Genomic DNA, 49,301 nt, shown 5'->3' with positions numbered 1-49,301 from the left:
CAGGGTGGGCTCGATCTCGACCCCGTCGAGATCGAGCCCACCCTGCTGCCGGGGCTGCGCATCGAGGTGCGCGGCGCGGATGCCGTGATCGCGGCGCCCGTCGCCCCCATCTACGAGACCCCGGAGGGGCAGCGCACGCTCGAGCAGCGGTATGCGTCGCAGATCGGGGCGGGGGAGAACGCGGTCTTCTTCGAGAGCTTCTACGGACAGACCGCCGGGTGCAATCCGCGAGCCATCGACCGGGTGCTCGCCGAGCGCGCGCCGGCGGTGATCAGGTACTGGAGCGTCACCGACCTGTCGGTGGAGGTGCCGGAGGGCGCGATCCCCGTCGTCGAAGGCGGACCGGAGTGGTGGCGCGCCCGCGCGGAGTCCCGCATCCTCGTGGTCAACGACTGGCTGCGACGGAGATTCGTGCGCAAGCCCGGGCAGATCGTGCTGCAGACGTGGCACGGCACGCCCCTCAAGCGCCTCGCGCTGCACCGGCCCGGGTTCGACCCGCGCCGGATGGCGGCGGTCTTCAAGGAGTCCCGCCGCTGGGACGTGCTGCTGGCGCAGAACCCGTATGCCGCGCGCATCCTGAAGAAGGCGTACGCGTTCTTCGGCAAGCCGATCTGGGTCGAGGGGTACCCCCGCAACGACGTGCTCGTGAACGGAGACCCGGCGCCGGTGCGCGAGGCACTGGGCATCGGCGCCGACGAGCGGGTCATCCTGTACGCCCCCACCTGGCGCGACGACCGCTCCGAGATGGTCGACTTCGTCGACCCGCAGCTGCTGGCCGAGCAGACCGACTCGGTCGTGCTGGTGCGCGGTCACTCGCGAACCATCCGGCCGGGGCGCGACCACGCCGGCGCGAGGGTCATCGACGTCACCGGGTACCCGGAGACGGCTCGGCTGCTGCTCATCGCCGATGTGCTCGTCACCGACTACTCGTCGGTGATGTTCGATTTCAGTGTCACCGGCCGGCCGATGTTCTTCCTCGTGCCCGATCTGCAGCACTACCGCGGCGAGCTGCGCGGGTTCTACTTCGATCTCGCCGAGCGTGCCCCTGGACCGCTCGTGCACAGTCAGGACGAGCTCGTGCAGGCGCTCGACGAGCCGGAGGTGCCCGAGGCCTACCGCGAGCGCTACATCGCGTGGCGCGCGCAGTTCAACCGGCGCGATGACGGGCACGCCGCCGACCGGGTCGTCTCGCGCATCCTCGACCAGGGCTGGCTCACGGTCTAGCCGGCCGCTACGGCAGCGGGGTGTTGCGCGACCCGAGCCGCGACGCGTCGACCGTGTCGCGCGCACCGCGCAGCGCTCCGCCGATGAACCCCAGACCCCACGAGAGGTGCATGGTCGGCAGCACGGCCATCGTCCACAGCCGTCGGCGCACCCCGCCCGGGCTCATCAGACCGACGCCGATGACCAGCAGCGCGTAGGCGAGCAGCGGCAGGTAGATCATCGAGGCGATGACGGCTGCGACGCCGCGCAGCACGCCGATGAGCTGCAGGATGCCGACGAGCAGGGCCGTCGCGCTGACGAGCACCAGGACCGGAGGAGCGAAGAAGCGCAGTCCGTTGCGCCGCCCGAAGCGGCGCACCAGCTCGCCGCGCCACGCGCCCGTGGCGCGGAACTGGCGGGCCAGACGCGACCAGCTCTCCCGCGGCCAGTAGGTGACCGACAGGGCCGGATCGAACCAGACCAGGTGACCGGCCTGGCGGATGCGCAGGTTCAGCTCCCAGTCCTCACCACGGCGGATCGTCTCGTCGAACAGGCCCACCTGCTCGATCACGTCACGGCGCATCACGCCGAGGTACGCCGACTCGGCCTCGCCCTCGTGCTCGCTGCCGTGGTACGCACCGCCGCCCAGACCCACGGGGGAGTTGTACAGCCGCGCCACGGCGCTCTGGAACGGGGTGCGGCCGTCGGCGCGCATGATCCCCCCGACGTTCGCGGCTCCCGTGCGCTGCAGCGTCTCGAGCGCTCGGCGCGCGTACCCGGGGGAGAGCTCGGAATGCGCGTCGACGCGGATGATGGTGGGATGCCGACTGGCCCGGATGGCGGCGTTCAAGCCCACAGGGATGTGCGCGGCGGGGTTGTCGACCAGGATGATCCGTGGGTCGTCATCGGCGAGGCGCCTGGCCAGCTCCGTCGTGCCGTCGCTGGAGGGTCCGAGCGCCAGCACGAGCTCGGCGGGACCGTCGATGTCCTGCTCGAGAACCGAGCGCACCGCGTGCTCGAGGTAGTCGCGCTCGTTCAGAACCGGCATCACGAACGAGACGCCGGCGGAGGTGATCCTGTCGTCATCCTGCACGTGTCGATCATGTCATGCGCGTTCGTCCCGCCGGCGCGGACGATTCGCAGGTCGGCTCCCGCATCCGGAACGGGCGGCAGCCCGCATCCCTCCGCCTGAGGGCGCTCGCGACCGCCCGGTATCCTGGAGGGATGGGTGTGGTCTCAGACGGCAAGAAGGCGTATCGACTGCTGCAGAAGGCACTGACCTCGCGCTCGGCCGTGCAGCGTGTGCGACGGCGTCTCGCCGCCCAGGGCCCGCACCCGGCCGGTCGCTACCGCATCGCGGTGTACTTCGCCGACGGCGCGGTCAACATGTATCAGATGCGCCAGTGGTACCGCCCCCTCGCCGAGCTCGCGAAGCGCTGGCCCGTCGTCGTGCTCTCGCGCAGTGCCACCGGAGCCGAGCGGCTGATCGAGGAGGACGCGCTTCCGGTCGCCTTCCTGCCCACGGTGCGCGACCTCGAGCGGTTCATCGCCGAGCAGGACATCCGCATCGTGCTGTACGTGAACCAGAACACCCGCAACTTCCAGATGTTCCGCTACGGCCGACGCTGGCACGTGTTCATCAACCACGGCGAGTCCGACAAGATGTACATGACCACCAATCAGTACAAGGCGTACGACTACGCCCTGATCGCGGGTCAGGCCGCCCGCGACCGGCTCAGCCGCACCCTGTGGGACTACGACCTCGACACGCGCACGATCGAGATCGGTCGGCCGCAGGCCGACCACTACTCCGGAACTCTGCCGTACACCCCCGACGAGCGCATGGTCGTGCTGTACGCGCCGACGTGGGAGGGGGATCGTCCCTCGGCGCACTACGGCTCGATCGCGTCGCACGGCGAGACCCTGGTCGCCGGGCTGCTCGCCACGGGCCGGCATCGGGTGATCTACCGTCCGCATCCGCGCAGCGGCGTCGTGGACCACGACTACGGCGCGGCGCACCGCCGCATCCTCGCCGCGATCGACCAGGCCAACACCGCCGACCCGCGCGCCCAGCACGTGTACGACGACGGTCCCGAGCTCGGCTGGCAGCTGGCCGCGGCAGACGTCGCCGTCGTCGACATCTCCGCCATGGTCTACGACCGGCTCGCCGCGGGCAAGCCGCTGCTGATCACGCGCCCGGCCGACGAGCGTGCCTCCATCGACACCACGGGGTACTTGTCGGCGTGCGAATGGCTCACCGTCGACGGCGCCGCGCGCATCGTCGAGGAGGTCGAGCGCGTCGCCGCTGACGACGAGGCCGTCGCCCGTCTGCGCACCTGGGTGCAGCACTACTTCGGTGACACCGCGCCGGGAGCCGCGACCGCGAAGTTCCACGGCGCGATCGAGCACCTCATGCGCACGTGGGACGAGTGGCATGCCAGGGATGCCGGTGGGACGGCATCCGACGCGGACGGCGGCGACGGCGCCGACGAGGACGACGACTGATGCAGCTTCCGCGCACGCGAGCGCTCGCCGACCCGCTCATCGTGCTCGACTCGTGCGGCTCCACCAACGTCGAGATGCGCGAGCGCCTCACCCGCGAGCGACTCGGCCATCTCGCCGCCCTGGTGACCGACGCGCAGACCGCGGGTCGGGGACGTCTGGATCGCACGTGGACGACGCCGCCGGGCTCCGCGCTCGCCGTCTCGGTGCTGCTGCGCGATCTGCCCGCCGACGCCGACGCGTGGGGCTGGCTCGCGCTGGCCGCGGGCGTTGCGATGACGGATGCCGTGGCAGCCCAGCTGCCGGCACACGATGTCGGCTTCAAGTGGCCCAATGATGTCCTCGTCGACGGGCGCAAGATCTGCGGCATCCTCGCCGAGGTCACCCCGGACGGTGTGATGGTGGGCAGTGGGGTGAACACCGCGATGACGACCGCCGAGCTGCCGGTGCCGACCGCCACGTCGTTCGCGGCGCTCGGCGCGGCTGCCGACATCGACCTGCTGCTCTCCGGCTACCTGGAAGCCCTGCGCGGCCTGGTCGCCGGGCTGGCCCGCGACGGGGCACGGGCATCCGGACTCCACGACAAGGCGGAGAGGCGCTGCCTCAGCCTCGGCCGCGACGTCGAGGTGACGATGCCGCACGGCGAGACGCTGCGCGGTCGCGCCGTGCGTCTGCAGGACGACGGGTGCCTCGTGGTCGACGCCGCCGGCGTCGAGCGGGCGGTGGCGTCGGGCGATGTCGTGCACGCCCGACTCGCCTGAGCCGACGCGCCCGGCGGCCTGCCGCGTACCCGGGGCGACGCGGGCACAATGGAGGGGTGACACAGCCCGTGACCCTCGGCGGCCGGCCGAACATGCCGCCGCCGGGCGCGCCCGCCGAAGAACTGCTCGTGGCGCGTCTGCGCAGCCATGCGCGGCGGCTCTTCTGGCCTGCGGCGCTGCTCGTCGCCACCGTCGGCGTCACCGCCTACCTCTACGACAACCTGCCTGAGGGGTACGAGAACTGGATGCTGCTCGCCGGAGCCGGCATCATCGTGCTGCTGCTCGTGGTGATGCCGTTCCTGTTCTGGATCTCGCGCACGTTCACCATCACCACCCGCCGGGTCATCGTGCGCGAGGGGCTCGGCTCACGCCGTCGCCGCGAGGTGTCGCACATGCGCGGCTACTCGATCAGCATCCGCCGTGGTCCGCTGCAGCGGGTGTGGGGCGCGGGGACGATCACGCTCAGCGACGGCGCCGACGAGCCGGTGCGGCTGGTGAACGTGCCCATGGCGAGCCTCGTGCACGAGGTGCTCGCCGATCAGATCGAGGTGAACCAGATCCTCGCCCATCGTGACGCGCAGTCCGCGAGCCGGGGGTATTGAGCGCCGATCGTCTTCCGCTCGCGACGGAGTGCGCGAGAATGGAGACGACGAAAGGGGCGCTGCATGACCGTGCGCGTGGGTGTGATCGGCGGAGGACAGCTGGCTCGGATGATGATCGCTCCGGCGGTCGAGATCGGGCTCGACATCCGGGTGCTCGCCGAGGACGAGGGGATGTCGGCGCAGCTGGCGGCGACCGCCGTCGGCGACTACCGCGACCTCGAGACGGTGCGCGCCTTCGCGCGCGACGTCGACGTCATCACCTTCGATCACGAGCACGTCCCGCAGGGTGTGCTCCGCGCGCTCGTCGCGGACGGCATCCAGGTGCATCCCGGGCCTGATGCGCTGCAGTACGCGCAGGACAAGCTGGTCATGCGCGCGCGTCTCGCCGAACTCGACGTGCCCCAGCCCGAGTGGGCTCCGGTGCGCGACGCGGGCGAGCTGCAGCGGTTCATCGACGAGCACGGCGGGGGAGCGGTCGTGAAGACGCCACGCGGAGGCTACGACGGAAAGGGCGTGCGCGTCGTGCGCTCGGGGTCGGACGCCGCCGATTGGTTCGCGTCAGCCGGCGGCGAGGCCCTGCTCGCCGAGGAGCTGGTGTCGTTCCGCCGCGAGCTGGCACAGCAGATCGCTCGACGGCCCAGCGGCGAGATGGTCGCCTACCCGGTCGTCGAGACCGTGCAGCGCGACGGGGTGTGCGCCGAGGTCATCGCACCGGCGCCGGGCACCACCGCGCGTGTGGTCGAGCTCGCCGAGCAGATCGGGCGCCGTGTCGCCGAGGGCATCGGAGTGACGGGCATGCTCGCCGTCGAGCTGTTCGAGACCGACGACGACCGCATCCTCGTGAACGAACTCGCGATGCGCCCGCACAACAGCGGGCACTGGAGCCAGGACGGCGCGGTGACCGGGCAGTTCGAGCAGCACCTGCGGGCGGTCGCCGACCTGCCGCTGGGCCGCACCGATCCGCGGCAGCCGTGGACCGTGATGATCAACATCCTCGGCGGACCCGCCGAGGGTTCGCTCGCCGACCGCTTCGCGCCCGCGATGCAGGAGTATCGCGACGCGAAGATCCACACCTACGGCAAGGCCCCGCGTCCCGGCCGCAAGGTCGGTCACGTGAACGTCTCGGGCGACGACCTCGAGGACGTCGTCTACACCGCCCGTGCAGCAGCAGCCCTGTTCGTCTGAGCGCGCGCGTGCCGCTGCGACCTTCTCCCCGCACCGCCCCGTAGCCTGTCATGGTGACTGAGCCACTGCACTCCTCGAGCACGCCCCTCGTCGGCGTCGTCATGGGTTCCGACTCCGACTGGCGCGTGATGAGCGACGCCTCCCAGGCGCTCACCGACTTCGGCATCCCGCACGAGGTCGAGGTCGTCTCGGCGCACCGCACGCCCGACAAGCTGATGAGCTACGGCCGCGAGGCGCGCAGCCGCGGCATCAGGGCGATCATCGCCGGGGCAGGGGGAGCGGCGCACCTTCCCGGCATGCTCGCCTCGGTCACCGCCGTGCCGGTCATCGGCGTGCCCGTGCCGCTCGCCTACCTCGACGGCATGGACTCGCTGCTGTCGATCGTGCAGATGCCCGCCGGTATCCCCGTCGCGACCGTGTCGATCGGCGGTGCGCGCAACGCCGGCATCCTCGCGGCGCGCATCCTCGGCACGTCCGACGCCGCGCTCGCCGACCGCGTCGAGGCCTACGCGCGCGATCTCGAGCAGCAGGTCGAGCAGAAGAACCAGCGGCTGAAGGACTCGCTGTGACGCTGGCCGTCCCGCACGCCCCGGCGCGAGGCGGGCGGCCTCTCATCGAGACCAGGCCCCTGCGATACCCGGATGTGTCGGACGGGGCGGTCATGGGCCGTCGCGGGTGGTGGCTCGTGGTGCTCAACGCCCTCCTCCCCGGCTCGGCGCAGGTGCTCGCCGGCAATCGCCGTCTGGGGCGCTTCGGGCTGGGAGCCACCCTGCTGGGTTGGCTGCTGCTCATCGTCGGCGCGGGAATGGGGCTGTTCGCGCAGGACGCGCTGGTGTGGTTCGTCACCGGGCCGCTGTCGTGGTTCGTGCTGACGTTGGTGCAGGTGCTGCTGATCGGGTACGCGATCCTGTGGGTGGTGCTGACCATCGACACCCTGCGGCTGGTGCGTCTGGTGCGGGTGCCGGGCTTCTCGCGGTGGACGATGGCGGTGGCATCCGTGCTGGTGCTCGGGCTCGCCGCGTCGTCGGCGGTCTACGCCTCCACCGCCGTGGCCTCGAGCCGGGGTGCGCTGACGACGATCTTCGGCAGCAGCGGGCCGAGTCTGCCGCCGAGCGAGGGGTACTACAACATCCTGCTGCTCGGCGCCGACAGCGGCGACGGGCGCGACTCGATGCGGTTCGACAGCATCTCGGTGGTCTCGGTGAACGCCGACTCGGGAGCCGTGACGATCACCGGCATCCCCCGCGACATGAGGGAGTTCCCGTTCGCGGAGGACAGCCCGATGCGCGACCCAGAGCTGGTCGGCTACGACTACCGCAACTACTTCGAGGGCCACGACGACCTCCAGTGCGGCTGGGGTGCGGGTGTCAACCAGCTCACCAATGCGGTCGAGGAATGCCGCAAGGACGGCGGGAAGTCGATCTATCCCGACGCCGCCGCGCACGATTCGACGCCGGCGATCGAGGCGACGAAGGATGCCGCAGAGGGGATCCTCGGCATCGAGATCCCGTACTACGTCTTCGTCGACATGGATGCCTTCGCCGCGCTCATCGATGCGCTCGGCGGGGTGGACATCACGGTCGCGGAGCGTCTGCCCAAGGGTGGCGGGCCGGCGTACCCCGGCCAGCCGGCCGCGGATTGGGCGATCGGCTGGATCGAGCCGGGGCCGCAGCACATGGACGGTGACACGGCGCAGTGGTACGCCCGGTCGCGGTACACGACGAGCGATTTCGACCGGATGAAGCGGCAGCGCGAGCTGCAGGTGGCGATCCTGCAGCAGTTCACCCCGCAGACCGTCCTGACCCGTTTCAACGAGATCGCCGCGGCGGGGACAGAGCTCGTGCAGACCGATCTGCCCACGAGCAAGCTGCCCGAGTTCTTCGATCTCGTCAAGAAGGCCAAGGGACAGCCGGTCGCCCAGATCGAGCTCACGCCAGACAACGGCATCGTGGAGGCCGAGCCCGACTACGCGCTCGTCCGCCAGATGGTCGACGCCGCGCTGCACCCGCCGACGCCGACTCCGACGCCGACGGGCTGACGACGCACCGGCCGCCTCGCGGACGACGCAACGGCCTGACGACCCGTCGGCCTAGGCGCGGGCGGTCGTGTGCGCAACCCCGTCGCATCGACGAGCATCCTGCGATCCAATGAACGGGTGATCCCAGACGACATCGACCGCGTCGCCCGCGAGTCCTTCGGCATCGACCAGCTCAAGCCCGCGCAGCGGGATGCGATCGAGGCGGCCATCGACGGTCGCGACGTGCTCGGCGTGCTCGCGACCGGGTACGGCAAGTCGGTGATGTACCAGATCGCCGCGACGCTGCGCGAGGGCGTGACGGTCGTCGTGTCGCCGCTGATCGCCCTGCAGGAGGATCAGCTGGTCGGGATCGAGAACGCACCCGACGCGCCTGCGGCGGTGGCGCTGAACTCGGCCGGGGGTGTGCGCCGCACGCGCGAGGCGTGGCGGATGCTGCGCTCGGGCCAGGCCGAGTTCGTGCTGCTCGCACCCGAGCAGCTGGCGAAGGAGGAGGTGATGGCCGCCCTCGCCGACCTGGAGGTCTCGTTGCTCGTCGTCGACGAGGCGCACTGCATCGCGTCGTGGGGGCATGACTTCCGGCCGGACTATCTCATGATCGGCGCGGCGGCGGAGCGCCTGGGTCGCCCGCCGGTGATGGCGCTGACAGCGACGGCGTCCACACCCGTGCGCGCGGAGATCGTCTCGCGGCTGGGCCTGCGCGATCCGTTCGAGAGCATCGGCGAGTTGGACCGGCCCGAGATCGCGCTCGCGGTGCGACGGCACACCCACGATGGCGACAAGCGATCGGCGGTGGAGGACGAGGTGGTCGCGCTCCCCAAGCCCGGCCTGGTCTACACCGCGACACGACGCGACACCGAGCAGTACGCCGAGCGGCTGCAGGAGCGCGGGCTGCGCGCGGCCGCCTACCATGCGGGCATGTCGGGAACGGCGCGGGGCCAGGTGCACGAGGATCTGCTCGGCGACCGGCTCGACGTCGTGGTCGCGACCTCCGCCTTCGGGATGGGCATCGACAAGCCCAACGTGCGCTTCGTGGTGCACGCCGACGCCCCGGAATCGGTCGACGCGTACTACCAGGAGGTCGGACGCGCCGGACGTGACGGCGAAGCCGCTCAGGCCACCTTGCACTTCCGCCCCGAGGACCTGGCCCTGCGGAAGTACTTCGCCGGGCGCAAGCCCGCCGGCGGCGAGATCCGTCGGCTGCTGCGCGCCCTCGAGGGCGGCCCCCGCAAGCGTGCGGAACTGGCAGAGGCATCCGGTCTCTCGGCCCGGCGCGCGACCGCACTGCTCGCCCTGCTCTCCGACACCGGGCACGTGCGGATCGGCCGCACCGGCGTCACGCTGCTCGCGCGCGGCGGCATCGGAGTGGCGGTCGCCGATGCGCTCGAGCGGGTCGAGGAGCGCGAGCGCATCGATCAGTCCCGGATCGAGATGATGCGCTCGTACGCCGAGACGCGCCGCTGCCGCAGGCAGGTTCTGCTCGGGTACTTCGGCGACGAGCTGGAGGGGCCGTGCGGCAACTGCGACACCTGCGCGGCGGGGGTGGCGGACGGCGGCGGTGAGGAGACCGGCGGTCGGGCGGTTGCTGGTTTCGAGGTCGATGACATCGTTCGGCATCGGGAATGGGGCCCCGGCACCGTGATGTCGGTGGAGGATGATCGGATGACGGTGTTCTTCGACGCCGAGGGATACCGGGTGCTGTCGCTGGAGCTCATCGAGGAGCACGGTCTGCTCGAGTCGGTTCCGAGCGCGGCGGAGGGCACGGCTACGCTGAAATCATGACTGTGCAGCTGCGTGTCGTGTACGACCAGACCGGTCTCGACGCCGATCTGGCGCGCGCTGCCCGGGATCTGACCGAGGGACTGATCCGCACTGCGCCGCGCGGCTGCGCCGTATCGGCGATCGTGCCGAACGGCACGGAGGCATCGATCGCCGGCCTGCGCGAGGTGCGCACGCTGCCCCTCGCCCGGCGTGAGCTGGCGGCCGCCTGGCAGATGGGCATCCCGGCCGGAGTGGGAGGCGGGCTCATCCACTCGCCCACGCTGCTCGCGCCGCTGGTGCGTCACGATCGGCTGCACGACAACGACCAGACGACCGTGACGATCTGGGATCTGTGCGCGTGGGAGGCTCCGGAGTCTCTGTCGAAGTCGACCGTCGCCTGGCAGCGCGCGATGCTGAAACGAGCGGTCAGGCATGCGGATGCCGTGGTCGTGCCCTCGCACGCCATCGCCGCGCGGCTGACCGAGATGGCTCCGCTCGGCGATCGCATCCGCGTGATCGCGGGTGCTGCGCCGGCCGGCTTCCGCGAACTCGCCCATGCGTCGCCGTTGCGCGCGGGGCCGCCGCTGCCCGAGCGCTACGTCGTCGTCACGGGCGATGGCGAGTCGTTCGCGGACGGCTTCCGCGCGGCTGCGCGAGCGGATGTGGATGCCGTGGTCGTGGATGCCCGGGAGGATGTCGGTGCTGCCCTGATCGAACTTGCTTCATCGGCAGGTCTGCTCGAAGCTCGAACCCACGTGGTCGATGGCCTCGATGAATCGTCGCGGGCGGCAGTGATCGCGGGAGCCGGCGCGGTCGTGGCGACCTCGCAGACGTCGGCCTGGCCGTGGCGGCTGGTCGAAGCGATGGAGCTCGGCGCGCCGATCGTCGCCGTGGACTCGGGGGTGCACCGCGACGTGATCGCCGACGGGGGAGCCGTCGTGCCCGCCGGTGAGGTCGACGATGCGCTCGTCGACGCGCTCGGTTCGGGAAGCGAACGGCTTCGTGTGCTCGGTGCGGACCGGGCGCGGGCCTTCTCCTGGGCGAGTGCGGCCGAGCGGGTGTGGGCGCTGCACGCGGAACTCTGAGAGTCGGCTACGAGTCAGTGCGACACGCCGGGCGAAACGTGCCGATATTCCGCCCCGCTGGCATCATCCGGTGACTTCCGTCACACTGTTCACATGCATCTTCGTCGCGCTCATAACCGCCACGTGTCTCGAACGGTTCGATGGGCGACGACCGCGATCGCCGTTCTCGGCCTCATTCTCGGCACCGCGGTGCCGGCGACGGCCACGGGTGCGATCGCTGCGTCGGCGGTGACGGCCGTCGGCGACCCCGCCCGCACCTCGCTCGCCGGGTTCGAGCCGGGCAACATCATCAGCGACGCGGTCTTCACCGACAAGACCACGATGACCGAGGCTCAGATCCAGTCGTTCTTCAACTCCAAGGTCGCGACCTGCCGCGGGGGAACCGACAGCTACGGCCCCATCATCTGTCTGAAGGACTACAAGTCCGACTCGGTGAATCGGCCTGCCGACGTGTACTGCAAGGGCTACACGGGCGCGAAGGGGGAGTCGGCGGCGCGCATCATCTACCGGGTGGCGCAGTCGTGCGGGATCAACCCGCAGGTGCTGATCGTGATGCTGCAGAAGGAGCAGGGGCTCATCACGCACACCTGGCCGAGCAAATGGCGCTACGACGCCGCACTGGGGCAGGCGTGTCCTGACACCGCGCCGTGCGACCCGAAGTTCGTCGGGTTCTTCCACCAGATCTACGGCGCCGCCCGGCAGATGCAGATCTACATGGAGGGCCGTTACTTCCAGTGGTACAAAGCGGGCAAGACCTGGCAGATCCAGTGGCACCCCGATCGTGCGCGCTGCGGCACCGGCCCGGTCTACATCGCGAACAAGGCGACGGAGGCCCTCTACTACTACACGCCCTATCAGCCGAATGCCGCCGCGATGCGCGCGGGCTACGGCACCGGCGACTCGTGCTCCAGCTACGGCAACCGCAACTTCTACAACTACTTCACCGACTGGTTCGGCTCGACTCAGCAGCTGGCCAGGTCATTGAAGGTGACCGGGGTCACCGTGCAGGGCAAGTTCCTGGTCGGCCAGGTGCTGTCCGCCACCGCAGCGGTCGACCCCGCACCGACGACGACCACGTACCAGTGGCTGCGTAACGGCACGGCGATCTCGGGAGCCACATCCGCGCGCTACACACTCGCATCGTCCGACGCCGGTCGTTCGATATCGGTCCGTGTCGTCGCCCAGAAGAGCGGATACAGAGACGGTTCCGGGACCTCCGCTGCTTCCTCGGTCAGTGCCATCAAGGTCGACAGGCTCTACGGACCCAAGCGGGAGACCACCGCAGTCGCGGTGTCACGTGCGGCCTGGCCGACCGGCACCGGCACAGTCATGCTGGCGACCAGCCAGGATTTCCCTGATGCACTCAGCGCGGCGGCGGCCGCCGGTCGGGCATCCGCGTCCCTGCTGCTGACACCGTCGAGCGGCCTGCCCGCAGAGGTGAGCGCGGAGATCAAGCGTCTCGCCCCGACCCGGGTCATCCTGATGGGAGGCGAGGGCGTGCTCCCGCGACGGCTCGCGGATCAGGTCCGGACAGTCGCGCCCGGTGCCAAGGTGGAGCGGCTCTCGGGGATCGATCGCTACGAGACGTCCCGCGCGGCAGCCTTGAGCGGCGGGAGCAGCTCCGAGGTCCTCATCGCGACCGGCAAGGACTACCCCGACGCGATCAGCGCCGCTGCCGTCGGCAACAGCCGAGGCATCCCGGTTCTCTTGATCAACGGCACCCGTCCAAGGCTCGACGCACCCACCATCGAAGCGCTCCGCAAGCTGGGCGTGCGTACGGCGACGATCATCGGGGGCGTCGGCGTCGTTCCGGACTCGGTGCAGCGGCACCTGGGGGAGTTGGGACTCGCCACGAAACGGCTCCACGGGATCGACCGGTACGCCACCAACGAGGCGATCGTGAAGGCCCACTTCTCATCGAGCGCACTCAAGGTGCTGTTCGCCTCTGGAGAGGGGTTCCCCGACGCCTTGAGCGCTTCCGTGCTCGCGGGTCGCTGGAAGGTGCCTCTTCTTCTCACACGCCAGTCATGCGTCGTTCCCGGGGCGATCGACTTCATGCTGCGAAGCGCTACCGACACCGCAGTGCTCATCGGCGGACCGGGAGTTCTGGATGACGGGGTCGTCGCCATGCGGCGGTGCTGACGCTCCCGAGCACGCCTCCTGCGGGGAGTGCACAGGCACACTCACTAGAATGTGTGGGCGACCTCTCGGCTGGAGCCCTTTTGACTGACCACGATCATTTCGCTCTCGTGCCGCGCACTGAATTCGATGTCCCAGGCAAGAGCCACGGTCTGATCGATGTGGTGCGCTGGCGATATCTGCTGCGTCTGCTGGTGCGGACCGGAGTCACGACGCGTTATCGCAACTCCGTGCTCGGGTGGCTCTGGTCCTATGTGCGGCCGGCGGCGCAGTTCTTCGTGTTCTGGGTCGTCCTCGGGATCTTCATGGATCTCGATCGTGTCCCCAACTACGCCGTCTACCTGTTCTCCGGAATCGTCGTCATCAACCTCTTCTCGGAGGGGTTCAAGAACGCGACGACATCGATCGTGGGCAATGCACCTCTCGTGCGCAAGGTCTTCCTGCCCCGGCAGCTCTTCGCCGTGTCAGCCGTGCTGGTGTCGTTCGTCCACTTCCTGCCGCAGCTGGCGCTGCTGCTGCTGGTATGCCTCCTCATGGGCTGGGCCGGCAGCGTGACGCTGCTGGGCATCCTGGGAGCCGTTGCGGGAATGCTGATCGTGATGGTCTTCTCCCTCGGGCTCGGGCTCTTCTTCGGCGCCGTGAATGTGCGCTTCCGTGACGCGGAGAACATCGTCGAGCTGATGCTCCTGCTGGCGACCTGGGCCTCCCCGGTGCTCTACGCGTGGACCATGGTCCAAGAGGCTGTGGTCGGCAAGCTGGGCTGGCCGAGCTGGATCGTCGACCTCTATATGCTGAACCCGATCACTCAGGGAGTCGAGCTGTTCCACTACGCTTTCTGGCGGCCGGCGAGCGAGGTGGTGGTGGGCTCTGCCGGGTATGCCGGTGAGGCACTCACCCCCGTTCCGCCGATGCTTGCGGCGAACACCCTCTGGGCGGCACTCATCGCAATCGGCACGCTGCTCGTCGGGCAGCTCGTGTTCCGCCGGCTCGAAGGAAAGTTCGCCCAGGACCTATGAACCAGACTGAGAAACGGCCCAGCATCATCGTCGATGGTGTCCGCAAGACCTTCACCCTGAATCACGCCTTCTCTCTGAAGGACACCGTCGTGTCGTGGATCCGGCGTCGCAAGCTCAGTTCCACCTTCGAAGCCCTCAAGGGCATCGACCTCGTCATCAACGAGGGGGAGTCCGTGGCGATCCTCGGAATGAACGGCTCCGGGAAGTCGACGCTCCTGAAACTGGTCTCCGGAGTCATGGAACCCGACTCAGGAGAGGTTCTGACTCGCGGACGGGTCGCGGGGCTCATCGAGGTCGGAGCCGGGTTCCATCCCGAGCTCTCCGGACGCGAGAACGTCTACCTCAACGCCGCCATCCTCGGAATGAAGAAGCACGAGATCGACGCGCTCTACGACGAGATCGTCGCCTTCAGTGAGATCGAGGAGTTCATCGACCAAGAGGTCAAGCACTACTCGTCGGGAATGTTCCTGCGGTTGGCGTTCGCGGTGGCCATCCACGTGCATCTGGACGTCCTGCTGATGGATGAGATCCTCTCCGTCGGCGATGTGCCGTTCCGGGAGAAGTGCCGTCAGAAGTTCGAAGAGCTCATCGCGGCAGGCAAGACCCTCGTAGTGGTCAGCCATGACATGGAGATGGTCCGACAGCTGTGCACGCGCGGAGTGGTGATCAGCAAGGGACGTGTCATCTACGACGGTGAACTCGAAGGGGCAATCGCGCTGGTGGACGCGGCATGATCGTCGACTGGATCGGTCAGCTGCCGGTACTGGCGGTCGCGACTGCCCTGATCTTCCTGCCGGGCGGACTGGCACTTTACCTTGTCGGGATGCGCGGGATCGTTCTTGCAGCCGCGGCTCCGCTGTTCACCGTCGCGACGACTGCGGTCGCTGCTCTTGTCCTCAGCATCATCGGCGTGCCGTGGTCCGCTGGCTCCTGGTCAGCGTCGATGGTGCTCCTGATCCTCATCGCGGCACTTGGGGGCCGCTGGGCTGGCGGTCGGCTGGCACCGCGATCGCCCGCCTCTCCGCGTTGGCTGCTGCCGTCCGCTGTCGCCGTGGGGGTGATCCTGTCGGTGTGGCGGGTCGTCGCGTATGTACAGGATCCGTCCGGGATCTCGCAGACAAACGATGCCGTGTTCCACATGAACGCCGTCCGCTATGTGCTCGAGACCGCGGACGCCTCCTCGTTGCACGTCAATTCGGTCATCGGCGGACGCAGCTTCTACCCCGCAGCCTGGCATGCGCTCGTCTCCCTCATCGTGCTCACCAGCGGCGCCGAGATCTCGGTCGCCGCGAACATGCTCACCGTCGTGATAGCGGCCATGATCTGGCCCCTCGGGATCGCATGGCTCACGCGAGCGGTGACCGGCTCGTCGACGGTCGCGGCCTACGCGGCGATCCTGTCAGGGTCGCTGCAGACCTTCCCCCTGCTCATGTTCCAGTGGGGTGTGCTCTTCCCGAACGCGCTGTCGACCGCGATGATCCCGGCGGCGATCGCGCTGGTGGTGACCATCCCGCGATGGAGGGACGATACGAGTCGAGCGGGACACGTGACACGGCTCGCGCTCCTGGTCCTCGTCGCGGCGGCTGCCATCCTGCTTGCGCAGCCGGCTGGAATCCTGCCATGGATGGCCATCTGCGCCGTATGGGTGTCATGGAGGGCCCTCGCTCGTCGGGCGGCATGGGGTTCGACGCGAACCGTCGCGGCTCTCGCCGCTCTGTGGGCGCTCGTCGCCTGCATCTGGCTGTACCTCGCGCAGGGGACGTCGGGGTCGCACTGGCCGCCCTTCCGCGGGAAGCGCGAGGTCTTCCTCGATGTGCTGTTCAACGGCCAGGTGATGATCCCGTTCGCTTACGCCATCAGCCTCCTCATGCTGGTAGGTATCATCTTCGCCGCGCGATCGACAGGCCTTCGCTGGTTCGTCGTGGCTTGGGCGGGCATCTCTGGGCTGTATTTGCTCGTCGCGGCTGTGGGCAGCGATATCGTGCGGGTGGGCCTGCTGGGCGCCTGGTACGCCGATCCGTATCGCATCGCTGCTCTCGCGCCGATCGTGGTGATACCACTCGCAGCGCTCGGAGCGGACGTGCTGGTTCGGATGCTCGCCGCGAAGGCTGCGGCGAGCAGAGCGGGGGCGATCACGCTGCTGGGTCTTGCAGCCACTGCCGTGCTCGTGATCGTGATCGTGATCGTCCGACCGGTCGCGATGCCCGCTGTAACGCAGGGGACGTACGATCGCGAGTCGCGGTATCTCGCGACCGACGACGCGTATCTCAGCCCGGACGAGCGAAAGGTCCTCGAATCCCTCGACGACCTGGTCCCCGCCGGTGCGAGAGTGATCGCCAACCCTTCGACGGGGTCGGGGTTCGGTTACTTCCTCAGCGGTCGCGACGTGTACCCCCGGACCTGGGCAGCCCCGGATACCGACGCATGGCGCGCGTTGTCGGCGCATCTCCGCGACGTCTCCACCGATCCGTCGGTCTGCGAGGCGCTGGAGGTCTACGGTTCTCCGAAGTATGTCCTGGATTTCGGCGCCGGGGAACGCGCTCCTGGACGCTACCTGATGCCCGGTATGACCGATTTCACCGGTCAGCCTGGATTCGAACTCGTCGACGCTGTGGGTGACGCCTCGCTCTGGCGCATCACGGCGTGCGCTCAGTAGTCTCAAGGCTCCTCTCGCTAGGATCGTGAGGATGCGCCCGGTTGATCTGTCCGTTCTCGTCGTGATTCCGGCGTTGAACGAGGAGGACTCCGTTGCGGACGTGGTCCGCGACGTGAGCACGGCGTACCCTTCCGCGCGATGCCTGGTGATCGATGACGGCTCTGACGATGCCACTGGGCTTCGCGCTCGCAGCGCAGGCGCCGATGTTCTGCCCCTGCCGTTCAATCTGGGAGTGGGCGGGGCGATGCGGGCCGGCTTCCGGTTCGCTCGTGCGCATGGCTACGAGGTCGTGGTGCAGGTGGATGCCGATGGACAGCACGATCCTCGGATGATCGAGGAGATGATCGCGCGGCTCGATCAGGCGGATCTGGTGATCGGAGCGCGATTCGCCGGCAGAGGCGAATACGGCGTCCGAGGTCCGCGCAAGTGGGCGATGCGTCTGCTCGCCACGGTGATCAGCAGAGTGGCACGCACTCGACTCACCGACGTGACCAGCGGTTTCAAAGCAGCAGGACCGCGCGCGGTCGAGCTCTTCTCGGATGAGTTCCCGGCCGAGTATCTCGGAGACACGATCGAGGCTCTTGTGATCGCCGCTCGCGCAGGCCTGCACATCGAGCAGGTGCCGGTGGCCATGCGCGTCCGCCAGGGGGGCGAGCCGTCGCATCGACCGATCAAGGCTGCGGTGTACCTCATCCGCGCCTGCGCCGCGTTCGGACTTGCCATGATGAGGCCGCGCGCAAAGGTTCGGAGTGACGCATGGACATGAACATGAGCACGGTCACGTACATCTTCGGCATCGTGGCGGCAGTACTCGCCCTCATCGCGATCATCGAACTCATGCGACGCGGAACGTTGCGCGAACGGCACGCGGGCTGGTGGTTCGTCGGGGGAGTGATGTCCCTCGTGATCGCTGTCTTCCCGCAGACCCTGGGCTGGGCCGCGTCCGCCGTCGGCATCGTCGTGCCGGTCAACCTGGTGTTCTTCGTCGCCATCGGACTTCTATTCCTCGTCAGCCTGCAATACGGCGCCGAACTGACCAGGGTGGAGGAGAAGCTCCGCGTTCTGGCCGAGCAGTCCGCCTTCCATGAGCGGCGTATCGCACAACTTGAGAACGGGATCGCCAGGGACCCCTCGTCGTCCGCAGGGGACTGCGCGCCGAACTCCGACGGAGCGGGCTTGTGAGTTCGCAGTCACGGGTCGTCATTGCCTCTCGGCTCTTCCCGCCGGAGGTGAGTGCAGGAGCGTTCCGCCTCGGTGCGCTCGCTCGTGCGCTCGTCGGACGCGGTGAGCGCGTGACCGTCATGACCACGATCCCGCCCGCGCATGCCCCTTCGGCTCGTGACACGCGCGGCCTCGAGGTCCGACGCTGGCCAGTGCTGCGCGACGCCGGTGGCAATGTGCGCGGCTACCTGCAGTACATGAGCTTCGATGTTCCGCTGCTAATGCGAATGCTGGGAACGAAGTTCGACGTGGCCGTCGCGGAGTCGCCTCCGACGACGGGCCTTATGGTCGCGCTCGTCGCCGCGCTTCGGCGCAGACCGTTCGTCTACTACGCCGCCGATGTCTGGACCGACGGCGTGATCTCCATGGGCGCAGCTCGGCCCGTCGTCAGGATCATGCGGTGGATGGAGCGCGCGGTTCTCCGTCGCGCCCACTCCATCATCTCCGTGTCCGACGAAGTGACCGAGCGCCTCGTTCTGCTCGGAGCGGATCCGGATGACGTCACCACGGTCGGGAACGGGATAGACACGGAGATCTTCACGCCTGCGGCCGAGGCGGCAGATGACGGCTCCTACTTCGTGTACACCGGCACCATGTCGGAGTGGCAGCAGCCCGACGTCTTCATCCGAGCGTTCGCCCTGATCGCCGACGACTATCCCGACCTCCGACTGCGATTCTTCGGACAGGGCTCGGTCGAGTCTTCGCTCCGGGAGGTCGCCGAGCGTCTCCTGCCCGGTAGGGTGCTGTTCGGCGGAGTGGTCAGTCCGGCCGAGTCGACTTCCTGGATCCGCGGGGCCGCCGGCGCGTTGGTGAGTATCGTGCCCGGCATCGGGTACGACTTCGCCAAGCCGACGAAGACATATGCCGCAGCGGCCACAGGTACGCCGGTCCTCTTCGCCGGCCCTGCAGCAGGGGCGGACCTCGTCCGCTCGGCAGCCCTCGGACGCGCAGTCGAGTTCTCCCCTGAGGCAGTGGCGCAGGCCATGCGCGAGCTGCTCGCCGACTCTGCAGATGGCACGACCGCCGCGGAACGCGAGCGACGCGCAGCCTGGGCCCAGCAGAACGTCTCCCTCAGCGCCGTTGCGGAGCGCGTCGCAGATGTGGTGACCCTGGCCGCCCAGGCAACCACCCGTAGAATCGTGGACAGTGCCCGCACGACGAACAGCGGCAGTGAAAGGCGAGCCCGATGACTTCTTCCCCCCGCGTGCGTATTGTCGAGTCCGCAGACGTCTCCACAGAGGCGTCTATCGGCGACGGCTCCTCGATCTGGCACCTCGCCCAGGTTCGCGAGGGAGTGCAGATGGGTGAGAACTGCATCGTCGGCCGTGGCGCGTACATCGGCACCGGAGTGCGGATGGGCGACAACTGCAAGGTGCAGAACTACGCCCTGGTCTACGAGCCCGCGAAGCTCGCCGACGGAGTGTTCATCGGGCCGGCAGTAGTCCTGACCAACGACACGTACCCGCGGGCGATCAACTCCGACGGCACGCTGAAGAGCGCCCATGACTGGGAGCCCGTGGGCGTGACCGTCGGGAAGGGCGCGGCCATCGGCGCGCGCGCCACCTGCGTCGCGCCGGTCACGATCGGTGCCTGGGCGACGGTTGCAGCCGGCGCAGTGGTCGTCAAGGACGTTCCCGCTTACGCACTGGTGGCCGGTGTGCCCGCGCGCCGGATCGGCTGGGTGGGGGAGTCGGGCGTGCCCCTCATCGCGGGCGACGACGAAACCACCTGGGTCTGCCCGACGACGGGCGATCGTTTTGTGGAAAGCAATGGAACTCTTACCAAGGAGGCCGCGTGAGCGAGTTCATTCCCCCGGCGAAGCCGATCATCGGTGATGAGGAGCGCGAGGCTGTCGATCATGTGATGCGCAGCGGCATGGTCGCGCAGGGGCCGGAGGTCGCGGCTTTCGAGCAGGAGTTCTCGGCGCATTTCGTGCCGGGGCGTCCTTCGGTGGCGGTGAACAGTGGCACGGCCGGTCTGCATCTGGGGCTGCTGGCGGCCGGTGTGGGGCCGGGTGATGAGGTGATCGTGCCGTCGTTCACGTTCGCCGCGACCGGCAACTCGGTGGCGCTGACAGGGGGGACACCGGTGTTCGTGGACATCGAGCCAGAGACGTTCACGCTGGATCCTGAGGCGGTGGCTGCGGCGATCACGTCCAAGACGAAGGGCATCATGCCGGTGCACCTGTACGGTCACCCGGGCCGGATGCGTGAGCTGGAGAAGATCGCGGCTGACCGCGCAGTGGCGCTGTATGAGGACGCCGCTCAGGCGCACGGCGCATCGCTGGATGGTCGGCCGGTGGGCTCGTTCGGCGAGTTCGCGATGTTCAGTCTGTATCCGACGAAGAACATGACCAGCGGTGAGGGCGGCATGGTCACCGCCGCGACCGACGAGATCGCACGGCGGGTGAAGCTGCTGCGCAATCAGGGCATGGAGCGGCAGTACGAGAACGAGATCATCGGGTTCAATGCCCGGATGACCGATATCCATGCGGCGATCGGGCGGGTGCAGCTGACCAAGGTGGATGCCTGGACGAAGACACGTCAGCAGAATGCCGCGTTCCTGGACGCGAACCTGCAGGGTGTCGTGGTGCCGCCGGTCGCCGAGGGGGCGGTGCACGTGTATCACCAATACACGATCCGGGTTCCTGAGGACCGTGACGGGTTCGTCGCGGCGCTGAAGGCGGAGCACAACGTCGGCGCGGGCGTGTACTACCCGATCCCGAACCACCGCCTGCCGTCGCTCGCCCCGTACGCATCTGGGGTTGACCTGCCCGAGACCGAGCGGGCGGCGCGCGAGGTCGCCTCGCTGCCGGTGCACCCGTCGCTGTCGCAGCAGGATCTGGAGCGCATCGTGACCGCGGTGAACACGCTGGCCGGGGCGGGCGCCTGATGGTGCTGCGGGCCGGGCTGCTCGGCGTCGGCATGATGGGGCGCCACCACGCGCGGGTGCTGCGTGAGCTGGACGGGGTTGATCTCGTCGCGATCGCCGATCCGGGCGGCGACCCCCACGGTGTGGCGGGGGATCTCGAGGTGCTTCCGAACATCGATGCGCTGATCGCGGCAGGCATCGAGATCGCCGTCGTCGCCGTGCCGACTCGCTTCCACGAGGACGCGGCGCTGAAGCTGGCATCCGCCGGGGTGCACACGCTGGTGGAGAAACCGATCGCTCATTCCCTCGAGGCCGGTCAGCGCATGGTCGACGCCTTCAAGGACGCGGGTCTGGTCGGCGCGGTCGGGCACATCGAAAGGTTCAACCCCGCCCTGCAGGAGCTGCGTCGGCGGATCGAGGCGGGCGAGCTCGGAGCGGTCTACCAGGTCGTCACGCGCCGTCAAGGTCCGTTCCCCTCCCGCATCGCCGATGTCGGAGTCGCGAAAGACCTCGCATCCCACGATGTCGACCTCACGGCCTGGGTTGTGCAGTCCGACTACGAGCGGGTGTTCGCGCAGACCGCGTTCAAGTCCGGACGCGAGTTCGAGGACATGATCACCATCACCGGCCGCACCAAGTCCGGCGTGATCGTGAACAACATCGTCAACTGGCTCAGCCCGATGAAGGAGCGCGTCACCGTCGTCACGGGGGAGAAGGGCGCCTTCGTCGCCGACACCTCCACCGGCGATCTGACGTTCTACGCCAACGGCACCTTCCCGCTGGAGTGGGAGTCCGTCTCCTCATTCCGCGGCGTATCGGAGGGAGACGTCACACGCTTCGCGCTCGCCAAGCGCGAACCGTTGAAAGTGGAGCATGAAGCCTTCCGTGACGCCGTCCTCGGCCAGCAGACCGACGTCGTCACCATGGAACAGGGTCAGCGCACCCTCACGGTCGTGGAGGCGGCGCTGCGATCCGCCCGGACCGGCGAAGCGGTAGCACCGTGAACCCATGAAGCTCATCTCCACGACGCTGCGTCGCCTGCTGCCTTTCCTCCCCGCGACCGCTCGCCGCTTCCTCATCATGTTCGGAGTGGTCTCGGCGTTGCTGTCCGTGGTCGACGTCGTGGCGCTCATGGTGCTCGCGCTCGCCCTGGCAGGCATAGTAACCGGCGGGGGCGTGCAGCTTCCCGTCATCGGTGCGGTATCGCAGACGCACGTACTGACCCTGATCCTTATCCTCGCCGGGGTGGTCATCGCCAAGTCGGCGGCGAATGTCTGGCTGCAGTGGATCGCGACGCGGCGATTCGCCTCCTACGAGCTGGCCGTGGGTCAGGAGCTGTTCGGCGCGTACATCCGCTCGTCATGGACTGACCGCATCTCGCGCAACAGCGCTCAGATCGTCGCCATGTCCGACACCGGGATCGCGAACGTCATCGCAGGGTTCCTCCTCCCGGTTACCACCCTGCCGGGTCTCTTCGTGACGTCTGTCGGGGTCATCGGAGTCATCGTCGTCACACAGCCGGTCACGGCGCTGATCACCATCGTCTACCTCGGTGGCATCAGCGTTCTGCAGTACTTCGTGCTCAGCGGGAAGACCCGTCAGGCTGCCCGCGTCGCGCGGGACTCGGCTCTGAGGGTGGCTGCCCTGATCTCCGGGATGGTCGCCTCGCTGAAGGAGATTACGCTGCGCGACAAAGCCGACGAGGTAAGCGAGGTGGTCCGAGCGACACGGGTGCGCACATCGCAGGCGCGCGCGAACTCCAGCTTTCTCGCCGCGGTTCCACGGTTCATCTTCGATGCTGCCATCATCGGAGGGTTCATAGTCGTCGGTGGGGCAGCCTTCATCACGAACGACGGAGACATGGACGCCACCGTCTCGGCGGTCGCGCTCTTCGGCATCGCAGGCTTCCGCCTGGTTCCTTCGCTCACTGCTTTCCAGGCCGTGCTCACCCGGACGATGACCTCTGCGCCGTATGTCGATGCCGTGATCGAGGACATCGAGGCGTCGAAGAAGTTCCTAGCCGATCACGAGGTGCTGGGTAAGCAGCCCCTTCCTGGTCAGCCTCAGCTTCTCGAGCTCCGCGGGGTCGAGTTCACGTTCCCTAACGCGGAGCGTCCGGCCGTCTACGACATCGACCTGCGCATCCCGATGGGTGCGACGGTGGGCATCGCCGGCGCGTCAGGCGCTGGGAAGTCGACTCTCGTCGACCTTCTGCTCGGTCTGCTAACCCCCACAACGGGAGCGATCGAGATCGATGGCAGGGCGCTCGCCGACGTCATGGCGGCGTGGCGATCGCACGTCGGCTACGTGCCTCAGGAGGTGACGCTGTTCGACGGAACGATCGCGCAGAACATCGCCCTGTCATGGGGTGACGACATCGACGTCGAACGGGTGGAAGCCGCCGCCCGGCGTGCGCAGCTCTGGGACGTGATCCAGCAGCGTTCCGATGGCCTTCTCACCCGGGTTGGAGAGCGCGGACTCACTCTGTCCGGCGGACAGCGGCAGCGCCTGGGCATCGCCCGGGCACTGTACAACGAGCCGTTGGTCCTGGTGCTGGACGAAGCGACGAGCGCGTTGGACACGAAGACCGAGGCCGACGTCGCCGATGCGATCCGCGATCTGCGGGGAGACGTCACGGTGATCGCCGTCGCCCATCGCTTGAGCACCATCAAGGACTCCGATCTCGTGCTGTTCATGCATGACGGGACGGTGACGGCCAAAGGCAGCTTCGCAGAGGTCGTCGCCGACAGCCCGGAGTTCGCGGCCCAGGCTCGACTCGCGGGACTCGCATGAGCACGATGACAGCGAAGGCGCGCATCGCCTACCGCCTCGCGCTCGGTCTGCTGCCCGACTGGTTGTCCCTGCCCCTGCGTCCCCGGGGACGGCGCTTCGATCCGGCGGATGTCCCCGAGCCGATCCGGGCGCCCGATGGCGACGCGCGGCTTCTCATCGCTCCTGCCAACTTCGCGGGTCAAGGGCATCTCTGGGCGCGCGCAGCTGCGCGACTCGACGGGGTCGGAGCCATCAACATGCAGGTCGCGTCCGCTAACGGGTTCGGCTTCGCGGCCGACTATGACGTACCGCAGGCTGTCTTCGACTCGTCGGGCACCTGGGCACGTCGTCAGCGTGATGCCGTGGTGACGGGTTTCACCCACGTGCTCGTCGAGGCCGAGCGGTCCATGTTCGGGTTGGCGTTCCAGGGATTCGTCGAGCGTGAGATCCAGTGGCTGCGTGCTCGCAGCGTGGAGGTGGCTTTCGTGAGTCACGGCACCGATCTGCGGTCACCTCTGCGCCACGCTGCGATCGATCGATGGTCGCCCTTCCGTGACGCCGACCCTGAGTGGACCAGCGCGCTGGAAGCGCGCGCGGCACGCAACAGAGCCATCCTCGAGCGATCGGGGCTTCCGGTGTTCGTCGCCACTCCGGAGCTGCGTGAGGACTGGCCGACGGCGCAGTGGCTTCCGAATGTCGTCGATCCAGAACACTGGAAGAACCCGGAGCCCGCGTTCGGCACCAACCGGCCCGTCGTGCTGCATGCTCCAACCAACCCCGCTGTGAAGGGGACGGCGCTGATAGAGCCGGCCTTGAAGAGGCTGGCCTCCGAGGGCGTCATCGACTACCAGCGGGTCATCCGCATACCCCCGTCCGACATGCCAGGTCGCTTCGCGTCGGCCGACATCGTTCTCGATCAGTTCGCTCTGGGCATCTATTCGACGACGTCGATCGAGGCCATGGCGGCAGGGCGCCTTGTCTTCGCGCACCTGCACCACCAGGTGCGTGATCACATCGTCTCGGTGACAGGACTCGAGCCGCCGATAGTCGAAGCCACGCCGGACTCCCTGGAGGACCTCCTCCGCGATGTGGCGGCGCGACCTGATACATACCGCGCGATCGCGCAGCGTGGACCCGCCTATGTGCGCGCAGTGCATGACGGCGGCTTCAGCGCGCGAGTCCTTGCTCCGTTCCTCGGCAGGGGGGAGCAGGCGGAATGAGACCTCACGTACTGCTCACGGCCTGGGCGTTCGCACCTGCTCGCACCAGCGGTGTGTATCGAGCCATCGGTTTGGCCAGTGCATTCGCCGAGCACGGCTGGGACGTCACTGTTCTGACCGCGCCTCGAAGCGTCTTCGCATCCGAGGGGATGGTCGACGACAGCCTGTCGGCTCAGGTCGCCGCGTCGGTGCGCGTCGTCGAGGTGCCATTCTCATCGATGGCGTATTCGAGCGACATCACCAGCTGGGGTTGGGCCCGTGCCCGACACCCCGAGCTGTGGGGCCTCGCGCGCGCCTGCCGGTTCCCCGAGCCGGCGTTCGGGGATTGGCGTTCGGCCCTGGAACGGGCCGCCGTGCGCGTGCATCGCGAGCATCCTGTCGACCTGGCGTTCGGCACGGCCAACCCTTCCGTGGACTTCATGCCCGGCTGGGAGCTCAAGCGCCGCTTCGGCGTGCCCCACGTGATGGACTACCGCGACGCGTGGACGATTGATGTCTTCACGGGCGAGTCTCAGACTCGCGTCGGAGCGCGCGCCTCACGGTGGGAGCAGCGGCTTATCGAGGCCGCAGACCAGGTGTGGTTCGTCAACGAGCCCATCCGCGCATGGCATCGCAGCAAGTATCCAGCTGCGAGCCCGAGGATGCACGTCGTGCCCAACGGCTTCGACATCATCGACGGCGCGAGTCCTGCGGTGCCGTTCCGTGAGGTCGATGGCGACAGACCACTCACGTTCGGGTACATCGGCACGATCAACACTGGTCAGTTCCCGACCGAGGTGCTCTTCGAAGGATGGAGCCGCGCTCGGAGGATCTCTGACGAGATCGCTCGAGCGCGCATCGTGCTGCGAGGACACCTCGGTCGCACCGGAGTCGCCGATGCCGCGCTCGAGGACTACCTCCGCCGCGCCGCCGCGGAAGGCATCCACTACGAAGGACCTGTCGCGAAAGCTGACGTCGCGGCCACCTATGCGGGTTTCGACGGCCTGGTTCTCGCTCTGGCCAGCGGGCCGGGCGTCACGAGCGGCAAGGTCTTCGAGTTCGCCGGCACCGGTCTGCCCGTCATCTCCGTGCACGACCCTGACAGCGCCGCTACCAGCATCATGGAGAGCTCTCCGGTGTGGACGCCGAGCGCCTCGCTCGACTCCGATGACATCGCTCAGGCCTTCGTTGCGACGGCCGCCACGATCCGCGCTCAGACGGCACAGACACGCGCCGAAGCCGTCCGATGGGGGGAGCGATGGGAGCGCATGCAACAGCTGAGCGGCCCGGTCGCCGCTCTTTCCGAGCTCGTGAAACGGAGCCCTGCACGATGAGGATCGTCATCTTCTCGCCTAGCGGATCGTATGGTCCGGAGTCGCTGCCGACGCTGACGGACGCGGATGAGGTGATCGTGGTGTCGTGGACGGGTACGAGTGCGCTGTCCGACGAACGCATCATGGTGCCGCAGAGGACCTTCGGAGCGCGCATATCCGCCGCCACAAGGGGAAATGTGATGCTGCGCACGCTGGTGAGGGTCCTGCCCACCGACTCCGGGGCGCGATTCTGGCGCGCCACCCGCCGCGACCCCCGCGTGCGCGATGCCGTGCGCCGGGCTGATCTGATCGTCGCTCCGGAGCGCGACGGCGGGTTCGCCGCGTGGTCATGGCGTCGGGTGGCCGAGCGGCGCGGGCGCGAGATCCCGGCGGTGTCCGGCTACCCAGCCGCGCGGACGGCGATCGGCCAGCTCAGATGACGCACCGCCCGCATCTCCTCTACACAGCGTGGGGGTTCCCCCCGAGCCGCGCTGGTGGCGTGTACCGAGCGCTTGCGACCGTGAACGCCTTCGCCGAGCGCGGATGGGACGTCACGGTGCTCACGGCGCCTCGCGAGACTTTTCTCAGCTCCACAGGGGGCGACGTGATGCTCGAACGGCGGATACATCCGGCTGTTCGCGTCGAGCGGGTGCCGGTCAGCGTCCCCGCCTTCTCGTCGGACATGTCGGCGTGGTCACGCGCCCGGGCGCGGCACCCTGAGCTGTGGGCCGCCGCCGACTGGCGGCACGACCTCATCCGATTCCCGGAACGGGCCTATGGGCGCTGGAGGCCGGCCCTGGAGTCGGCCGCCTCGCGGGTGCACGCGAACCGGCCGGTGAGCCTCGCAATGGGCACGGCCAACCCGCACGTCGACTTCATCCCCGGCTGGTCATTGAGCAACGCGGCCGGCGTGCCGTATGTGATGGACTACCGCGACTCGTGGCGACTGGACGTCTTCTCAGGCCGCACGCTGCACTCCGATCGTTCGCGTGTGGGTCGATGGGAGCGGCGACTGATGTCCGGTGCTTCCGAGATCTGGTTCGTGAATGAGTCGATCGCACAGTGGCAGAGGGAGCGTTCGCCGCTCGCGGCTGATCGCATCCGCGTGGTCGCCAATGGGTTCGACGAGTACGATGCGCCGCTGAGGGTGCCGGTTCGGACAGGCCGAACGGGGCTGCGTTTCGGTTATATCGGCACCGTCTCGGACGCCGTGCCCATCGCAGAGCTGCTGGAGGGATGGCGGATCGCACGCGAGCGCTCGGGGGAACTCCGCGCCGCGGAGCTGGTGATCCACGGCTATCTGGGGCATTTCGGTGCGACCGGAGCAGCGGCTGAAGCCCTGGCGCGTGCCGAGCGTGATGGCGTGCGTTTCGTGGGTCCGGTCAGCAAGGCTGCGATCGGCGAGGTGTATGCCGGTCTGGATGCGCTCGTGCTGGCGCTGGGCACCGGCCGCTACGTGACCAGCGGGAAAGTGTACGAGTACGCCGCGACGGGGATCCCCATCGTCGCGGTGCATGAGCCGTCCAACGCGGCGACAGACGTTCTGCTGGGCTCACCTGCGTGCTGTGCGGTCCGGTCACTGGCACCAGAGGAGATCGCGGACGCGCTGGTCCGTACCGGCGACATGGCTCAGACGCAGACTGCGGCCGAGCGCACAGCTGCCCAGCACTGGGCCGCCGGATATAGTCGTTCGGCGCAGCTCGCCCCCCGGATCGATGCACTGACCGCGCTGGCCACCGGCAGGGGGACGGCGCAGTGAGAGTCGCGGTCACGAAGGGCACGCTACGCGTGCCCCCGACTTACTTCGCGATTCAGCACGCTGTCGCCATGCGCGACGCGCACCACTTCCGGTTCTTCACCGGAGCCGCGGAGATCGGCGATCCGGCCAGTCTGACCGGGCTGGAGGTGGATGACGCCAGCGCGCGGATCCCGGTGCTCGCGTCCCGCCCATATGCGACTCGCGACTGGGTGGCGCCATACCTGACCGGGGTGACGGCACGCGCCCTCATGGAGTGGCGACCTCATGTGATCCACCAGCACTTTGCGACGCTGTCGGGTGCCGCGGTTCGAGCGCACCGCGCGACCGGAGCCCCGATGATCCTCACCGTGCACGGCGCGGACGTCTACGTACCCCTGACTCCGTTGGAATCCGTCCGCGGAATCGCACGCGCTCGACTCGCCGTTCATCAGAATGGCGTCAGCCGTGCGTTCTCGTCGGCTGCGCGGGTTCTGGCTGTCTCCCACTACCTGGCCGACCGGGTGGTTGCCGCTGGCGCCGACCCGAAGAGGGTGGTCGTGCATTACCAGGGCATCGACACCGACCGATACCAGCCGCTGAGAGGCGTGCAACCGGAGCAGCCGCGCATCGTGTTCGTTGGCGCGCTGTCGGAACGCAAGGGTGTGCGCGACCTCGTGAGCCAGTCGATCAGGCTGCACCGGAGCATGCCGCACCGCTTGGCCCTCGTCGGCGATGGCCCGTTGCGCTCCGAGGTCGAGCGGGCAGCGCACGAGCATCCGCATATCGATGTGCATGGCGCACTCACTCAGGATCAGGTTCGCGAGGTGCTCGCCCGCTCGACTGCGCTCGCGCTTCCGACCAGAAGACACGGCCAATGGCGAGAGGCCGCGGGTCTGGTGACGCTTGAGGCGCAGGCGATGGGCGTTCCCGTGGTCGTGTACGACTCCGGCGGCGCCAAGGAGATGATCGACGACGGGGTCACCGGTCTCGTGGTGCGTGAGGGCGACGTCGACGCCCTCGGGGAGGCGCTGGCCTCGCTCCTCGAGCTCAGCGAGCACGAGCACGCAGCCATCGGTGCGCGTGCGCGCGACTTCGTCGTGCAGCATCGCAGCCTCGCAGGCAGTGCGCAGCAGCTGTCCGACCATTATGAGGAGATCACCCGATGACGACGCGAATACTCTGCATCTCGTTCTCCAACATACGATCCGACGCGCGCGTGCTGCGCCAGCTCGACGTGCTCCGCCGGCATGGCGAGGTGACGACCCTGTCGTACGGCACCAAGCCGGAGGCCGCCGCCGATCACCTCGAGATCGATCGGGCTCTGCCGTCGTTGCCGCAGACGGTGCCTGGTGTCGCGAAGCTGGCGCTCAGGGCGTACCGGTCGGTCGCTTTGGACGCGCCGGCCGTGCGTACCGCGCTCAGCCTCATCGACGGTATGGAGTTCGACGTCGTCGTGGCCAACGAGGCGCGTGCGCTTCCGGTCGCATTCGAGGTCGCCGGCTCACCGAAGATATGGTGCGATTTGCATGAATGGGCGCCGGCCGAACGGGTCCACGTGCTTTCGTGGCGCCTTCTCATCGCGCCTTTCATGCACTGGGTGTGCGCTCGATACCTTCCGCGGGTCGATGCCGCCACGACGATCAACGCCTCCATCGCTGAGATGTACAGGGCTCAGTTCGGTGTGTCACCCGAGATCGTGCGGAACGCCCGGCCCTTCGTTCCCGAGCTCGCCCCGAGCGAACCAGAGCCGGGGACGATACGCCTCGTGCACAGCGGGGGCGCGGTGCCCGGACGCAACATCGAGGCGATCATCGACGCAGTGGACCAGCTCGGCGACGGTTACAGCCTCGATCTCTTCCTCATCCCGTCACGGCAGGCGGACGCCTACTGGCAGAAGCTCCTCGCACGAATCGACGCGAGTCCGCGCACGACACTGCACGACGCCGTGCCGCCCGATGATCTCCCCGCCGCGCTGAATCCCTTCGATCTCGGCGTGTTCCTGCTGCCGCCGCACACACCGAATCACCGGCTGATGCTGCCGAACAAGTTCTTCGACTTCGTGCAGGCGAGACTCGGCATGGTCTACGGCACCTCACTCGAGACCGACCGGCTCATATCGTCGCATGGGCTCGGCGTAATCACGCCGGGGTACAGCGCCGCCGACCTCGTGAAAGCGCTGCGGGAGGTCACACCGGAGCAGGTGCAGGGCTTCAAGCACGCCGCGGATGAGATCGCCGGACGCATGTCGTCGGATGCGGACATCGCGGTCGAGGAGGGCATCATGCGCCGCCTGACAGCGCACTGAGGCACCTGTCGCCCTGCGTTGGTTCTGGGCACGTATCCGTAGACTTGTGCATGTGAAGATCGTCAGCGTCGTAGGTGCACGCCCACAGTTCGTCAAGCTCGCCCCGATCCATAAGGCCGCCCGCGCGGCCGGGGTCGAACATGTCATCGTGCACACCGGTCAGCACTACGACCCGATGCTCTCCGACGTCTTCTTCGAGGACCTTGGCATCGACGCGCCGGATGTGCACCTCGGCGTCGGATCCGGCTCGCACGGTGTGCAGACCGGGGCGATGCTCGCCGCGCTCGATGCAGTCCTCGACGAGCACCGACCCGATTGGGTGCTCGTCTACGGTGACACGAACTCGACCGTGGCCGCTGCGCTCAGCGCGGTCAAGATGCACATCCCGGTGGCGCACCTGGAGGCAGGGCTGCGGAGCTTCAATCGCCGCATGCCGGAGGAGCACAACCGGGTGCTGACTGACCACGCCGCGGACCTGCTTCTCGCCCCGACTCAGGTCGCGGCCGATCATCTCGCCCACGAGGGACTCGTCGAGCGCACTGAGCTCGTCGGGGATGTCATGACGGATGTGCTGTTCGAGGTGCGCGATCAGGTATCCACGCAGCCGCCTGCGCTGCTCGGGGAGCTGGGGCTCGAGGAGCGCGGCTTCTATGTCGCCACCATCCATCGCGCCGAGAACACTGACGACGGCGGTCGACTCGCGGAGGTGGTTGGCAGCCTTGCAGGACTCGACAAGCCGGTCGTGCTGCTCGCACACCCGCGGGTCGTGGCCAAGGCCGCTGCCCACGGTGTCGAGCTCACGCAGGGCTCATTGATCGCGCACTCTCCGTTGGCATACCCGGAGCTGATCGCCGCGGCCCTCTGCAGCGCGGGTGTCGTGACCGATTCCGGCGGCCTGCAGAAGGAGGCATTCCTGCTCGGCGTGCCGTGCACGACCGTGCGCACCGAGACGGAATGGGTCGAGACCGTGCAACTCGGCTGGAATGTTCTGGCCAACACCGCCGCCGAGATCGCAGCGGGCGTGACTCGGCCCCGCCCGACGCCGACGGATGCCGCACCCTACGGCGACGGGCATGCCGCCGCGCGGGTGATCGAGGTTCTCTCACGTCACGCGCGCTGAGCGCCGACAGCAGAGGAGTCGGGCCGCAGCTGCGGCCCGACTCCTCTGCTTCCCGCCGCGGTCACTCGTCGGCGGAGACTCCGGTGCCGGACATCGCCTCGGCGTCGTTGGGCAGCAGCTCCTCGCTGGGCGCGAGCGGCTCCTCCACGGGGGCCAGCAGAGCTCGCGAGCTGGTCGGAGACCAGTCCTTGCGCAGAGTCGCAGCCCAGTTCGCGAATCGCTGATCGCCCGTCAATCGTGCAAGCGTGTCCAGCTGCCAGCTGTGGATCGGGTGATAGGTCTTGTGCTGCCAGCGGGGAACGAAGCATCCGCTCTGCCAGCAGTAATACGAGACGCCGTTGGGCACGCGGATCTTCGGCATCACCTCGAGCACTGATGCCGCGGCACCGTCCAGGTAACGCAGCACCTCCGCATCCTTCGTCATCTTCCAGTAGTCGTAGACTCCGAACAGAGCGAAGATGTGCCCGTTCAGGACGCGCATTGGCTTGGCACCGTCGCGTCCGGCGTACTCCTCGATCCACAGCGTGTCGCCGACCATCAGGCGCGCCCATGGCTCCGTGCGCGATTCAGGCAGGTTGAGGCTCTGCCACGTGCGGTCGGCCGCGGTACGCCACTTCTCGTCGCCGGTCTGCTCGTACATCCGCACGAAGAGGGACAGCGCCTCGCCCTGAGCCATACCCGACCACCATGGAGCCGTATAGGAGCTGAACGTGGACGCCCAGTCGAACAGGTAGGGGTAGAACCAGGCGCCGTCTCGTTCCGTGCGGATCTGCACCAGGCGCTCGGCGTGCCGCTTCGCGCGGTCGAACCACACCCGTTCACCGGTCTTCTGATACTCCGCAAGCGCCGACATGCCGTACTGCGCGAATGCGACCGGATGATCCACGCGCGACCCGCCAGGACCCATGTTGAGCACCCGCAATCCGGTGGAGTCCAGGACGATCCCCGGGTCCTTCACGTTCACGGTCGGACGATCGGAGTACGGAGCGGGCACATCGTCTCGGAAGGTGAACCCGCCGAGTTTCCAGCTCGGCGAGACCGGTGCCGGCTCACCGCAGCTGGCGCCGTTGGCAGCCGCGTCGCTCACGACCGCGACCCCCCCGATCGCCACCCGATGGACATCGGGGAGAGCTCCGAGTGCGAGCCGGTTGGCGCGTGGCATGCACGTCGCGCGCGACAGGGTGAGGATCGCATTGCTCTGCGCCGCCATTGCGGCCGAGGTCAGAGCATCGGGGAAGTCCTCACCGGTGGCGACGAACACCGTCTGGGGCGCATCGGGCGCGAACGCGGCGTTGACCGCCGCCGCAGTGTCATAGCGAGTCGCTCCTCCGACTCGGGTGACGTCGAGCCCCGAGGTGCGTGCCGACTGCTCTATCGGGATGCTGATGGCGCCGTGGCCGCCGGCAAGCCAGAGCTTCTTCGCGCCGGCCGCGGCGATCAGGCTGCGCGTCGCGTTGTCGAGCGTGGCCTTCGCGCCGTCCACCATCAGCACGGGGATGTGCTGGTCACCGGCGGCGGCACCCGCCACCAGCGCGTCGGCATAGTGACGGCCCGTTGCGAGGACGATCTGCTCCGCGCGGGGGCTGAACTTCGCGACGAGCTTCCGCGACGTCTCGTAGCGGTTCGAGCCGAAGATCCTCTGAACGGGGGCCGCTGTCGCCAGAGTCTCCACCACCCTGCTGGAGATGACGGTCGGGCCGCCCAGCACGTATATCCGCTCGGGAGCCAGGCGCTTCACCTCGTTGAGAACTCCTGGCCACACGCTGTCGCTCTTGGTGAGCAGCACGGGCCCGCCCACGGATGCGGCAGCCGTCGTGGCGGAGAGCGCGTCGGGGAAGTTCTGACCTGTGGCGATGAAGACGGCCTTCACGCCGGGCGCGGTACGACGCGAGATCTGAAGCGCCGTGTCGTAGCGAGAGGCGCCCGCGATGCGGTCGACTGTCGAGGCGGCCGCCCGGACGACGCTTGTGACAGCAGGGCTTGCCGATGCGGCAGCCGTGGAGAGTGCTCCTCCCGCGAGCAGCAGCGCCGCGGTCGTCAGGGCCGCACCGGCGCGGCTGAGGGTATGCGATTTCATGTGATGGGTTTCCGGGTAGAGCGGACGGCGATCGTCTCTCAAGATATCCCACAGGTGACCCGCGTAGACGATCCCGAGTGGGACCGCGCAGGAAGTGAGGCGCCCCCGCCCGTAGACTGGCTCTCATGCGTATCGCCGTCGTAGCCCTGGGAAAGATCGGGCTTCCCCTAGCCGTCCAGTTCGCCTCCGCCGGTCACGACGTGATCGGCGTCGACGTCAATCAGAAGGCGGTCGATTCGATCAACGCCGCCAGGGAGCCGTTCCCGGGCGAGGCGCATCTGCAGGAGCGTCTGGAGGAGCTGATCCCGGCAGGTCGGCTGCGCGCGACCACCGACTATGCCGAGGCGATCCCCGGCGCCGATGCGGTCGTCCTGGTCGCGCCTGTCTTCGTGGACGACGAGACGTGGGAGCCGGACTTCAAGTACATGGACGCGGCGACGAAGTCGCTGGCCGAGCACCTGACCCCGGGAACGCTGGTCTCGTATGAGACGACTCTGCCCGTCGGCACGACGCGTAATCGGTGGAAGCCGATGCTGGAGGACGGATCCGGCCTCGTCGAGGGCGAAGACTTCTTCCTGGCGTACTCGCCGGAGCGTGTGCTGACCGGTCGCGTGTTCGAGGACCTGCGCAAGTACCCGAAGTTGATCGGTGCGCTGTCCGCGGAGGGCAACCGTCGGGCGCGGGAGTTCTATGAGGCGGTGCTGCAGTTCGACGAGCGGCCCGATCTCGCGCAGCCGAACGGTGTGTGGGACCTGGGTTCGACCGAGGCATCGGAGATGGCGAAGCTGGCCGAGACGACGTACCGGGACGTGAACATCGGACTGGCGAACCAGTTCGGTCTGTTCGCGGCCTCGCACGGCATCGATGTGTACAAGGTGATCGATGCGTGCAACTCCCAGCCGTACAGCCACATCCACCGTCCGGGCATCGCCGTGGGCGGGCACTGCATCCCGGTGTACCCGCGCCTGTACCTGTCGACCGACCCGGATGCCGACATCGTGCGCGTCGCGCGTCAGCTGAATGCCTCCATGCCCGAGCGGCTGGTCGCGCAGGCCGAGGGCATCCTGGGCGATCTGACGGGGCAGCGGGCCGTGGTGCTCGGCGCCGCGTATCGCGGCGGGGTGAAGGAGACGGCGTTCTCCGGAGTCTTCCCGACCGTGGATGCGCTGAAGGCGCGCGGCGCCGAGGTGGTCGTGCACGACCCTCTCTACAGCGACGAGGAGCTGCGCGGGCTCGGCTTCGAGCCGTACGTCCTCGGGCAGGCCGCGGACCTCGCGATCCTGCAGACCGACCACGCCGACTACCGCACCCTCGCACCGGCCGACATCCCCGGCGTGAAGCTGCTCGTCGACGGACGCAACGCCTCCGACGCCGCACTGTGGGGTGGCACCCCGCGAATCGTCGTCGGAACGGCATCCTGATTTCAGAAGCACTGCGGATGAGCGCCGGTCGGCGCCCACCGGCAGTGCTCGTGCGCTGCGGGGTCAGTCCGCGAGAATGCTGCTGATCCTCTGCAGCACGGAGTCTGCGATCACCGTGGGACCGCCGCGGAGGACCACACGCACCGGGTCGAGGCGATCGATCTCCGTTAGCACCGAGTCCGGGACGAAATCCGGGTACGTCAGCAGGACAGGGCCGCCGAGCGTGCCTCCTGCGGCTGCTGCTGATAGCGCGTCCGCGAAATTGCGTCCGCTGGCGACGTAGAGCACGGGCGTCCGCGACGAGCGGAATGCGTCGGCTGAGACCTTCACCGCTGTGTCATACCGGGACGCGCCCGCCAGTCGCCGCGTGGTCGTGGCCACGCCGGTCGCACGATCCGCAGCGTCCAGCGTCTTGGCGCTCACGGCCCCGACGCCGCCGAGTGCGATGATCTGAGACGGTTTCAGCGTCCGCAGAGCGGCGGCTGTCTCGGTCGGGAGGCTGCCTGGACGGGTGAGGAGAACGGGGGCGCCCGCGTTGCCGGCCGCGGCGGCGCCTGCGAGCGCGTCCGGGAAGTTCGTGCCACTGGCGAGATACACGACCGGAGATTGATCCCAGAGGATCGAGACCTGTGCGGCGGTGTCGTAGCGGTTCGCACCTGCGAACCGGAATGCCACCTCCACCGCGAGAGCCGCGACCTGCGTGTAGACCGTCTTGCTCACGACGCTCCCTCCGCCGGCGACCAGCACAAAGCTCGGGTCGAGCGCATCGAGTTCGTCCAGCGCAGACGACCCGATCGAAGCCGGCCGGGTCAGGAGCACCGGGCCTCCGAGCGCTCCGGCAGCGGCAGCGCCCGACAGCGCGTCAGGGAAGTCTCGACCGTTCGCGACGAAGGCAGCCTCGATTCCGGAGAAGTTGAAGGCATCCTGCGAAATGAGCACCGAGGTCTCATAGCGGTCGGTGCCGAAGATGCGTTGAACGAAGTTGTGCGCTGTAGTGAAGGTGTGCACTCCGGACAGCTCACCAGTACCCTGATCACTCGTGGTGGCGATGCGGACACCGTACTCGGTGTCGGGGTCCAGCCCATCGATCCACGCGCTCGTCTCCTGACCCCACATCGCCTCGTCGATCACAGCTCCATCGAGAAGCAGCTGCAGCTGGTATCCGGTGGCGACGGGACCCCCGGTCGGCTCCTGCCACGTGATGAGAACGCTGGTGGAGCGAACCTCTGCGACCTGGATATTCTCCACCGGGCCCGCGAGGGCGGTCTGCCTGGTCGAGCCGCTGCCCGAGCGAAATGGTGCAATGCTTCTGTCTGCGTCTGTGGAGGTGTCCCGGAAGTGGGGGGCGATCGGGCTCATCGAGCCACGCATCGGCGCCTCGACCTGCGGCAGTTCCTGTTCGTCCGCTGCGGAGGCAGCGAGCGGTAGCGACAGGGAGAGGGCGGCGATCGCCGCAGCGGCGGCGATCGCGGGACGGCGGATGGATGCCGGCATGGAGTCTCCTTCGACAGAACGGCGCGTATTCGCCGCGTCGGGGATTCGTTCGCGTCGTGGCTATCCGTGAGCAGAGCGTATCGCAGTACGAGCGGCCGGCAGATGTCGCTCGCCCATGGGACCCGATCACCGGTGCGCGTGGCCACGCGAGTCTCCCAGCAACTCGCCGATACGATTGCCATCATGGATCTTCTCGTCGTCGGGTCGGGTTTCTTCGGCCTCACCATCGCTGAGCGCGCCGCGGAAGCCGGCCGTAAGGTGACCGTCATCGACCGTCGCGCGCACATCGGCGGCAACGCCTACAGCGAGGCCGAGCCGGAGACAGGCATCGAGGTGCACCGCTACGGCGCTCATCTGTTCCACACGTCGAACGCGACGGTGTGGGAGTACGTCAACCGGTTCACCACGTTCACGAACTACGTGCACCGCGTCTACACGAACCACAACAGCATCGTGTACCCGATGCCGGTGAACCTCGGCACGATCAACCAGTTCTTCAACGCGGCATATTCGCCATCCGAAGCGCGCGCGCTGGTGAAGGAGCAGGCGGGCGAGTTCGATGTCAAGACCGCGCAGAACTTCGAGGAGAAGGGCATCGCCCTGGTCGGGCGCCCGCTGTTCGAGGCGTTCTTCCGCGACTACACCGCCAAGCAGTGGCAGACCGACCCGCAGAAGCTGTCGGGTGACATCGTCAGCCGGCTGCCCGTGCGGTACACGTATGACAACCGGTACTTCAACGACACGTGGGAGGGCCTGCCCACCGACGGGTACACCGCGTGGCTGGAGCGCATGGCGGATCACCCGAACATCGAGGTGAAGCTGAACGTCGACTACTTCGACGAGTCGCAGCCGCTGAACAAGCGCGCCACGGTCTGGCAGCTTCCAGTGGTGTACACCGGACCGGTGGATCGGTATTTCGACTATGCGGAGGGCGAGCTCAGCTGGCGTACGCTCGACTTCGAGCAGGAGGTGCTGAACATCGGCGACTTCCAGGGCACCAGCGTGATGAATTACCCGGATCTGGATGTGCCGTTCACGCGCATCCACGAGTTCAAGCACTTCCACCCCGAGCGTCGTGAGATCTTCAACTCCGACAAGACGGTGATCATGCGGGAGTTCTCCCGCTTCGCGGACCGCGCGGACGAGCCGTACTACCCGGTCAACACCGACGCCGACCGAGAGGGCCTGCTGGCGTACCGGGAGCTGGCCAAGGGCGAGCAGGACGTGCATTTCGGCGGACGTCTGGGCACCTACCAGTACCTCGACATGCACATGGCGATCGGATCGGCCCTGTCGATGTGGCGGAACGACCTCTCCGGCGAGAGCGACTGACGTGGCGAGCACGGTCGGAGCGCCGGGCACGCCCCGGCGCTACTTCCACTCGCTGTGGCTGCTCTCCGGGCGCGACCTGAAGGTCCGGTACTCGACGAGCGCGCTCGGATACCTGTGGTCCGTCCTCGACCCCCTCGTGATGAGCGGCATCTACTGGTTCGTCTTCACTCGAGTCTTCGAGCGGACCGTCGGCGAGCAGCCGTACATCATCTTCCTGATCACCGCGCTGCTGCCGTGGGTCTGGTTCAACGCCGCGGTCGGCGACTTCACCAGGGCGTTCAAGAAGGACGCCAGACTGGTGCGCTCGACCGCCATCCCTCGTGCGATCTGGGTCAACCGCATCGTGCTGAGCAAGGGCATCGAGTTCCTGTTCTCGCTGCCGGTCCTCGCCATCTTCGTCGTGACGAACATCCTCATCGAGACCGACCCCGAGCACACCGTGCAGGTCGGCTGGGGCATACTCCTGTTCCCCGTCGCCGCTCTGCTGCAGGCCGTGCTGCTCGTCGGTCTGGGACTGCTGGTCGCGCCGCTGTGCGCGCTGTACACCGACCTGGAGCGCACCACCGCTCTCATTCTCCGGGCGCTGTTCTACGCGACGCCTATCATCTACAGCGTCAACGACCTGCCCGGCGCTTTCCAGACACTCGGGATGTTCAACCCGCTCGCCGGGATCTTCTCGCTGTACCGGATGGCGTTCTTCCCGGATCAGTGGCAGCCCGAACTCGTCGCGATGAGCGCCGCGATGAGCTTCGCCATCCTCGCGCTCGGCATCTGGGTCTTCCGCTCACTCGAGCGCACCGTCCTCAAGGAGCTGTGAAGATGGCATCCGCGATCGAAGTCGCCGGCCTCGGCGTCCGATTCCGCCGCAACCGTCGCGGCAGGCGCACGTTCAAGGATCTCTTCGCCGGTACGCGGCGCCGATCGCGTCCGGGGGAGTTCTGGGCGCTTCGTGACGTGTCGTTCACGGTTCAGCCGGGGGAGTCCATCGGCGTGGTCGGTCGCAACGGACAGGGCAAGTCCACGCTGCTGCGCCTGGTCGCGGGCGTGCTGCTCGCCGACGAGGGCACGGTTCGGGTCAACGGCGGCGTGGCGCCGCTGATCGAACTCACCGGCGGCTTCGTGGGGGATCTCAGCGTCCGCGAGAACGTGCGCCTCATCGCGGGACTGCACGGCATGTCGAAGGCCGAGATCACCACGCGCTACGACGAGATGATCGCGTTCGCCGAGCTGGAGGACTTCCAGGACACCCCGTACAAGCATCTCTCCAACGGCATGAAGGTGCGCCTCGCGTTCTCGGTCGTCTCGCAGCTCGACGAGCCGATTCTGCTGGTCGACGAGGTGCTCGCCGTGGGCGACAAGGCATTCCGTGACAAGTGCTACAACCGCATGGACGAGCTGCTCGCCGAAGGTCGGACGCTGTTCTTCGTCAGCCACAACGAACGCGATCTGCGTCGGTTCTGCCGACGAGGGCTCTACCTCGACAAGGGGCGACTGGCCATGGACGGCCCCATCGATGCCGTGGTCGACCGCTACAACGCCGACCATCGGGCTGCCTGAGACGTCACCGGTCCTTCCCCTCAGCCTGCGACGAGCTCGTTCAGGCTGCGCAGCGCCGCGCGGGCCGCGCTGAGCGGGCTGCTGGTCGACCCGCCCTGCGCGAAGGCCGCACGCAGGGTGTCCAGGGATTCGCCGTACGACTGCACTCCGGAGCGCCAGCGATCGGCGATGGCCGAGGGCGCCACGGTGTCGGACAGGCGGCCGGCGTCGTCTCGCAGCTGGTCGGCGATCTGCACGCCTTCTTCCCCGGAGGCGTCCGCGGCGTACGACAGGCCCGTCGCCGCGTCGTCGAGCAGGGGCTGCACCTTGCCGCGGAAGACGGGGAGTGCGGGGTCTGCGGGCGGTGGCGGCGCGGTCGGGGCTGACGAGGGGGAACTCGTCGGCTCCGATGATGAGGTCGGCGCCGGGGTGGCGGTGGCCGTCGGCGTCGTCGCGGCGGTCGGGGAAGGCGAACCCGATGCCGGCGCCGACGGCGCGGGGGATGCCGATGCCGACGAGACCGGCTCGGGATCGCCGTTCTCCCAGGGGCGGACGAATGCGAGGACGATCGCGACCGCCGCGATGACCGCGACCGCGCCGAGACCGATCATCAGCCACATCCGGGAACGACCCGTCTTCTCCTCCGGATAGGCCCACACGTACTCGGGCTGCGGGTCGCTCATCGTGCCTCCAGTGCCGGCATGGGCTGCCAGGTGCGGTCGCGGCTGATCCGGGCGCCGTCTCGCAGGCCGCGGAGCAGGTTGCTCGTCCCGCGCACCGTGCGCTCGACGAAGAGCAGCCGGATCAGCTCCTTGAAGAAGGTGGCGGTGGTGCCGAGGCCGAAGAGCACTGGACTGTACGCCCCGTGCACGCGGTAGTAGTGCTTGATGTATGCGCGGTTGCGCATGATGTAGTAGCGGTAGGCGTTGCTGGACGCGTTCATGTGCCGGATGCCCATGTCCCACTGCTTGATCTCACGCGTGCGGCGCAGCACGAACTCGTCGACGATGACGGCGGTGGTCAGGCGGGAGGCCAGCCAGCCGTACATCTGGTCGTCCCAGTAGATGAAGAAGCGCGGGTCGGGCAGCCCGATCTGCGCCACGATCGAGCGATGGATGAACATGCCCTCGAAGCATCCGCTGTTCATCTCCTTGAAGCCCGAGGAGTCGAACTTCGACGGTGCGAACGGAATCGGGATGCCCATCCGGTCGGCGATCCGGTACTGCCAGTAGAACTCGCTGCCGTCATAGTCGTAGCGCCGCCCCTGGATGCTCTTGAATCGCCGCGACCATCGGCCCATCTTCGCGAGGCCGTCCGGCAGCACCTCGACGTCGTCGTCCATCATCCAGATCCATCCGGATCCCAGCTCGTACGCCGTGCGCATGCCCTCGCTGAACCCGCCCGACCCGCCGGTGTTGGTCTCGAGTCGGCGGTACACGATCTCGGTGCCGATGTCGGCGCGGAACGAGTCGACGACGTCGGTCGTGTCGTCGGCGGAGGCGTTGTCGATGATGATCACCCGACCCGGCTTCGGATCCATCGCCCGGATGCTGGCCAGCAGACCGCTGAGAAGGTGCGAGCGGTTGTAGGTGACGATGACGATCGACGCGGATGCGGGGTCGAACTCGGCGGGGCTCATGCCTGCTCCTCGAAAATCCGGCGCCAGGAGTCATCGGAGACGAGCTGGGGAAGCGCGGCACGATACTCGGCCTGCAGCTTCGGCCAGTTCCGCCGCAGCCTGCGGTGCAGTCGCACACTCTCGGTGAGCATCCGTCGGTACTGGGCACGATCGCGCGTGTAGACGTTCTTGCCGGAACCGTCAGCGGAGCTGACGAGAACGCTGTCGAAACGCGGCACGCGCCACCAATGGGCATCGCCCTTGCCGAACTCGACCTCGGGCTGTGCGACGTTGGCCGGATCCGGGGTGTGCAGCCAATGGGCGAACAGCGTGCGAAGAGTGAACCAGCGAAGGCGGAGTCCTGTGGGACTGTCGAATTGGTGCTGCTTCAAGTGCTTGTACACCTGCCTGCCCTTGCGAGAGTGCAGGACTCGGTTGGGGTCGCGATTCACCACGGTTTCGGGGAAGTCCGCCGCCAGCTTGCGAGCTCCTGGCATCGCTGTCGCCAGGTTCTCGCGCATGTGCGCCGGGCCCGACAGCACGTCGCGCAGCGCCCGTGCGCGCAGGGCGACAGGGTAGTACTGCATCATCATCAGGTGCTTGAGATCGACCCGCAAACTGTGCTTGAGCAGCCGGCCTCCTCGGGGCGCGTTCGAGTGCAGCAGCCCGGCCACGATTCGGTTGCGTGCATGGAAGTAGGCCTGCCAGTCGATGGAATCGTCCTTGTTGACCCACGACACATGCCAGAGCGCGACTCCGGGCAGCGACACGGTCGGGAAACCGGCTTTCCCCGCGCGGAGACAGAACTCGGCGTCGTCCCATTTGATGAACGCCGGCAGCGAGAGCCCCACCTTGCGGATGGCATCGAGCGGAATGAGGCACATCCACCAGCCGTTGTAGTCCGCGTCCATTCGCATGTGCAGCAGCGGCGACTGCCGGAGATTCGCGGACCCGAAGTCGTGCGGCATCTTCTCCTGGTACAGGTTGCGCCACATGAACGGATGCTCGTCGACGACCTCGGCCCAGCCGTGCAGCTTCGGGCGGTCGAGCAGATCGAACATGTGGCCGCCGACGAGCACCGGCGTGGTGGCGTAGCGGGCAAAGACGATCGAACGACGCAGTGATTCGGGCTCGATGCGGACGTCGTCGTCGAGCAGTTGGACGAAGTCGCTCTCCGGTCGCTGCAGCGTCTCGTGCATCGACCGAGCGAAGCCGCCGGATCCGCCGAGGTTGCCCTGGCGGATGACCTGCAGCGTCTCACCCAGGTCGGCTGCGACGTCGTCATAGCCCTCCTGCTCGGCGACGAGCTGGGTCCCCTGATCGATCAGGAAGATGCGGTCGACGAACTCGAGAGCATCGGGCGACGCTGCGAGAGCCTTCAGTGTGTCCACGCAGTAGTCGGGCTTGTTGTATGTCGTGATGCCGAGCGACGCCTTGCCGTGCCTCACCGGTTCCTGCTCAGTCGTCCACTGCGCACCCTCGAGAACCGCGTTCTTCTCGTCCGCGACGATGTCGAACCAGATCCAACCCCCGTCGCTGTACTCGGTGAGCGACAGGTCGAACGACGTGCTGGCCTCGCCGGTCACTTCGCGCGTGTCGATTCGCTGGCGCACGCCGCCGCCGTTCGATCGGTAGACGAGGATGGTCGCCGGCCCCGAGGTTCGAACGGTGAGACGAACCTGTCGGATGCTTGTCCAGTGCTGCCAGTACGACGCAGGGAACGCATTGAAGTAGGTGCCCAGAGATACGCGGCGTCCGGAGACGATACGAGCGCGGTGCCGGCCCAGAATGTTCCCCAGATGCGCGACATTGCTCACACGCACCGGTTCCTCATCGATGACCGACCAGGTCTCGGGATCCGCGTACAGCGGGAGCAGATCGGGATCGCGGTCGAGGGGGAAGACGACGTTCTGCAGCACGTGGGTCACGAGGGCCAAGCCTACCGTTCGCCGCCTGAGATCTCCGCGAGCCGTTATCAGCCGCGGCCACCTTCAGGCCCCAGCGTCGGGATCGCGTCGGTGTGCGCCGCGTCGATGCTCTCCCGCCACGACCTGGTCTGTCCTGCCCGCAGGGCGCAGAGCACGAGCAGCAGCCAGCCGGTTCCGGTGAGCGCGAAGCTCTCGAACATCGACTCCACGCCGAGCGTGATGAGCACGAGCGGCGCCCACGCGTACACGACCGAGCGCCGCACGCTCGCCACCAGCCACGAGCGCACGAGGGCGACGCTGCCGAGCACGACGAAGAGCGCCAGGCCCGCCCAGCCGAGCTGCAGCAGCGCGTCGAAGTAGGCGTTGAGCGCCGACTGGTGATGGTCCGACAGCAGGAAGTTGATGTAGGTGAAGGGGTACTCGCCACGCGGCCACGGGCCGAACCACCCGTAGCCGGTGATCGGCCGCTGAGCGATGAAGTCGAGCATCATGTTCCACAGATCGGCGCGGGTCGAGAAGTCGGAGCCGGCGTCGAGGACGCGGATGATCTGATGCCGGAGCGCGAAGGCGACGACGAGCCCCACGACCACCAGGGCGCCCAGCGCCGCCTGCACGGCGCTGCGCAGGTGCGCGGGCGTGTGCCGCACGATCATGAGTGCGACCGTCGCCACTCCGACGCCCGTCGCGAGCACCACGACCGTCGGCGATGCCGAGAACAGCGCGAGTGAGCCGCCGAGCGCGACGGACAGCACACCCGCGACCCGCCCGATCGACCGCGTGCGCCACTCGACCACGAAGGTGATCAGCGCGATCACCGCGATGAAGCCGAGCATGTTGCGGGTGCCGAAGATGCCCTGGATCGGGCCCCCGACGGCGAGCGTGCCCTCGATGCCCAGCAGCCGGAACGGGGTGTCGAGCAGGATGCCGAACACGATCTCCAGTGCGAGCGACAGGGTCAGCAGCCAGCGCAGGGTGTCGCCGATGGCGCGCACCGTCTGCAGCGTGTCGCGCACGTGCCCGATCGTGATCGCGATCACGGCGTACCCGAGCAGGGTGAACCAGCCGGCGAGCGTGCCCCCACGATCCGCCGACCAGAGCACACTCAGCAGCGCGAGCAGCAGGAACCCGAGCAGCGACGTCGGGGCGAAGCGCAGCAGGGACAGCTCGTCCCGGCGGACGGTCAGCACGGCGACGCCGATGACCGCGAGCACGCCGATGATCGTCGCCAGGCTCACCGGCGACATCATCCGCTCGATGACGAACGACGAGAACACCGCGGTGAGCGCGGTCAGCGTGTACGCCCGCGCGAACAGCGCGGAGCCCAGCAGCGAGACGACGAGGCGCCGCGGTGTCATGGCACCTGCCGCGGCTGCGGGCCGTGCGAGATGACGGGGGTGCGCTCGCCGACGCCGACGCCGATGAGCGGCACCGCCTTCATCTTGAACGAGAGCAGGATCAGCAGCAGCCAGCCCCACAGCATGATCGGCGCCGATTCGGCGAGACCCTCGACGAGCAGCACCGCGGTGAACAGCACGGGCAGCAGCGACAGAGGGGAGTAGGGCCGGCGATCATCGAGGTCCCATCGGGGCCGGTCGACGGCGAAGAACCACGCCCGCCACGCGAGCGCGAGCCAGGCGATCGCCATCAGCACCACACCGACGACCCCGAGCTGCAGGAACACGTCGAGCCACATGTCGTGGGCGTGGAAGACGCTGAGCCCGTGGTTCAGGATCCAGCCGTCGAACGCCGGATCCCAGGGCACCCAGGGGGAGGAGAAGCCGTTGCCGAACACCGGCCGGGTGATCGCGCGCTCCCAGACCGCCTGCCAGATCTCGATGCGCCCGGTGAGGTCGGATCCCTTGCCGAGCGCAGACAGGAGCTGGTCGCGCAGCAGCACGGCACCCCCGATCCCGACGACGGCCACCGCGGCGAAGAGCAGGTACAGCCGCGCGCGTCGTCGCGGTGACGCCGCGCGCATCAGGAGCACGGCGATCAGCACCGCCACGACGACGGCGATGCTCAGATACACCGTGGCCGATGCCGCCTTGACGAGCAGCACGGCGGCGAGCGCGGACCAGAAGATCAGCATGGTGCGCCGGCGCACCTGCGTGGCGTACAGCACCGCGAACACGATAAGCGCGAACAGGCACATCATCGCGAGCGAGTGCGCGTTGCCCACCACACCCTGGATGCGCCCGTCGTCGAACAGGTTTCCGCGCACCCAGTACAGGTGCGGATCGATCCTGCCCTCGGGAAGATCGACGAAGTTCGGCAGCAGCGGTCGGCGCAGCACGAGCGCGACCCACAGCTCGATCGCGAGGGAGAGGCCCAGGATGATCTTGAGGGCGCTCGAGATCGCCCGCGCGATCTCGTTCCAGGTGAGGGTGGTCGCGATCAGCACCGCAGTCACGGTGATGGCGGCCAGCAGCGACCAGGTGAGCAGGGTGGCCGCGGGCCAGCGCGACCACAGGGTGGATGCCAGGGCGAGGGCCGCGTAGCCGAGGGCCGCCCACGGCAGTCGGCGCCACGGGAAGCGGGTGGGACGCTGGGCGACGACCTCGGGCACCCAGATGGCGAGGGCGCCGGCGGTCAGGACGGCGAGCACGATGCCCGACCCGAGAGCGCCGAAGGTGTTGTACACCGCGGTGTGCGCGAACAGGCAGAACAGGGCCAGCACGCTGTACGCGCGCACCATCAGATGCCCGGTCGTCTCACGCGGCGGGGCCGCGGGGCGAGGGGCCACGGGATGCTTGCTGTACACGGCCATCGGGTTCAGGCTATCGCGCCGAGCACTGCCCGCACCCGTCTTCCCCGACGCTCGCGCAGACCGGTGCGACACGCCGATGGACGTTCAATGAACCTTAAACGCACCATTGAGGGTTTACGATCCGCGACTTGACCGCGACGAATGACACGGGTGTAATTAGTGGTGCACGGCCCGGAGGGGGCACAAGCAGGGTTGGGAGATCGAGATGACGGGTTACCGGTCGGACGTTCCCGAGAATTGGTTCGTCGATCCAGTCAACCTCGGCGTACCCGGAGTACGTCGAGTCGACGCTGAAGATGATGGCGCGCTCGCCTGGCAGGTCGACGCGCTGTGCGCGCAGACCGACCCCGAGGCGTTCTTCCCGGAGAAGGGCGGCTCGACGAGAGACGCCAAGCGCATCTGCACATCGTGCAACGTGCGGGGCGAGTGCCTCGAGTACGCCCTCAGCAATGACGAGCGCTTCGGCATCTGGGGCGGTCTGAGCGAGCGCGAGCGTCGCAAACTCAAGCGCCGCGCGAGCTGACGGCTTCGCGGGCACGCCGAGTCCGATGACCGGCGCCCCGCGGATGCCTGTCTAGGCTGACTCTGTCATGCCATCCCGAGTACACGCCATCGTCGTCGCACGAACGGGCGACGCCGCAGCAGCACAGCTCAGCGAGACCCTAGACGACCTCCGCGATCAGACGACTCCGCCCGACGCCGTCACCGTGGTGGTTCTCGGAAGCGGCGCGCAGGTGCGCGCCATCGACGGCATCGGACGCAGCGTCGAGGCGATCATCGAAGCGCGCGCGACCACGACGTTCGCCGAGGCCGTCGCCCTGGCTCAGCCTCGCGTGGCGAGCGGCAGCTCGGTGTGGATGCTCACCCACGACTCCCGGCCGCGCCGCAGGGCTCTGCAGCTTCTCGCCGGCTCACTGGAGCGCTCCCCGTCGGCCGCACTCGCCGCCCCCAAGCTCGTCCGGCACGACGACGACCGCGAGATCGTGTCGCTGGGTGTGAGCATGAGCCGATTCGGCCGCGCCGTCGAGCTGGCAGCCGATGAACTCGATCAGGGCCAGCACGACGCCACCGAGGACGCTCTCGGCGCGGACGTGCGCGGCATGCTCATCCGCGGAGCCGCACCCACGGTGCTGCGTCCGGACCCCGGACTCGGCGGCGCCGACGAAGGACTCGACCTCGGTGTCCGCGCCAGGCTGGGCGGCGCCCGCATCGTGCTCGTGCCGAAGGCGCGGATCGGTGTGCGGCCCGACGGCGTCGCGACAGCCCCGCAGAGGGAGGCGGCCCGAGCGTGGGTGAGTCGTCGCGCCCAGCTGCATCGACGCCTCGCGTACGCGCCCGCCTTCGCGGTGCCGCTGCACTGGCTGAGTCTGCTGCCGCTGGCGCTGTGGCGCTCGATCGTCCACCTCATCGGCAAGCGCCCGGCGGCCGTCGTCCCCGAGTGGGGCGCGGCCCTGGCAGCAATGCTCGCCGTGCGCGCCGTCGCGCGCTCGCGACGCGCCATCCGCTCTTTCCGCACGGCGTCGTGGGCCAGCATCGCGCCGCTGCGGGTGTCGCGCACGCAGCTGCGGCACCGCCTGGACGACGGGCACGGCAGCGAACGGGGCGCCGTCAGCGAGCTGCACTTCTTCAGCGGCGGGGGAGCGTGGGCGGTGCTCGCCGCCCTCGTCGTCAGCATCGCGGCCTTCTTCCCCCTGCTCGCCTGGCCCAGCGTCGGAGGCGGCGAGCTGCTGCCGATGCAGCCGGAGCTCGCCGCCCTCTGGAACGACGCCGGATGGGGTCTGCGCGACCTCGGCCCCGGCATCGTCGGCCCCGCCGACCCGTTCGCGGCCGTGCTCGCGGTGCTGGGCACTCTCTGGCCGGGGTCTCCCTCCTTCGCGGTCGTGCTGCTCTGGCTGGGCGCCCTGCCGCTGGCGGTGCTCGGCGGCTGGTTCGCCGCGACCCGGGTCACCGACAGAGCCGGCCTTCGGATCCTCGGCGGCGTGCTGTGGGCGCTGGCTCCCACGTTCCTCACCGCTCTCGTGCAGGGCAGACCGGCCGCCGTGCTGCTGCACCTGCTGCTGCCGTGGCTGTTCCATTCCGCGGTGGTCGCGCACCGCTCCTGGGGCGCCGCGGGAGCGGCATCCCTGCTCGCCGCGGCATCCCTCGCCTGCGCGCCGTCGCTCGCACCCGCCTTCGTGGCGCTCTGGGGGCTGACGGTCATGGCGATGCTCGCCGCCGGTCGTGTGCGCGGTGCGGTGCGCGTCTTCTGGCTGCTCATCCCCGCGGCTGCGCTGTTCGCGCCGCTGGTCTACTGGCAGCTTCGCCACGGCGATCCCTGGGCGCTGCTGGCCGATCCGGGTGCTGTCGCGACCCTCGCGCAGGCGACCGCTGACGCGGCAGGGCGCCTGCTCATCGCGCAGGGCTTCCCGGCCCCGGACCGCGCCGGCTGGGAGTGGCTGCTCGACGGCGGCGTCGCCCCGTTCGCCGCCGTGCTGCTCGTGCCCCTGGTCCTCCTCGCGCTGACCTCGGCGCTCTCGCCGAGGTGGCGAGCCGGCTTCGCCCTGCTGGCGACCACGGTGATCGGGCTGATCACGTCGATGATCGCGGTCGGCATCCAGGTGTCGTTCGTGCAGGGCGAGCCGGTCGGGATCTGGCCCGGCACCGGACTGAGCTTCGCATGGCTGGGCGTCGTCGGCGCCGCTCTGGTCACGCTCGACACCGTCGTGGCGATGCCGGCTCTGCGGTCAGCGGCCGCGCTCGTCACCGGCGCCGGCGTGCTCGTCTGCGCCGTGCCAGGGCTGCTGGCGGTGAACGTCGGTGAGGCGCAGATCCACAACGGCGCCACCAGCACGCTGCCCGCTCTGGTCGCCGCGCACGCGTCGGACGCCGCCGACAGCGGAACCCTCGTCATGACACCGCTGGACGACGGGTCGCTCGCGACCCAGCTGGTGTGGGGCCCGAGCGCCACGCTGAGCGCGCAGACGACCATGCTCACCACGGCGACGCGCGTGCACGACGAGGGCCTAGCCGCAGACGCCGTCGACCTGCTCTCGGCTCGCGACTTCGATGCGGCTGCCGCACTCGCCGAGCGCGGTGTCGGCTTCGTGCTGCTCACGTCCCTCCCCGGCCAGAGCGAGCAGGCCCGCAGCATGACCGACGGCGCGATCACGGCGATCGACCAGCGCCCGGGGTTCGTGAAGGCGGGTGAGACTCCCAACGGGATGCTGTGGCAGCTGGCCACCCCGCCCGCCGAGCGCGCTCAGCCGTCGCACGCGCAGCGCGCCCTCGGCAACCTCATCGGGCTGGGCCAGCTCATCGTGGTGCTCGCCGCCGTGCTGCTGTCGATCCCGACCCGGGCATCGCGCCGGGCAGCCCGCGGCCGCTCCCGAGTGGTGGGTCGTTCCCTCGACGAGCCGATCGCGTCTCGGCGGACGCACGAGGATGCCGACCTGCACACCGGGGACGTCACCGTGCCGCCCGCCGGGGCCGACGAACCCCGACCAGCGGAGGACGCGCCGCCCTCCGCTGAGCCCGCGTCACCGCATCCCGCCGTCGAGGAGAACAGCCGATGAAGCAGCGCACCATCCGCCTCGCGGCGACCGGGGCCCGACTGGCGACCGGAGCCGCCGTCGCCACGGCCTGCGTGCTGGGGGTCGGGGCGGCCG

General features: G+C 68.4%; 41 protein-coding genes. 33 read left to right on the top strand and 8 right to left on the bottom strand.

Going from position 1 to position 49,301, the window contains the following annotated elements:
- The coding region (locus tag BFN01_RS10060; RefSeq protein ID WP_071643996.1) for a CDP-glycerol glycerophosphotransferase family protein at nucleotides 1-1,224 on the top strand (1,224 nt) is incomplete at its 5' end.
- A 7-nt stretch (nucleotides 1,225-1,231) separates the two neighbouring features.
- Here BFN01_RS10060 and BFN01_RS10055 read toward each other — a convergent pair.
- Nucleotides 1,232-2,251, bottom strand: coding sequence for a glycosyltransferase family 2 protein (locus BFN01_RS10055; protein WP_071644004.1), 1,020 nt, complete (start codon nucleotides 2,249-2,251; stop codon nucleotides 1,232-1,234).
- Between the two features lie 176 nt (nucleotides 2,252-2,427).
- On the opposite strand from BFN01_RS10055, the gene BFN01_RS10050 reads away from it, so the two are divergent.
- The 26 genes from BFN01_RS10050 to wecB all read left to right on the top strand — a co-directional run bounded on the left by BFN01_RS10050 (nucleotide 2,428) and on the right by wecB (nucleotide 31,484).
- A complete protein-coding gene (locus BFN01_RS10050; protein ID WP_071643994.1) occupies nucleotides 2,428-3,708 on the top strand; it encodes a CDP-glycerol glycerophosphotransferase family protein in 1,281 nt (426 codons plus the stop codon).
- Nucleotides 3,708-4,466: a biotin--[acetyl-CoA-carboxylase] ligase gene (locus tag BFN01_RS10045; RefSeq protein ID WP_071643992.1), complete on the top strand. Its 759-nt coding sequence runs from the start codon at nucleotides 3,708-3,710 to the stop codon at nucleotides 4,464-4,466. Before BFN01_RS10050 ends, BFN01_RS10045 begins: the two co-directional genes overlap by 1 nt.
- A 56-nt stretch (nucleotides 4,467-4,522) precedes the next feature.
- Complete coding sequence (locus BFN01_RS10040) at nucleotides 4,523-5,068, top strand: PH domain-containing protein (protein WP_071643990.1); 546 nt, start codon at nucleotides 4,523-4,525, stop codon at nucleotides 5,066-5,068.
- Nucleotides 5,069-5,131: 63 nt separating this feature from the next.
- Nucleotides 5,132-6,253 carry a 5-(carboxyamino)imidazole ribonucleotide synthase gene (locus tag BFN01_RS10035; protein WP_071643988.1) on the top strand — a complete coding sequence of 374 codons (1,122 nt, stop codon included), beginning with the start codon at nucleotides 5,132-5,134 and terminating at the stop codon, nucleotides 6,251-6,253.
- Nucleotides 6,254-6,354: 101 nt separating this feature from the next.
- Nucleotides 6,355-6,822 (top strand): 5-(carboxyamino)imidazole ribonucleotide mutase, encoded by a 468-nt coding sequence (gene purE / locus BFN01_RS10030; RefSeq protein ID WP_071644002.1) that lies wholly within the window; start codon nucleotides 6,355-6,357, stop codon nucleotides 6,820-6,822.
- A complete protein-coding gene (locus BFN01_RS10025) occupies nucleotides 6,819-8,291 on the top strand; it encodes an LCP family protein (RefSeq protein ID WP_071643986.1) in 1,473 nt (490 codons plus the stop codon). Before purE ends, BFN01_RS10025 begins: the two co-directional genes overlap by 4 nt.
- 117 nt (nucleotides 8,292-8,408) lie before the next feature.
- Nucleotides 8,409-10,070 (top strand): ATP-dependent DNA helicase RecQ, encoded by a 1,662-nt coding sequence (locus tag BFN01_RS10020; protein ID WP_256221112.1) that lies wholly within the window; start codon nucleotides 8,409-8,411, stop codon nucleotides 10,068-10,070.
- A complete protein-coding gene (locus BFN01_RS10015; protein WP_071643982.1) occupies nucleotides 10,067-11,134 on the top strand; it encodes a glycosyltransferase in 1,068 nt (355 codons plus the stop codon). Before BFN01_RS10020 ends, BFN01_RS10015 begins: the two co-directional genes overlap by 4 nt.
- A 123-nt stretch (nucleotides 11,135-11,257) precedes the next feature.
- On the top strand, nucleotides 11,258-13,276 hold the full coding sequence (locus BFN01_RS15005) for a cell wall-binding repeat-containing protein (protein ID WP_083428762.1): 2,019 nt from the start codon (nucleotides 11,258-11,260) through the stop codon (nucleotides 13,274-13,276).
- Nucleotides 13,277-13,383: 107 nt separating this feature from the next.
- Complete coding sequence (locus BFN01_RS09990; RefSeq protein ID WP_071644000.1) at nucleotides 13,384-14,289, top strand: ABC transporter permease; 906 nt, start codon at nucleotides 13,384-13,386, stop codon at nucleotides 14,287-14,289.
- Nucleotides 14,286-15,023, top strand: coding sequence for an ABC transporter ATP-binding protein (locus BFN01_RS09985; RefSeq protein ID WP_071643980.1), 738 nt, complete (start codon nucleotides 14,286-14,288; stop codon nucleotides 15,021-15,023). The genes BFN01_RS09990 and BFN01_RS09985 overlap by 4 nt, the downstream gene beginning before the upstream one ends.
- Nucleotides 15,020-16,945, top strand: a complete 1,926-nt coding sequence (locus BFN01_RS09980) for a DUF6541 family protein (RefSeq protein ID WP_071643978.1) — start codon at nucleotides 15,020-15,022, stop codon at nucleotides 16,943-16,945. The genes BFN01_RS09985 and BFN01_RS09980 overlap by 4 nt, the downstream gene beginning before the upstream one ends.
- A 31-nt stretch (nucleotides 16,946-16,976) precedes the next feature.
- Nucleotides 16,977-17,711: a glycosyltransferase family 2 protein gene (locus tag BFN01_RS09975; RefSeq protein ID WP_071643976.1), complete on the top strand. Its 735-nt coding sequence runs from the start codon at nucleotides 16,977-16,979 to the stop codon at nucleotides 17,709-17,711.
- Nucleotides 17,702-18,127 (top strand): DUF2304 domain-containing protein, encoded by a 426-nt coding sequence (locus BFN01_RS09970; protein WP_256221111.1) that lies wholly within the window; start codon nucleotides 17,702-17,704, stop codon nucleotides 18,125-18,127. Before BFN01_RS09975 ends, BFN01_RS09970 begins: the two co-directional genes overlap by 10 nt.
- Nucleotides 18,128-18,174: 47 nt before the next feature.
- Complete coding sequence (locus tag BFN01_RS09965) at nucleotides 18,175-19,356, top strand: glycosyltransferase family 4 protein (protein WP_256221110.1); 1,182 nt, start codon at nucleotides 18,175-18,177, stop codon at nucleotides 19,354-19,356.
- A complete protein-coding gene (locus BFN01_RS09960; protein ID WP_071643972.1) occupies nucleotides 19,353-19,964 on the top strand; it encodes an acyltransferase in 612 nt (203 codons plus the stop codon). Before BFN01_RS09965 ends, BFN01_RS09960 begins: the two co-directional genes overlap by 4 nt.
- Entirely contained in the window at nucleotides 19,961-21,058 is a 1,098-nt protein-coding gene (locus tag BFN01_RS09955) for a DegT/DnrJ/EryC1/StrS aminotransferase family protein (RefSeq protein WP_071643970.1), read from the top strand. Before BFN01_RS09960 ends, BFN01_RS09955 begins: the two co-directional genes overlap by 4 nt.
- On the top strand, nucleotides 21,058-22,041 hold the full coding sequence (locus tag BFN01_RS09950) for a Gfo/Idh/MocA family protein (RefSeq protein ID WP_071643968.1): 984 nt from the start codon (nucleotides 21,058-21,060) through the stop codon (nucleotides 22,039-22,041). Before BFN01_RS09955 ends, BFN01_RS09950 begins: the two co-directional genes overlap by 1 nt.
- Nucleotides 22,042-22,045: 4 nt before the next feature.
- On the top strand, nucleotides 22,046-23,830 hold the full coding sequence (locus BFN01_RS09945) for an ABC transporter ATP-binding protein (protein ID WP_071643966.1): 1,785 nt from the start codon (nucleotides 22,046-22,048) through the stop codon (nucleotides 23,828-23,830).
- Entirely contained in the window at nucleotides 23,827-25,029 is a 1,203-nt protein-coding gene (locus BFN01_RS09940) for a glycosyltransferase (protein WP_071643964.1), read from the top strand. The genes BFN01_RS09945 and BFN01_RS09940 overlap by 4 nt, the downstream gene beginning before the upstream one ends.
- The gene (locus tag BFN01_RS09935) at nucleotides 25,026-26,342 is read left to right on the top strand and encodes a glycosyltransferase (protein WP_071643962.1); all 1,317 of its coding nucleotides are present in this window, start codon (nucleotides 25,026-25,028) and stop codon (nucleotides 26,340-26,342) included. Before BFN01_RS09940 ends, BFN01_RS09935 begins: the two co-directional genes overlap by 4 nt.
- Entirely contained in the window at nucleotides 26,339-26,761 is a 423-nt protein-coding gene (locus BFN01_RS09930; RefSeq protein ID WP_071643960.1) for a hypothetical protein, read from the top strand. Before BFN01_RS09935 ends, BFN01_RS09930 begins: the two co-directional genes overlap by 4 nt.
- An 80-nt stretch (nucleotides 26,762-26,841) precedes the next feature.
- Nucleotides 26,842-28,080, top strand: coding sequence for a glycosyltransferase (locus tag BFN01_RS09925; RefSeq protein WP_256221109.1), 1,239 nt, complete (start codon nucleotides 26,842-26,844; stop codon nucleotides 28,078-28,080).
- Nucleotides 28,081-28,148: 68 nt separating this feature from the next.
- Entirely contained in the window at nucleotides 28,149-29,225 is a 1,077-nt protein-coding gene (locus BFN01_RS09920) for a glycosyltransferase (RefSeq protein WP_143187212.1), read from the top strand.
- Complete coding sequence (locus BFN01_RS09915; RefSeq protein WP_071643954.1) at nucleotides 29,222-30,364, top strand: hypothetical protein; 1,143 nt, start codon at nucleotides 29,222-29,224, stop codon at nucleotides 30,362-30,364. The genes BFN01_RS09920 and BFN01_RS09915 overlap by 4 nt, the downstream gene beginning before the upstream one ends.
- Before the next feature lie 52 nt (nucleotides 30,365-30,416).
- Nucleotides 30,417-31,484, top strand: coding sequence for a non-hydrolyzing UDP-N-acetylglucosamine 2-epimerase (gene wecB / locus BFN01_RS09910; RefSeq protein ID WP_071643952.1), 1,068 nt, complete (start codon nucleotides 30,417-30,419; stop codon nucleotides 31,482-31,484).
- Nucleotides 31,485-31,545: 61 nt separating this feature from the next.
- On the opposite strand, the gene BFN01_RS09905 is transcribed toward wecB, so the two are convergent.
- Nucleotides 31,546-33,561 (bottom strand): cell wall-binding repeat-containing protein, encoded by a 2,016-nt coding sequence (locus BFN01_RS09905; RefSeq protein ID WP_071643950.1) that lies wholly within the window; start codon nucleotides 33,559-33,561, stop codon nucleotides 31,546-31,548.
- A gap of 125 nt (nucleotides 33,562-33,686) precedes the next feature.
- Between BFN01_RS09905 and BFN01_RS09900 the strand changes: the two genes are divergently transcribed.
- Nucleotides 33,687-34,982: a nucleotide sugar dehydrogenase gene (locus BFN01_RS09900; RefSeq protein WP_071643948.1), complete on the top strand. Its 1,296-nt coding sequence runs from the start codon at nucleotides 33,687-33,689 to the stop codon at nucleotides 34,980-34,982.
- Between the two features lie 63 nt (nucleotides 34,983-35,045).
- On the opposite strand, the gene BFN01_RS09895 is transcribed toward BFN01_RS09900, so the two are convergent.
- Complete coding sequence (locus tag BFN01_RS09895) at nucleotides 35,046-36,476, bottom strand: cell wall-binding repeat-containing protein (RefSeq protein ID WP_071643946.1); 1,431 nt, start codon at nucleotides 36,474-36,476, stop codon at nucleotides 35,046-35,048.
- A 183-nt stretch (nucleotides 36,477-36,659) separates the two neighbouring features.
- Between BFN01_RS09895 and glf the strand changes: the two genes are divergently transcribed.
- Genes glf through BFN01_RS09880 form a run of 3 tightly spaced genes read left to right on the top strand, consistent with a single transcriptional unit; the run spans nucleotide 36,660 to nucleotide 39,365 of the window.
- On the top strand, nucleotides 36,660-37,808 hold the full coding sequence (glf, locus tag BFN01_RS09890; protein WP_071643945.1) for a UDP-galactopyranose mutase: 1,149 nt from the start codon (nucleotides 36,660-36,662) through the stop codon (nucleotides 37,806-37,808).
- A gap of 1 nt (nucleotide 37,809) precedes the next feature.
- Entirely contained in the window at nucleotides 37,810-38,625 is an 816-nt protein-coding gene (locus BFN01_RS09885; protein ID WP_071643943.1) for an ABC transporter permease, read from the top strand.
- A gap of 2 nt (nucleotides 38,626-38,627) precedes the next feature.
- On the top strand, nucleotides 38,628-39,365 hold the full coding sequence (locus BFN01_RS09880) for an ABC transporter ATP-binding protein (protein ID WP_071643941.1): 738 nt from the start codon (nucleotides 38,628-38,630) through the stop codon (nucleotides 39,363-39,365).
- Between the two features lie 20 nt (nucleotides 39,366-39,385).
- Here the strand turns inward: BFN01_RS09880 and BFN01_RS09875 are convergent, their stop codons facing one another.
- Genes BFN01_RS09875 through BFN01_RS09855 form a run of 5 tightly spaced genes read right to left on the bottom strand, consistent with a single transcriptional unit; the run spans nucleotide 39,386 to nucleotide 45,657 of the window.
- Nucleotides 39,386-40,027 carry a hypothetical protein gene (locus BFN01_RS09875; protein WP_071643939.1) on the bottom strand — a complete coding sequence of 214 codons (642 nt, stop codon included), beginning with the start codon at nucleotides 40,025-40,027 and terminating at the stop codon, nucleotides 39,386-39,388.
- A complete protein-coding gene (locus BFN01_RS09870; protein ID WP_071643937.1) occupies nucleotides 40,024-40,983 on the bottom strand; it encodes a glycosyltransferase family 2 protein in 960 nt (319 codons plus the stop codon). Before BFN01_RS09870 ends, BFN01_RS09875 begins: the two co-directional genes overlap by 4 nt.
- Nucleotides 40,980-42,890, bottom strand: a complete 1,911-nt coding sequence (locus BFN01_RS09865) for a glycosyltransferase (protein WP_071643935.1) — start codon at nucleotides 42,888-42,890, stop codon at nucleotides 40,980-40,982. The genes BFN01_RS09870 and BFN01_RS09865 overlap by 4 nt, the downstream gene beginning before the upstream one ends.
- 47 nt (nucleotides 42,891-42,937) lie before the next feature.
- Nucleotides 42,938-44,245, bottom strand: coding sequence for an O-antigen ligase (locus tag BFN01_RS09860; protein WP_071643933.1), 1,308 nt, complete (start codon nucleotides 44,243-44,245; stop codon nucleotides 42,938-42,940).
- Nucleotides 44,242-45,657, bottom strand: coding sequence for an O-antigen ligase (locus BFN01_RS09855; RefSeq protein WP_071643931.1), 1,416 nt, complete (start codon nucleotides 45,655-45,657; stop codon nucleotides 44,242-44,244). Before BFN01_RS09855 ends, BFN01_RS09860 begins: the two co-directional genes overlap by 4 nt.
- Before the next feature lie 205 nt (nucleotides 45,658-45,862).
- Here BFN01_RS09855 and BFN01_RS09850 point away from each other — a divergent pair, with 205 nt between their 5' ends.
- Nucleotides 45,863-46,180, top strand: coding sequence for a WhiB family transcriptional regulator (locus BFN01_RS09850; protein ID WP_071643929.1), 318 nt, complete (start codon nucleotides 45,863-45,865; stop codon nucleotides 46,178-46,180).
- A gap of 67 nt (nucleotides 46,181-46,247) precedes the next feature.
- On the top strand, nucleotides 46,248-49,208 hold the full coding sequence (locus BFN01_RS09845; protein ID WP_071643927.1) for a glycosyltransferase: 2,961 nt from the start codon (nucleotides 46,248-46,250) through the stop codon (nucleotides 49,206-49,208).
- The last annotated feature ends 93 nt before the right edge of the window (nucleotides 49,209-49,301 follow it).

Source organism: Microbacterium sp. AR7-10 (assembly GCF_001878835.1).
Taxonomy (GTDB): Bacteria; Actinomycetota; Actinomycetes; order Actinomycetales; family Microbacteriaceae; genus Microbacterium; species Microbacterium commune.
This window is presented reverse-complemented; position numbering and strand designations above follow the sequence as displayed.

Excerpts from the sequence above, each read along its gene's own strand:
- BFN01_RS10055 (WP_071644004.1), bottom strand. The coding sequence starts at position 2,251 with ATGCCGGTTCTGAACGAGCGCGACTACCTCGAGCACGCGGTGCGCTCG.
- BFN01_RS10050 (WP_071643994.1), top strand. The coding sequence starts at position 2,428 with ATGGGTGTGGTCTCAGACGGCAAGAAGGCGTATCGACTGCTGCAGAAG.
- BFN01_RS10045 (WP_071643992.1), top strand. The coding sequence starts at position 3,708 with ATGCAGCTTCCGCGCACGCGAGCGCTCGCCGACCCGCTCATCGTGCTC.
- BFN01_RS10035 (WP_071643988.1), top strand. The coding sequence starts at position 5,132 with ATGACCGTGCGCGTGGGTGTGATCGGCGGAGGACAGCTGGCTCGGATG.
- purE (WP_071644002.1), top strand. The coding sequence starts at position 6,355 with ATGGGTTCCGACTCCGACTGGCGCGTGATGAGCGACGCCTCCCAGGCG.
- BFN01_RS10015 (WP_071643982.1), top strand. The coding sequence starts at position 10,067 with ATGACTGTGCAGCTGCGTGTCGTGTACGACCAGACCGGTCTCGACGCC.
- BFN01_RS09985 (WP_071643980.1), top strand. The coding sequence starts at position 14,286 with ATGAACCAGACTGAGAAACGGCCCAGCATCATCGTCGATGGTGTCCGC.
- BFN01_RS09980 (WP_071643978.1), top strand. The coding sequence starts at position 15,020 with ATGATCGTCGACTGGATCGGTCAGCTGCCGGTACTGGCGGTCGCGACT.
- BFN01_RS09975 (WP_071643976.1), top strand. The coding sequence starts at position 16,977 with ATGCGCCCGGTTGATCTGTCCGTTCTCGTCGTGATTCCGGCGTTGAAC.
- BFN01_RS09970 (WP_256221111.1), top strand. The coding sequence starts at position 17,702 with ATGGACATGAACATGAGCACGGTCACGTACATCTTCGGCATCGTGGCG.
- BFN01_RS09960 (WP_071643972.1), top strand. The coding sequence starts at position 19,353 with ATGACTTCTTCCCCCCGCGTGCGTATTGTCGAGTCCGCAGACGTCTCC.
- BFN01_RS09950 (WP_071643968.1), top strand. The coding sequence starts at position 21,058 with ATGGTGCTGCGGGCCGGGCTGCTCGGCGTCGGCATGATGGGGCGCCAC.
- BFN01_RS09945 (WP_071643966.1), top strand. The coding sequence starts at position 22,046 with ATGAAGCTCATCTCCACGACGCTGCGTCGCCTGCTGCCTTTCCTCCCC.
- BFN01_RS09940 (WP_071643964.1), top strand. The coding sequence starts at position 23,827 with ATGAGCACGATGACAGCGAAGGCGCGCATCGCCTACCGCCTCGCGCTC.
- BFN01_RS09935 (WP_071643962.1), top strand. The coding sequence starts at position 25,026 with ATGAGACCTCACGTACTGCTCACGGCCTGGGCGTTCGCACCTGCTCGC.
- BFN01_RS09930 (WP_071643960.1), top strand. The coding sequence starts at position 26,339 with ATGAGGATCGTCATCTTCTCGCCTAGCGGATCGTATGGTCCGGAGTCG.
- BFN01_RS09920 (WP_143187212.1), top strand. The coding sequence starts at position 28,149 with ATGCGCGACGCGCACCACTTCCGGTTCTTCACCGGAGCCGCGGAGATC.
- BFN01_RS09915 (WP_071643954.1), top strand. The coding sequence starts at position 29,222 with ATGACGACGCGAATACTCTGCATCTCGTTCTCCAACATACGATCCGAC.
- BFN01_RS09905 (WP_071643950.1), bottom strand. The coding sequence starts at position 33,561 with ATGAAATCGCATACCCTCAGCCGCGCCGGTGCGGCCCTGACGACCGCG.
- BFN01_RS09900 (WP_071643948.1), top strand. The coding sequence starts at position 33,687 with ATGCGTATCGCCGTCGTAGCCCTGGGAAAGATCGGGCTTCCCCTAGCC.
- BFN01_RS09895 (WP_071643946.1), bottom strand. The coding sequence starts at position 36,476 with ATGCCGGCATCCATCCGCCGTCCCGCGATCGCCGCCGCTGCGGCGATC.
- glf (WP_071643945.1), top strand. The coding sequence starts at position 36,660 with ATGGATCTTCTCGTCGTCGGGTCGGGTTTCTTCGGCCTCACCATCGCT.
- BFN01_RS09880 (WP_071643941.1), top strand. The coding sequence starts at position 38,628 with ATGGCATCCGCGATCGAAGTCGCCGGCCTCGGCGTCCGATTCCGCCGC.
- BFN01_RS09875 (WP_071643939.1), bottom strand. The coding sequence starts at position 40,027 with ATGAGCGACCCGCAGCCCGAGTACGTGTGGGCCTATCCGGAGGAGAAG.
- BFN01_RS09870 (WP_071643937.1), bottom strand. The coding sequence starts at position 40,983 with ATGAGCCCCGCCGAGTTCGACCCCGCATCCGCGTCGATCGTCATCGTC.
- BFN01_RS09860 (WP_071643933.1), bottom strand. The coding sequence starts at position 44,245 with ATGACACCGCGGCGCCTCGTCGTCTCGCTGCTGGGCTCCGCGCTGTTC.
- BFN01_RS09855 (WP_071643931.1), bottom strand. The coding sequence starts at position 45,657 with ATGGCCGTGTACAGCAAGCATCCCGTGGCCCCTCGCCCCGCGGCCCCG.
- BFN01_RS09850 (WP_071643929.1), top strand. The coding sequence starts at position 45,863 with ATGACGGGTTACCGGTCGGACGTTCCCGAGAATTGGTTCGTCGATCCA.
- BFN01_RS09845 (WP_071643927.1), top strand. The coding sequence starts at position 46,248 with ATGCCATCCCGAGTACACGCCATCGTCGTCGCACGAACGGGCGACGCC.